We start from the raw sequence: 49,917 nt of genomic DNA on the forward strand, positions 1-49,917 counted from the left end.
TGTCCCCATCGTCTAGAGGCCTAGGACACTGCCCTTTCACGGCGGCAACAGGGGTTCGAATCCCCTTGGGGATGCCACTCTCTTGATACTATGATAGAGTAGTATGGAAGAGATAAGCGGGAATAGCTCAGTTGGTAGAGCACGACCTTGCCAAGGTCGGGGTCGCGAGTTCGAATCTCGTTTCCCGCTCCAGATTCTAAAAAGCCGATTCAGAAATGAGTCGGCTTTTTTATTGTATTTTTGCCAAAAAATCTGCGTTTTAGCGCCGCTCAAGTGCAGGTGTGATTGGCGCACTTGAGCTGTTGTATCCCGGCTTCCTTATTGTGCTTCATCCTGTTGCTGGAACTGGTCTATTTCTTCATCGGTTAGGTAGTGCAGGCAATCGCCACCGAAGATCCACAGCAGTTCTCGATCAATAACAGGGGCGAGTTGTGGAGTGTGCATCATCAGATTGTTGAGCCATTGACGGGTATCTTCATAAGCTGTTTCAGACTGTTGCGTCAGCTGATCAATTAAAGACTCAAGCTGGTGTATCATATCAGTACTGATGACTTCGCTTTCACTAGCCGCTGCCAAGCGGCTTTTTAGTGTTTGCAGCAAGCGGATGTGGTTCGGTTGTTCGCTCATGTATTTTCTCAAACAGGTTGATTTGTATGGTTCCGGCACTGAAAGTTCAGGGCTTATCCAAAGTGTATGACAATGGTTTCCAGGCGCTCAAAGGGATTGATTTGAGTGTGGAGCAGGGGGACTTTTTTGCCCTGCTGGGCCCGAATGGTGCGGGCAAGTCTACCACGTTAGGTATTTTATCGGGGTTGGTGCAAAAAACGGCTGGCTTGGCTGAAGTGATGGGCTTTGACGTCAATAAGCAGTCATTTGGAGCCCGTCTCAATTTGGGGGTTGTACCGCAAGAGTTTAATTTTAACCAGTTTGAAAAGGTTGAAGATGTTGTGGTCACGCAGGCCGGATATTTTGGACTGAGTCGGCGTGAAGCGCGAACAAGCGCTGAATATCTGCTGAAAGAGCTGGACCTGTGGGATAAGCGTGATGAGCCATCCAGGATGTTGTCTGGTGGGATGAAGCGGCGCTTGATGATTGCTCGTGCGTTGGTGCACAAACCCAAGGTGCTGATTCTGGATGAGCCAACCGCCGGGGTTGATATTGAACTGCGGCGTTCGATGTGGACCTTTATGAAGGCTCTGAATGAAGCGGGCACGACCATTATTCTGACTACGCATTACCTGGAAGAAGCGGAGCAACTGTGTCGCAATATTGCGATTATCAATCGCGGGGAGATCGTTCGCTGCACCAGTGTTCGTGCATTGTTGGCCAATATGAAGTCTGAGACCTTTGTGTTTGACCTGATGTCGCAAGCTCCTGCCGATTTGCAGCTGGCCGGATGGGTTGTCCGGGTTGTGGGGGAGGATACCATCGAGGTGGTTGTCAAGGAGGGTCAGAGTATCAATAGCGTGTTTGAGGCCTTGTCTGCCAAGGGGTGTCTGGTGCGTAGTATGCGGCCCAAATCCAATCGTCTGGAAGAGTTGTTTGTGGATCTGGTGCAAGGAGATAACCAATGAGTCATTTGACCGTGCAGTGGGTGGCATTAAAGACGATCGTGGTTAAAGAAGTTCGCCGTTTTACGCGGATCTGGCAGCAAACCCTGGTGCCGCCTGCAATTACGATGACCTTGTATTTTGTGATTTTTGGTAATCTGATCGGCTCCCGGATCGGCGAAATGGGTGGCGTGGACTATATGTCCTTTATCGTGCCAGGTCTGATTATGATGAGTGTGATTACCAATGCGTATGGCAATGTGGCCTCATCGTTTTTCAGTAATAAATTCCAGCAGAGTATCGAGGAATTGATGGTGGCTCCGGTTCATCCTGCCACCATTCTGCTGGGGTTTGTCTCGGGGGGAGTCGCCAGGGGAGTTATGGTGGGCGTCATTGTGACTCTGTTGTCGTTGTATTTTACCGATTTGACGATTCATCATATCGGCGTTGTGGTCGGCATTGTTTTGCTGTCGGCGGTGCTGTTTTCACTGGGTGGCTTTATTAATGGGGTGCATGCCCGTACTTTTGATGATATCGCGATTGTTCCCACTTTTGTGATTACACCGTTGACGTATCTGGGGGGTGTTTTTTACTCGATCAGTTTGCTGCCAGAGCATTGGCAGTGGGTATCTCAACTGAATCCGATTTTATATATGGTGAATACCTTTCGTTATGGCATTCTGGGTGTGTCGGATGTTGATGTAGTGTTTTCATTTTTAATGATGGGTGTGTTTATCGTAATTCTGAGCAGCTATAGTTTGTGGTTGCTCAAACGCGGCACTGGCATGAGGCAATAAAGGTTATGGCAACGATTGATTCTGAATTAAACCCGCTGGGAAAGTCGTCTGTTTACAAGGATGAATATGACGCCTCTTTATTGTTTGCTATTCCTCGGGCGGAAGGCCGCTCCCGTCTGGTCGGGGGGGATTTTGTGCCTGTGTATGGCGAAGATATCTGGAATGCGTATGAATTGTCATGGCTGAACGCAAAAGGTAAGCCTGTGGTGGCGATGGGGGAGTTTCGGATTCCGGCTACAGGTGCCAACCTGATTGAATCCAAGTCCTTCAAGTTATATCTGAATTCCTATAACCAGACTCGGTTTGACTCTCCTGCGGATGTCCAGGCCCGGATGGCGGCTGATTTATCGGCGGCCGCGGGATGTGCGGTCACGGTTGAATTAACGGCATTGCCGGATGTACTGGACTTTGGCACGGCACCGACAGCCCTGTGTGTTGATGATCTGGACGTGACTATTACAGCCTATCAGCCCGATGGTACGTTGTTGGCGACGGCAGATGGCGAATTTGATGGCTGGTTGTGCTCTCACTTGCTGAAGTCGAATTGTCCGGTGACGGGGCAGCCAGACTGGGGGAGCGTGTATGTATATTATCGCGGCCCTGTGATTGTACCTGAATCCTTTCTCGCTTATGTGGTGTCGATGAGGCAGCACCAGGGCTTTCATGAGCAATGTGTGGAGCAGATATTCCAGGATATCAACCGCTTCTGCCACCCTGAATCTTTGATCGTTTGTGCTCGTTATGTGCGCAGGGGAGGGTTGGATATCAACCCGGTACGCTCATCGCTTGAAGGTGTATCGCTGGAAAATTTCCGAACCGTTCGTCAGTAAGAGGTGCGCAGGTTGTCTGGGGGCTGTTGCTTATTTTGATGATTTCATCTGTGCGGCGACTTTGGCCGCACGCTGTTGGGCGGTCGGGGCTTGTCGTTCTGGGGCGCGGGTTTTGACCTGGTTTCTTAGTTTACTGGCTGCCTGTTCCAGTGCTTCAGCGACCTTGCTGCGCTCACTATCACGTACTTTCTCGGATTCCAGATACAGTGAAAAACCTTCGGTTTCATGATTCATAAAGCCGGAGTTGGCGCCGAGATCCCGGCGGTAATCGACTACCTGATAAAGCGGTACCGGATCGCGGAACCCTTTCACCATGGCAGTTCCTCGTTGTCGACAGATGATTTTGTCTTTAACCAATGAGAATGTATCGTGAGAGATAAGGATTTCTCCGGCATCAGCCGCACTTTCAAGTCGGCTGGCCAGGTTTACCTCTTTGCCAACGATGGTGTAATCCATGCGGCTTTCGGTGCCAAAGTTACCAACGGTGCAATAGCCGGTATTGATGCCCATGCGGATTTGTAATGGCGTCGTCATTCCTTGTTCGGTCCAGTGTTTTCTCAGCTTGAGCATATGGCGGCGCATTTCAATGGCCATGGCAACACATGCCAGGGCATCCCGTTTGACGCCTTTGGTGTTCGGGTCGCCAAAAAAAATCATAATGCCATCACCAATAAATTTGTCGATGGTGCCGCCATACTTCATGGCGATTTCGGACATATCGGTCAGGTAACCATTCAGTAGATCGGTGAGAGGCTCGGCTTCCATTTGTTCCGACAAGGAAGAAAAGCCAACGATATCAGAAAAGAAGATAACCAGCTTTTTGCGTTGCGTCTCAAGCTTGGCTTCGCGTTTACCATTAAAAATAGATTCTCTTACTTGCGGAGCGACGTATCGGGATACCTGGGTCGATAATTCCTGAAAGCGGTCTATCTGGCTTTTCAGGCGATACTGCATGGCGCCAATCTGGTTGCTCTGGCGTCTGGCGAACAGTGCCAGGGCAGCAAAAAAAATCGCGGTTGCTACACCACAAACAATAACCAGGGTATTAGGTATAAGATCGGCCTGCCATGAGCTGAGCCAGAGATAAGAAGCCATCATGCTGGTTGCAGAAATCAATACGCCAGACAGCCAGCTGGCCTTGCTGCCTGTCAGAATCAGACTGGTATTCAGCATTAGCAAGGCGGGGAGGGTCAGTTCAATGGGCGCGTGAATGAGTCCCAGTAATAGGCCGGTAATGGCGGCATCTATTTGTGTCCAGAAAGTGAGAGCTGTATCGCGATTCCAGGGAGTGCGACGCTCAATGACTTCGACCAGGTGTGGGTAGACCAGGCAGAATGCCAAGGCGGTCCAAAAATTTTCAGGCCAGTAGTGGATGAAAATACCGGCAGCAATCGTCACTGCGCCCGTCCCGTAGCCCAGTATGCGCGCAATGTAATCTGGGTAGGGGGTGGTTCGGGGGGCTGTATCAATGTTTTCGACTAAATCGCTCATAGTTCTGCCATGGGTACTTTCGGCTGCCGCCACCCTGAATCTGAATAAAATGAATTACTATCGCCTGTATAGCGGTAAATGTGAGCTGCATCAAGGAGAGTCCGTGATGAAAATGGTGCTGGTTGATATATGTCTTGAGGTTATGAAGAAAAGATGACAAAGCCAAGCAGAACTTGGTTGCATCAAATCTGGCCCATTTCGGGATTGCGAGATGGGGTGTTGCCGGCTTGGCCAAGGGGCTTGAGTGGAGGAGTGAGTGCTGGATATTGTGGGTGACTCAAGAGCGGCTGCCAATAAACAACAATTTTTGGTTGACGCGCTAGGTGTAGATCAGTATATTGCGCGGCCTCTGTTGGGGGTAAGTTCCTGACGTAAGGTGAGGTGTCCGAGTGGCTGAAGGAGCACGCCTGGAAAGTGTGTATACCGCAAGGTATCGAGGGTTCGAATCCCTCCCTCACCGCCATTATTCAATAAAGAGCCCTTAGCTTTTAATAGCTTGGGGCTTTTTTTGTTCGGCAAGTTACTCATCATCCTGTCATCCTGAATACGTTGTTTTTGTGTGCAGGTGGCGCCTTCTGGATTGGTGTCTCCGCGTTTGGTCAAAAGTTGTTTGCTGCACTGGATACTGATCAGGGACGTTACAAATATCCCGTTAATTCTGGAAAGGGCTTTCCAGGTTGGTGGAAGTATTCATCTTTTATCTTGTGGCAGTGACCTGGAAGTCGTTTAATAAGTGATCTGTTGTATTCCCTTCTTTTTTCTATTCTGAGCTGTATTCGTAACGCTCGAACAGGCATTTTGCTGGCTTGAGTTTCTATTGGATTAATCATCTGATTTTGTCCGCTTGCCGGGATTCATCTGGGCGCTGTGTTCTGGCTGGTTGACTGGATCATGGCCGTGATCAAGCTGGTCTGTTTGGGTGTCGCTTGGAGGTCTGGTTGTGAAATTCGGGGGTGACGGGGTATGTTGAGCGTGCGGAAGTATGTTGGGTGAAAAATTCGGATAGTAGTATTGGGGATAACAACTTGTTTGTGTGATTTTTGAACCTGGCACGCGGTACTGTGTTTCGAGATGCTGTATCATCAAATTCCAGTGAGATCAGTTCTGAAATCGGTTTGGTATTTTGTCGATCATTGTTGATGAGGTCCGGATTGTTGCATGATAATTGCTTGTCACTCTGACAACTAATACGGAATACGACAGGTAACGTGTTGATTTGGATGGCAAATGCTCTTTTTAATGTATGAACGACACCATTTGGGAGAAGCCGAAGCAGGCTGTCGCTCTACCTGGCAGGCTCTTGGTTTGGTTGATGACCTGGTTGGGTTGGTGCGTATTTTTGAATGTGCTGTTTGTGTTTGTGCCACGAATGGATACTTGAGCAATGAGATGGTTGGTATGGAGCCAGGTCAATGAAGGTTGTTACGGATGACGCATCACACTTGCATCAGGCATTGATGCAAGCTGAGTCATTATCCAAAAAAAGTCATCCGAGCAGTAAAGCGGCTTCCGATAACGGCAAGGTATTGCTACTGCAAGGGCCTGTTGGGCCATTTTTCAAGCGATTGCAGCGTTATTTGACGTCTGAAGGTATGGATGTCAACCGGATTTGTTTTAATCCGGCGGACTTGCTGTATTCCTGCCGTAAGAATCGCATTTATTTCAGTGGCGGGTTTATTGAATGGCGCCGTTGGTTAAGAAAATACCTTCACGTTTCTCGTCCTGATGTCATTATCTTGTTTGGGTCCGAGCGTCCGGCTCATCGTATTGCCCGGCAGTTGGCGGAGCGTTTGGGTATCCGGGTGTTGTCGCTTGAAGAGGGGTATATCCGACCTGGTTTTGTGACGATGGAAGAGGGTGGTAATAATGCCAGTTCGCCATTGGCTGGTGTGACGCCTGATGTGTTTTTTTCTCCGCAAGAAAGAACGACGGAAGTGGGAGTGCCATACAAAAGTTTCGGAAAAATGAGCCGTTATGGGGCGATGTATTATGGCATTCGCACTTTTTTGAGTATTGGTGCTCAAAAACAGCTCTTTCATCGCCGCTTTCACTGGTGGGAAGAGTGTTTTCGTTGGGGGCGGAATGCGTATCGGCGTTTGGCTGGCCAGGGAAATAATTTTGCCACGATCCAGCGATTACTTGAGCATTGGGACAAGCATTTTTTTCTGGTACCACTGCAAGTCTCTGCGGACTCTAATATGCAAGCAGCCGCGCTTGGCTGGAATTCAATGCGGTTGATCTCTTCCTCTATGAGGTCGTTCGCAGTCACCGCGCCTTTAAATACCCGCCTTGTCTTCAAAATACATCCTTTGGAGCGAGGCCACTGTGACTACTTGTCGTTTATCGCCGAGGAGGCGCAACGGCTGGGCGTTGGCGATCGGGTGGATATTATTGATACCGGGTCATTGGGGTTATTGGCTCGCCATGCGGCCGGTATGATTACGATTAATAGCACTTCTGGTTTGTCGGCCATTCACCACGGTATTCCCTTGCTGGTGATTGGCAAGGCTGTTTACGCCAATCCGGTGTTGGCGGTGTGTGCCAACGGGCAGCCGGATTTTGATCACTTCTGGACTTGCCATTATGTGGCAGAGCTGTCGATACGGCGTGGCTATCTCGAGTGGCTGAAGCAAGAAGCCTTGGTTGCCGGTGATTTTTATGTGGAAGATGGAATAACACAGGCATGTCACGGAATCGCGGAGAAGGTCACGTCGTATCTGCAGAGTGACTGTGTTGGTGAATGCTTGGCGTCTATCGATCCCGAACCTCGCCAGGTCTCTGTGGTTTAGTGGTTTGGCGTGGCTGAATTGATCGACAGTCCGTGCCAGTTGCTGTCTATTTCTCTATAATCCCGGGCTGAATTCATCTGGTTTTGAGAGACATCATGACAGTCCGCACCCGAGTTGCGCCTTCTCCAACTGGCGATCCGCACGTTGGCACCGCTTATATTGCACTCTTCAATCTTGCATTTGCCCGCCAGCATGGTGGTCAGTTTTTATTGCGTATTGAGGATACGGATCAGCAGCGCAGCTCGCCGGAGTCCGAACAGGCCATTCTCGACAGCCTGCGCTGGTTAGGGATGGAATGGGATGAAGGCCCGGATGTGGGTGGCCCTCATGGGCCATACCGCCAAAGTGAGCGTCGCGATATTTACCTCGATCATGTACAGCAGCTGCTGGATAAAGGCTGTGCATTCAAATGTTACCGCACGGCAGCAGAGTTGAATGACTTGCGCATTCAGCGTGAAGCCGAGGGTAAAAATACAGCATTAAAAGCCTCCGACCTGGAACTGCCTGCGGATGAAGTGGCGCGTCGTGAAGCAGACAATGCTCCTTTTGTTGTGCGTATGCGAGTACCGGAAGCCGGCATTTGTGTCGTCAATGACATGCTGCGTGGACCGATTGAACTCGACCTGGCACAGGTGGATGCGCAGATCTTGCTGAAATCCGATGGTATGCCTACGTATCATCTGGCGAACGTAGTCGATGACCATTTGATGGCCATTACCCATGTGATTCGGGGTGAAGAGTGGATCAGTTCTGCTCCCAAGCACAAGCTGCTGTATGAGTACTTTGGTTGGGAAATGCCGCAGCTGTGTCATATGCCGTTGTTGCGCAATCCGGATAAAACCAAGCTGAGCAAGCGTAAAAACCCAACCTCTATCATGTTTTATGAGCGCATGGGCTTTATGCCGGAAGCGCTGCTGAATTATCTGGGGCGTATGGGTTGGTCGATGCCGGATGAGCGTGAACAGTTCAGTCGTGATGAGATGTTTGCCAATTTTGATATCAAGCGTGTCTCTTTGGGTGGGCCGGTATTTGATGTCGATAAATTACGCTGGCTGAACAGTCTGTGGCTGCGTGGTTTGTCACCGGAGGCCTTTTGTGAGCAATTTGCCAATTGGGGCTTGCGTGCTGAAAACATGCTGCCGCTGGTGCCCCATGTTCAGCCTCGTGTTGACGTGTTCTCGGATGTTGTGCCGCTGGCAGGGCATTTTTTGTCTGGCTTGCCTGCGCTGACTGCTGAGCAGTTTGACCACAAGGCTTACGATGATGAAAAACGGTTGCAGACCCTGCAGTTTGGGTTGTGGCAGCTGGAAGCCATTCGTCATTGGGACAAGCCTGAAATTGAACAGCGCTTGTTTGCTCTGGCTGGGCAGCTGGATCTGAAAGTCCGTGATTTTCTGTTTCCGTTTTTTATTGCCATTGCGGGCACCTCCTCGACTATATCGGTACTGGATTCAATGACCTTGCTCGGGCCGGATATGAGTCGGGCGCGTTTGCGTGTGGCGATTGATGTGCTGGGTGGTGTGGGCAAGAAGCGGCTGAAGAAAATGGAAAAGGATTACTTCGGGATTGCGCGTGCGATTGATCAGGTTCTGCTTGAGCGTGCGGCTGCCGAATAAGCTGGTAACGGCCTGCGTATCAGGCCAAGTGGTTGTTTTTACATTTATTTTAAAAAAGTAGTTGACGGCCACAGGGTCTCTAAGTAAGATGCGCACACGTTTTGAGACGGGGCCTTAGCTCAGCTGGGAGAGCGCAACACTGGCAGTGTTGAGGTCAGCGGTTCGATCCCGCTAGGCTCCACCAAATCTCAAAAAATATGTCCCCATCGTCTAGAGGCCTAGGACACTGCCCTTTCACGGCGGCAACAGGGGTTCGAATCCCCTTGGGGATGCCAACTCTATTTGGCATCAGAAGAAAGCGGCAGATAGCCGCTTTTTTTGTGCCTGTCATTTTGCGAATATAATTTTACCCCCTTCGCACCTGCATCTGCCGACTGGGCCAAAAGCCAAATCAGGCGTGTTGGCGGTTGGTGTGTCTACCATCTGTTAGTGGTCGTGGCTGGCGCTGACCGGCTTATGTGCACTGACAATGACAGCAAGGTACAATGCCTACCAGTTCGCCGTTCTGGTACCTGATACTGTGTGATCAACCAGTGGGCGACAAGATACTTGCACAGAGGAATTTTCATGTCCTGGACCAATCCCTTGCCGGAAGCACTGCAGCAGCGAGCCGCCATGATCAAACTGGTGGTATTTGATGTTGACGGTGTGTTAACCAATGGCACGCTGACCTACAGTGGTGATGGTGAGCTGGTAAAGCACTTTAATGTCAAAGATGGTGTGGGCATCAAGCTGCTCGAGAAATTTGCAATTGCCACAGCGATCATTTCTGCCAAAAGCTCCGATGCCTTGGCGAGACGTGCCCGGGATCTGGGGATTCGGCATTTTTACCCTGGCAGCAAAGACAAATGGCCTTGCCTGGAAGAGGTTATGTCGCAGCTGGAGATTACTCCGGGTCAGGTCTGTTATGTCGGTGATGATGTGATCGATCTGAAAGTCATGACCCGGGTCGGCCTGCCAATGGCTCCGGCCGACGCGTTCTGGATGGTGCAGCAGCGTGCTGCACACGTCACACAGGCCGCTGGAGGCTGTGGTGTGGCGCGAGAAGTGGCTGATCTGATCCTTGGCAGTCAAATGCCACTGGAAGATGCCTATATCAAGGCGATGCTGCCTGAATTTGAGGAACAGAAAGGATGAAAGCTCTGGTAACCGGCGTTGCTGGTTTTATCGGGTCGTATGTGGCCAGGCGCCTGATGGCAAAAGGGTATGAGGTTGTCGGAATCGATAATCTCAATGATTATTACGATGTTGCTCTGAAACGTGCGCGCCTGGCGTGGGTCGGCGAACAAGATGGTTTTACCTTCGTCAAAATGGACCTGGCCGACAAGGCTGCCATGACCAACCTGTTTGACAGTCACCAGTTTGATCGGGTGGTGCATTTGGCGGCTCAGGCCGGGGTGCGTTATTCCATTGATCATCCTGATGTCTACGTTGCCAGCAACCTGGTGGGATTTGTCAATATACTGGAAGCCTGTCGGCATCAACAAACGCCGCATCTGGTGTTTGCGTCCTCAAGCTCGGTGTATGGTCTGAACAGCAAGCTGCCGTTTGCCACTTCGGACAGTGTTGATCATCCTGTCTCCTTGTATGCCGCCACCAAAAAATCCAACGAACTGATGGCGCATACCTACGCTCATTTATATGGCCTGCCGATTACCGGATTGCGCTTTTTTACTGTGTATGGCCCATGGGGACGACCGGATATGGCCGCCTGGGGCTTTACCAAAAACATTCTGGCGGGCAATCCCATCAATGTTTATAACTACGGCAAGATGCGGCGGGACTTCACCTATATCGATGATATCGTTGAAGGCGTGGTGCGAGTGACTGAGCGTATCCCCACAGGCGTTGACGGCTGGACGGTGGAAAGCGGCGATAAAAGCTGTAGCACGGCACCCTATAAAATTTATAACATCGGCAATCACAACAGCATCGAGCTGGGTGAATTTATCTCCACACTGGAAAATGCACTGGGCGTGAAGGCCAAGATCAACTATATGGACATGCAGCCTGGTGATGTTGTGGCCACCCATGCTGAGGTCGATGACTTGATTGCCGCCGTGGATTTTGCTCCGAATACGCGCCTGGTCGATGGCATGGAGCGGTTTGTGGGCTGGTATCGTCAGTATCACGGTTTGTGATGTGACAGCTGCCAGGGCAGGTCACACAGTGGATGCCCGTTTCAGGGTTAGTGCTTTTCGCGCCAGCAGACAATTGACGCACGTATTGGACACAGGTCTCTCGGATTGAGGTTATGAAAAACTACAAAATCGTTATTCCAGCACGCTACGCTTCCAGCCGCTTACCGGGTAAACCTCTGATTGAATTGGCCGGTAAACCCATGATCCAGCATGTGTATGAGCGCGCACTGGAAACCGGCATTAAGGACATCGTGGTCGCGACCGATGATGACCGTATCGCTGATGTAGCCCGTGGGTTTGGAGCCGATGTGGTCATGACCTCGGTGAATCACGAAAACGGCACTGAGCGCATTGCAGAAGTCGCCCGAGTGAGAGGCTGGGAAGACCAGGATGTGATTGTCAACCTGCAAGGGGATGAGCCGTTGATTCCCCAGCAGTTGATTGAAAAAACTGCGGCGAGCTTGCTGGATCGTCCGGAAGCGGGCATGAGCTCATTGTGCACGCCGATTCATGATGATGACGATGCATTTGATACCAACGTCGTCAAGGTCGTGCTGGATCGTGCCGGGTTTGCCATGTACTTCAGCCGCGCCAGTATTCCCTGGGACCGCGATGGCTACAAGGCCAATCCCGGAGTAATGACCACCAAGCTGCCTTTATATCGCCACTTGGGCATGTACGGCTATCGGGTTTCGTTCCTGAAGCAATACACCTCGATGGAACCTTGCGCGCTGGAAGGTGCTGAGTCACTGGAGCAACTCCGGGCGCTCTGGTATGGCGTCCGTATTCATCTGTCGGTGATTGATGAGCCACCGGGACATGGTATCGATACGCCAAGCGATGTTGCTCGGGTTGAGCAGTTGTTGGCAGCCATGGCTGCCGACTAACTCTCTTCAGGTTACCTGACGGGGTGGTGTCGCCGCCCCTGGCACCATTTGCCAATACCCGTGCGGCGAACAATCACCATTCGATTACAAGTGTCGTAGCGGTAACTCTTTGCTGGGGTTGCCGCTGTTGAAGCTGTTTGTCAAAGCCTGCTGGATCGTCCAGGTCGTTCTGGCATCGGCGGCATTCGCTTGCAGTTGCATAGGGCGCGCCCCTTGGCTCGCTTCCGACCCGGTTTGGGATTGATCTTCAGCAAACCAGCTTTCTCGCCCGAATACGCCTTGGGTCTGATCGACATCACTATTGACCATGACTTTAACCTTGCTGTCCACTCGGCGTGCCATGGTGAACAGTGGTAAGTCCGTAATGTGGTTGTCGTGCCGGATAACCAAATGGATGGCCCGGTGTTTTCCTTGGCGTAAATATTTGACCAATGCTGAAATCAGCAAGGGATGATGCCAGTAGGGATTTTCTGGATCAGACAAGGCCAGCATGACAGAAGTGGGTTGCTGGGACAGTTGGGTCAGTAAAAATCCCAAAACCTCGCAGGCACTGCTGAGTGTGTGCCGGTTGTTGTCCTGACCGATGCGGTAGGCGTATTGATAATCTTCCGGTGGGAGACTGGTGTTCAGAGGCAAGGCAATATCCAGATGAGGAATGCCTGCATCGAGGTAAAAGTGACCATCGTTATAGAAGCCGAGTTGCCAATAAAAGCTCATGGCGGTGCATTGTGCACTGGCCAGCAAGAGAGGCAGGGACATCGATTCTGCCAATGCCTTGACCTCTTCAACCAGCTGTTGGCCAATACCCGCTGAACGGTATTCCGGCAAGACAGCCAAGCGGCCAAAATGACCGTCATCGAACAGGCGAATGCAGCCGATAGTGCGATCACCATCCTGGGCGACCACATAATGAGCGACCTGGTCTGCGGCTTCATCCCATTCTTCCTCCTGTGGAATTTGTTGCTCCTGAATATAGACCCGGTCTCGGACATCCCGGATGCCCTGCTGGTGGTCAGCCCAGTTAGTACGCACCATACGAATGCTCATGGTTGTCTCCTTCTTATTAGTATCGGCATCATTCAACCTGATAAATCAGTTGTTGTAACCAGAGGTGGCGCAGTAGTTCATAGCCTTGTCTGGAGCAGGGGACATCGGCCATCTGCTCACGGGGATATTGGTTGCGGCTGCTGAGTAATTGCGCCAGTTCCAGGTCGTCGTTATCGAGTACTGATGTTTTCCCCTGGGCGTAAAATACCAGGCCGCTGGCAGTTTTCTGATAGGCAAAGCGAGCATGCTCACTTTTGCGTAAATCGGGTAGTTGCCGATGCTGGCTGCGCCATGCTTCCCAGTCGTCATCATTCAATCGTTCGGATTGATGCTCCGGATATTTGGGTTCTGTCATTAAAGTGCCAAGAATGTCTCCCAGATGATCCGGTTGCATCAGCATGTCTTGCAGGAGTTTGGCCAGACGCGTTTTGGCAGCGGCGGATATTTCGCCCGGATTGCCTTCCTGAGCAGTGTAATCGGCATCGGTGTAACGTTGATCTTCGCTGCTGTTGCTTAATACCTGATCCAGTGCAGACTGCGCCAGTTCGGCGACACTGGGGGCGCGGAAGCCGATCGAATAGGTTTGGCACTCGCCCCGGGCGATGCCGTAATGGGCCAGCTGTGGCGGCAGGTACAGCATATCGCCCGGATCCAGCACCCAGCGGTCGGTTTCTTCAAACCCGGCCAGAACCCGTATCATCGGTCCTTGTATAATCGGGGATTCATCGTTGCACATCTGGCCAATACGCCATTCTCGCTGACCTTCGGCCTGTAATAAAAAGACGTCGTACTGGTCGTAATGAGGGCCAACACTGCCGCCATCCACGGCGTAGCTGATCATCAGGTCGTCGACACGCCAGCCCGGCAGAAAGCGAAAATGCTCCAGCAAATCGGCCGCTTCCGGAATCCAGTGATCCACAGCCTGTACCAGTAACGTCCAGTGGCTGTCTGGCAGGTCTGCAAAGGCGGCTTCGTCGAACGGCCCTTTACGAATTTCCCAGGGGCCGGCAGGGCCATTTTCCATCACCAGTCGGGACTCGATTTCAGACTCCAGTGACAGGCCAGCCAGCTCATCGGCTGCCAGCAGAGGCTGGAATCCGGGCCAGGCCTGACGAATAACAACTGGTTTTTTTTGCCAGTAATCACGCAGGAATACTGCAACCGAAAGATCACCAAGGAGATGCATAAAAGAATGTTCCTGACCAGGGCGAACCTATGGCATTCACGGGTTCGCAAAATAATGAATGTCCAAGCCGCGTATTGTTTGAACTTTGTCAGCCAGATGCAAGGAGCCTGTTTTTTGACGGGCTTGCGCTCGAAGAACTGTGCTACCTCTTTGACCTTCCTCAAGTTCCGATTCATTAGCTGGTTGTCAATGAACCGGGCATTCATAACTATAACAGCAGTTACAACAAAGCCGGTTACGACATCAACGTGGTGACGCTCAGGGAGAGATACATAATGAAAAAATATCAGTTAGTGGTATCGCTGGTAATGCTTGGCTGTGTCGCTACAGCCCAGGCTGTAGGGCCAATACAGCCCTTGGAAGCTGTAAAAGACGTCAAGCAGGCGCAAGTGGAGTTGGGTAAAAAACTCTATTTTGATCCCCGGTTGTCAAAATCCGGGTTTATATCCTGTAACTCTTGCCACAACTTGAGCATGGGCGGCACGGATAACCTGAAAACCTCCATTGGCCACAACTGGCAGCAGGGTCCGATCAATTCACCTACGGTGCTTAACTCGGGGATGAATATTGCCCAATTCTGGGATGGCCGGGCGGCCGACCTGAAAGAGCAGGCCGGTGGGCCGATTGCCAATCCGGGAGAAATGGCATTTACCCATACACTGGCGGTGGATGTCTTGCAGTCCATTCCCCAGTACGTTGCAGAATTCAAGCAGGTATTCGGTACCAGTCAATTAACCATCGATCAGGTGACTACAGCGATTGCCGAATTTGAAAAAACGCTGGTAACGCCCAATTCCCGTTTTGACCAGTGGTTGCTGGGAGATAAAAATGCGCTGAGCAGTGATGAAAAAGCCGGTTACACCTTGTTCAAGGATTCTGGCTGTGTTGCTTGTCACAATGGCCCGGCGGTTGGAGGGAATTCGTTCCAGAAAATGGGGCTGATAGAGGCTTATCAAACCAATAACCCGGCCGAAGGCGTTGCGGCTGTGACGGGTAAGGATATTGATCGTTTCAAGTTCAAAGTGCCGACATTACGTAATGTCGAGCTGACCTATCCATACTTCCATGATGGTGAAGCGGCCACGCTGACAGAGGCAGTGGATATCATGGGGCGCTTGCAACTGGGGCGTCATTTCAGTGATACAGAAAATGCCCAGATAGTGGCTTTCCTGAAAACACTGACTGGCGAGCAACCATCCTTTATGTTGCCGATCTTGCCGCCATCCACCGACAGCACGCCACGTCCACAACCCTTTGATTAACGGCTGGCATTGGGTTTAAGACGGTGGGTTTTAGGCGATGTAGCGCAACGGCGAGTCATGAATCTGACTCGCCGTTGTCTTTCTGGCTGCCCGGGTTATCGGAGTAGCCCAGCGTTTATCAGACCGCCTTGGCTTGCGCCTCCGCGTTGCCGATATAACTGGCTGGCGTCATGGCATTCAGTTCTGCTTTCACCGCTGCTGGCAACTCAAGGCTGGCAATAAAGTCGCCCATGGCATCCTGGGTAATGGCTTTGCCGCGCGTGAAGGCTTTCAGTTTTTCGTATGGCTGTTCGATGCCATAACGACGCATCACTGTCTGGATTGGTTCTGCCAGAACTTCCCAGGCATTGTCGAGGTCAGCTGCGATACGTGGTGCATTCACTTCCAGCTTGCTGATGCCTTTCATACTGGCGGCGTAAGCAATCAGACTATAACCAGAACCTACCCCCATGTTGCGCAATACCGTGGAGTCGGTCAGGTCGCGCTGCCAGCGAGAGATCGGCAGTTTGGCGGCCAGATGACCAAAAATGGCGTTGGCGATACCCAGGTTGCCTTCGGAGTTTTCGAAGTCGATCGGGTTAACCTTGTGCGGCATGGTCGAGGAACCCACTTCACCCGCGATGGTGCGCTGCTTGAAGTAGCCCAATGAAATATAGCTCCAGATATCACGATCAAAATCAATCAGAATGGTGTTGAAGCGGGCGATGGTGTCGAACAGCTCGGCAATGTAGTCGTGGGGTTCAATCTGGGTGGTGTAAGGGTTGAACGTCAGCCCCAGAGACGTTACAAAAGCGTCAGCGTTGGCTTGCCAGTCTACATCCGGATAGGCGCTGAAGTGGGCATTGTAGTTACCCACCGCACCGTTGATTTTACCCAGCAGCGGTACCTGGTCCAGTTGGCTGATCTGACGTTCCATGCGGGCGACAACGTTGGCCATTTCCTTGCCCAGCGTCGTCGGCGAAGCGGTTTGTCCATGGGTACGAGACAGCATCGGCACGGCGGCATGCTCATGGGCCAAAGCGCGGATGGCGTTGGCAATTGCTTGCATTTCGGTACTGATCAAAGCGCGACCGGCTTTCAGCATCAGGGCATGAGACAGGTTGTTGATGTCTTCCGAGGTGCAGGCGAAGTGTACGAATTCGGTGACAGCATTCAGCTCGGCGTTGTCGGCGATCTGTTCCTTGAGGAAATATTCGACCGCTTTGACGTCGTGGTTGGTGGTGGCTTCGATGGCTTTGATACGCAGCGCATCGTCTTCACTGAAGTTCGCAACAATACCGTCAAGCAGGGCGTTGGCGCTGTCACTGAAAGCCGGTACTTCGGTAATGGCTTCGTGAGCTGCCAGACGTTGCAACCAGCGAATTTCCACCTCAACCCGCGCACGGATCAATCCAAATTCAGAGAATATCGGGCGCAGTGCCGACGTCTTGCTGCCGTAGCGGCCATCGATTGGTGAAATTGCTGTAAGTGCAGACAGTTCCATAGACATTTCTCGCTGGAGTTCAGATTGCTGAAGACAAGGGGGCGATGGCATCAAGCGCTGGCCAGCCGTTACCTTGTTGTTGAAAAAGGCGCGAAAGTCTACCGGAAAAACCGTTATTTCTCAGCTGTTGGCGGAAGTTTTTATACCGGAGCGGCAAATGGCCTGGTTCATGGTGATAGAATGCCGCCGTTCAAGGGCTGGCCTGGCGCCGGTTTTGTCTGTGTCTGTTTGAGGTGTGTCTGTTTTTATGCTCGATTCGATGCTGGCGGTATCGCACGATCCGTCCTGGTTGGTACTGATGGTGATTGTGTCGACTTTTATGCTGGAAGACCTCGCCATTATCGGAGCAGCGATGCTGGCAGCCAGTGGGCGGATGCAGCCGGAGGTTGCCTTTCTTGCCACCTGTGGTGGCATGTTTATCGGGGATTCAGCGCTGTACCTGATGGGCCGCGGGGCGCTGGTCTGGCCCTGGCTGGCGCAGAAATTCCAGCACGATATGATCCGCCGTCAGGTGACGCCGCTGCAGCAAGCGCCCTGGCATCAGTTGGTGCTGATTCGCTGTATGCCGGGGTTACGCACGTTTGGCTATATCGCCTGCGGTCTGGCACGGGTGCCCGGGCTTACCTTTACGGTGGCCAATGTGGTGTCGATTGTGGTGTGGGCGGCGGGATTGTTTGGTGTGGCGTACTGGCTGGGCAGTCAGTACGCTGAACAGATGCACGACTGGCTCTGGTGGTTACTGCCGGTGGCGCTGGCTGTCTTTGTGTTGGGTCAGCGCAAGATCCGGCAGAATATGGCGAACGGTGCCTGAACGCCCGAAGCGGTCGTTAGGGCTGTTATTGCGCCGCGATAACACTGAACTCAACCAGAATCTCTGCCCGTGCCAGACGGGCTTCAACGCAGGCGCGTGCGGGTTTTTCAACGGTTGCAATCCAGCCATCGTAGACGGAATTCATGGCGGCAAAGTCTTTCATGTCGCGGATGTAAATCGTCACGGACAGCAGTTTGTCGCGACCGCTGCCCGCTTCTTGCAGCAGGTTATCGATCTTGAGCAGGCAGCGACGGGTTTGTTCCTTGATATCCCAGTCAATGTCGCCTGCGGTTTGGCCACACAGATAAACCGTGTGGTTATGTTTGACGATGCGGCTCATGCGTTCCGTACTTTGGATGCGTTCAATCTCTGACATATTTATGGCTCCTGGATAGCGCCGATCAGTCTATCGGCGGTGAGGTATAAGCGATGGGCGGGTGGTTGGCCGGAGTGGCTGTCAGACCTGCGGACGTTGGGCGATCGCCCCCTTGTTGATGCCTTCGTAGGCGCGTACCAGAATGTGCTGGCCGGGCAAACCGGTGGCAATGGTGCTGGCAAGGTGCTCGGCAATCAGCTCAACGGTGGTATCTGTGTTTATCAGGTAACACTGTGACTGTGGCAAGGTCAGCTCAAAATGCCCTTGTGGGGCGTCGTAGGCAAAGTGATAACGGTCCTTGTGCTGCCCGGTACCTTCACCTTCTTCCTGGTTGGCGACAAGGTCGGCGCTGGTGCCGATGTAAATATCCCGCCAGCGCTGCGCCCATTGCTGTTCCAGTTCGTCCGAACGTTCACCATTACAGAAAATCTCGATCCGTGAGCGATGGCCGTGAGCGATACGCTGGCAGTTGCCGTTGTGCTTTTTAAGGCCGTGGCTGTAGTGGTAAAACGCCGAGTCGATACGCTCTGGTTCAAAGGTCAGTGTCAGTTGGTCGACGTTGACCGGGAAGCTGGCCTTGAGCTGTTCGCGACACCAGGCCGAAGTGCTGGTAGCGGTAATACAGTCTGTAGTGATCAGTGTGACGGCATCTGCCGGGCAGTCCAGTTCGATATCTCCCTGATCTGCGTGCCAGGTCAGGGTGATGCGGCCATCGTGGCAACGGTACTCGAGACGGTCAGAGTGTGCCGGTACCAGCAAGCGGTGATCCAGCTGTTCATCAAGCCAGTAACGCAGCGTCTGTTTGACGATGCCAAAGTCGCAGACCATGCCTTGCTCGTCCAGAATGCCGTCCAGTATGACAGAGGCAAGCCAGGTTTCTCCAACCAGGCCGCGCTGGGCGTCCAAGTAGCTGAAATCGACATTGGTAAGCTGGTTTACGAACAGTTGCATAGATGGCGTCACCTCAAATTGGCCGGGCATTTTAGCCGAGTGCAACGCGCTCTGCATCCTTCGCGGTACAGTCATTGCCAGCTCCTTGTTGTGGCTGCTGACAATTCACTGTCTGGAATCGATAAATACTGACAATTCTGGGTTAGGGCGGGTCTGTTGGAGTGGCCAAAGCCTGCTATGATGGCAGCCATTTTTCGGCTCGGGCGCTGGGATTGGCCGTGATGTCAGTTTCAACCATCGAGCCTGGTCAGACAAGTTAGGGTCAGATTACGTATGTACAAGCGTTATAGCGGGATGTTGGCGGGAGCTCTGCTGGCGGTAGCTGGTTTATCTGGATGTTCCGACAGCAGCAGCTCAAGTTCCACCGTGTCAGTCAAGGTCTGGGTCAACCAGGGCGATTTTGAGGATGCTTATATTTGGTCTACCTCAATCACCGAGGGCGGTCAGGTATCGGTCGATAGCGAAAGCCGCCTGAGCTATGCAGAATACGATCTGGAAGAAGACAGTGAAGTCACCATTACGATCTCAGCGGAAGAAGTCCAGCAATTCACTCTGATAGGCAAGGTTGAAGACACCGACTTTGATGTGACGGCAACCTCGCGCCTGTGCCAATGGATGGACGGCTGTGTTGACGGCGAGACCACCGTGGCCTTTGGTGAAAGCTACAGTGCGGTGGGTGAAATGTGGCGTACGGTGGCCTATGACCTGAACGAAGACGAACGGGTTCGCCTGACTCCCTTTACCGACCTGGCAGCAACACTGGCGTACGAACGTCAATACGTTGAGTCAACTGGTGAATGGGACGTAACGGGTTATTACTCCGCCTGGTCTGTGGTGCAATCGGTTTCCCAGTTGTCGCGCTTGATTGGAGTGGATGATATCCAGGTCACTCGCCCGGCAGACCTTACCCGGATAGATAACTGGAATGACAGTCAGGCCACCATGCTGGACCAGATTCGGTACGGCGCATTGGTTGCAGCCTGGAGTCATTTGGAAGAGAGCTATGACGGAGAAGACACGCTGGCAGCCGACGTAGGGGCCGACCTGGTCAGTAACGACGGCCAGTGGTTGCAGAGCGGCGACAGCCAGACCGTAAGTCTGGCAGAACTGCTGCAGTTGGCACGGGATAACCTGGATGCTCTGGAGGTTTCCGATACCACCGCAGCAACCTATGTTGCCACGGTTATCGCCACGCTGGATGCCGATATTGCCGAGCTGGAAGACGACGAGCTGACCGATATTATCCCCGAGACGATCGAAAACCTGGTTGGCTCCGATGATTACGAAGACTTTGAACTGGGCTTGCAGCGTACCAAGGCCTTTATCGAGACCCTGCGCACCTATGAAGACAGCTTCTTTGAAGACGGCTATCGGGAAGATGCCGATGCCTACGTGGATATGGTCAAGGCCATCGGCGAAGACAACGCTGATGAATTCCAGGCCTTGCTTGATGCCTATTTGGATACCTATGAACTTTACACCAGTTGTTACCTGAGCGCCGGTTGTCCATCGCAAGACAGCAGCATGACCTGGTTGACCAGTATCGACAGCTACGATGCATCTTCCGGCATACTCAAGCTTAACGATGGTGATATTACCGTCAGCCAGCGGGTCGCGGATGTAAACACCACCGACGACGATGACGAGCCAGACTCTTCCCATGCCATCGACGTACTGATTGTCGGAACCTATCAGCAAAATGATCTGATCTTCAACGTCGACCACTATTATGAAGACGACGACGATGATAATGACATCGAACGGCCGTCAGCGGTACGGGTGTATTTCACCGATGAAGTCTCAGAACTGGCCGATAGCAGCAGTAACGAGATCATTGGCTATGAATTGCGCTGGGGCGACTTCGAGTTTTATGACCAGACCACCGAAGGCACCGATGACGAACTGGAATTTGACGGTTATTTCCGCCTGTTCTATCGGGGCGTACGTGATCCGCAAGATGATTCCTCAGAACTGCGCTTCAATATCGATACCGTGGTGATGGACAGCCGGGTATCAGACGAAATCAGCGGGGATGACGACGACGATGACGAATACGCCGACCTGTATATTGGTGCTGCGGCTTCCAACGCCTCCGAATATTATCCGGACGAAGTGTTTGCTCCTTTTACTGGCTTCTTTACCCCGAACAGCGGCACAGACTTCACCAAAGGCTCTGTCTCCAGTGACCTGCTGAGCTATGCCACCGGTACTGAAACCATCAGTAGCGAAGAAGTGGAATACCTCGATATTTATATCCCGCTGGGAGAGTCAATACGTTATCGCCTGTATCCAACCGTCGAGCGTGAAGACGAATACGATGCCGATGATGACGACGATGAAGATGAGCTGATTTACACCTACGACACCGAAGAGTGTTACCTGGAGCAAAACGGCAGCAGTTGGGAAGTGGACACCTGTGAACCAACCAGCCGTTATTATGGCGAAGCTGATTTCACCGATTACGTCAACGACCTGTGGGCCAGCGGTGCGCTGTCGCGTATCTCCATTGATGGGCGGGGCACCTACTTTGTTGAGTGGGCTGCCAACAGCTCCGACAGCAACGGCTGCCTGGTACTGGACGACCTCACCACCAGTGGTGAATCAATGGATGGTACTCTCTATGACCCGATGGTTCTGGGGCTGAACACACTCCGCCTGCAAACCTCGCTGGAACTGGATGACCAGCCAGATACCTTGCTGGATATATACGTCAACGCCCCCACCAGCGATGACTACCACATCTCGGCAGCGCTGTCCCATGACTACAGCAGCACCTCAAGCAACGGTTATGTAACAATCGGCAGTGGTTCGGATCTTGATCGTATCGTCCTCAACTATCGCACCGACTATACCTTTGAGACCACCGGCAGCCTGTCGATTTACAAGGATGGCGTCTCGCTGTCGCTGGACGATGGCACCACTGACACGGTAGACAGCACCTTGACGGTCTATCTGAATGCCTCCAACGATGTGGACCCATTGCCGTACACCTACTTGGTGAACGACGAAGGCGACTACGAACTCTGCGTGATATCTAACGAAGCGGAGTGGGATGAAAGCTACAGTTTCGACGACTCAACTTTCTACCTGAACTACCGTGATGTGGTGTACGGACGTATTGTCAAAGAAAATGGCACCTGGATCGTTCGCTATATCGACGGCACCTTCGAGACCTTGCAATAACCTCTGGTCTTGAATCAGCTACCCACCTTCTGTGTGGGTAGCTGGCTATTCCGACTGACCATACCAGCAGCCAAACTGTTCCGGGTGACATTGGTATCAGTTTTCCCGATGCGGCCAAGCGTCTGGGAGGGCGTATGTGTTTATATGGGTTAAGCAGTACTGCGACGCCCCCTGGTTCTGGCTCTTTTTTGTACCTGCATTCCAAGTCTTTGATTTTAAAGGGTTTGGGATTCATCTGAAAAATAGAGTGAAAACAGATAAAAGCAAGGAGCACTTTAACAACAAAAAGATATTGTTATTCTGTTGCAGTTCACTGCCGTACAGGCAGCTCAGAAAAATGATATACAAGCCGATGTTGAATGGCTGACGTTCACTGCCGCACAGGCAGCTCAGAAAAATATCTTGAAACCTGCCCAGGCAACCCCTTGGTTCACTACCGCACAGGCCGCTCAGAAAATAGCGGCGGCCATGTCGCGGGCGTGAGTGTGGTGTTTCTGAGTGGTTTTGGGTTATTGGCGCTAACTACATATACACCACGGCATGGCATACAACCCGAAACGCAACGCCAATCAGGGCGCCATAAATTGCGGGTTTGGCGACGGCGGCGACGGGTTTGCCGGCGGATAGCAATATCGCAACGCCGGCAACATCGAGGGGGCAGAGCAGTAATCCAGCCAGCAGGTTGATTTGTTGTGGGCTGATAACGCCATTGGCGATCTGGTCCATGGCGATCCCCATCATGGCGGTGCCGCCAGCAATGTATTTGGTAATGGCCAGAACCAGGGTTTCGGGTGGGTAGCCAAGCATCAGGAAGAGCGGTGCCATGGCGGACTCCAGTAATTCGATGACACCGGTCAGTCGCACCAGGTTAACGGCGACCAGGGCGACGACGAGTAACGGCAAGGCACCAATGGCAATTTCCCAGGCGTCGCTGCCTGCGCGGCGTATCACGGCCATCATGCCGCGCGGGGGTTCGGTCTCGGGCATCAGGTCTTGTTCGTGGTTGAGTTCTTGCAGACTGAGGTGGCGACCAAAGAGGTAGTAGGTGGCTGCGGCGGCGACCAGTCCACCTCCCAGTGCAATAAGCAGTGTGACGGGGATATTCAATCCGGCAGCGGCCATCGGGAACACCACATTGGCCTGGGCCAGTGCCAGCACCATGGCGAGGGTGGCGGCGATATGGCGCGGTGCAGAGCCGGTGCGGGCCATTACGGCCAGTGTGGCCAGCGGAGCGGCGAAGCTCACCATCATGACCTGAATCAGGGCGAAGACGCCAAGGCCTGTCAGGCCGAACGGCTTGAGCAGGGGGGCGGTAATCGAGACGATCCGGTTAAGCCAGCCGGTGGCTTCCATCCAGCGCATCAGGCTGAGCATCACAATCATAATGGGCAGTAAGACGAATAACGCCAGTTCGACGGCGGATTTGCCAGAGCTGAGTATCGTGGTGGCGATCTGATCCATGGGCTGTTCCTGAATGGCGATTGACCGGTCGCAGTAATAAAAAGCAGGTAGCGCCTGCGACTGGCGGTTATATCAAAGCGACGGCAGGCTATCGTACCGAAAGCAGGTCGTCGATATGTAGTGGCTGATAGTAGGAGATTATTTTTATGGGCTGGGGCGGCTTGGCAGGTTGATCTGAGAGGTTGGTTCGCGTGGATGGCGTATCCGTGACGGCTTTGGCGGCGGTCACGGCTAATAGCGGAAAATATTCTCTCGGTGTCTGTTCAGTGACGGGTAATGTCGACGTTTACAACCAGGTGTCAATACAAGGCTCACGACAGGCGTCATTACAGGCAATTAATGCTCTGGCAAGTTGTGGAACAGGGTTTCCAGTAATTTGTTCAGGCGCTGGATCTGGGCTTCGCTCATGCCTTTGAAGCTTTCGCGGAACAGGTCGTGAGTGACCAGTTGGATATTTTCAATTGCCTGGCGACCTTCTTCGGTGATGGTCACTTCGGTGACTCGGCCATCGTCGCATTTTTGGCGGGTATCGACCAGGCCATCGTCTTTCATGCGGTAGACGGTTTTGGTGACGGTGGGCAATTTGGCAACGGCATGAATGGCGATTTCAGAAATGCTCGAGGTGCCTTCTTCCTTGAGGATAAAGAGGATACGCCAGCGTGGAATATCCAGTTTGATTTTTTTCAAGGCCTTTTCCATCGCCAGTACATAACGGCCATGAACCTGGGCGATCCAATAAAACGGGAAATCTTCTTTGTGGAAGTCTTCGCTGGCAGGATTGTAGCGCTGACTGCGGGGTGATCGGGTCGGTTTGGTCATTCTTGCTCTCGGGCAGAGGTTCGGGGGCATAAATTCGCCAGAAACTGTACAAAAGTTTTACATGAACAGTCAATGAATCTGGAAGCGAAACCCGACAGTCTCCGAGCATACTGTGCACGGTCATGACTTTGTCGGGTTGGCACCTGCTGCCATGATGGCTTCGGCAGGGCCAGACGTGTGGTAAAAAAAGAAAGCACCACCACCGATAAAGGAAGGAGGGAGGTAAACAGAGTGCTTCCTTTTTATCCGGCAGCTATTGGTTATGAGAAACCGGATAAAAAGAAGACGACTCTGTGGTGGTGCTTTCAAAACGGTGAGGCCCGGCTGGGGGTATTACCAGCTTGGGCCTTTTTCGGCTTCCATTTTACGAACCATGGCGTCGAAGAATTTTTTGGCAAAGCCACTGTCTTTGATCAGCATCTGGGTCAGGTCGGCACAGCGCTGACTGATGGACTCTTCCAGCAGATTGTCTTCACCTCCCAGTGCCCCGGCGGTGACTTGAATCTCGGCAGCGCGCTGGACAGTCCAAAGCAAGAACAGGGTGCGTTCAATATCCATTTCGCCTACGGCGATGCCATGGTTACGCAAGACCAGTATGTGTCTGTCACCAAGGCTGTCGAGCATGCGGCTACGCTCTTCCGGAAACAGGGTGATGCCTTCAAAGGCGTGGTAGCCAACGCGACCAAACAGCTGGGCACCGTAAAAATCGTTGTGGGTAAAGCCGATTTTTTTCTGGGCGATGGCAGACACTTCATTGGTGTGGGTATGAATCACGCAGTGGATGTCATCACGGGCGCCATGGATAGCGCCATGCAAGGCAAAACCTGCGGGGTTGGCGTCGTAAGGGGAATCATCCAGCTTGTTGCCGTCGACACCTACCTTGATCAGGTTGGCCGGGGTGATTTCGGTGTAGTTGAGGCCAAACGGGTTTACCAGGTAACAGTCATCCTGATCCATCAAGCGGGCTGAAATATGGTTAAAAATGGACTCAGTCCAGCCAAAAAAATCGATCAGATGGTAGCAGTGAGCCAGTTTGACACGCAGATCCCATTCGCTGTCGCTGATGTTGTCTGGGCGGATCATTTGCTGCTTCATAACATATTTCCTTCGTGATTCTACGGTCGTTAATATTCAGATAGTTGTTGATGGCTATCGGTGGATCAAGCGTTACGCTGCTGTTGGGACAAAAACTCGGCCAACGCCAATATATGGCGTGTGGTGGGCATATCGATGCCGGTTTTTTCGGCAACCTCTACGACTGCGTGGCCGATGGTGGCCAGCTCCAGCGGTGCTCCGGCTTCGAAGTCTTGCAGCATGGAGGTTTTGATGGCGCCCATGCCGGTGCCCATTTCCATAATGGATTGTGGGTCAAAACGAACCCGGGCACCGTGGGATGCGGCGGCAAGCAAGGTTTCGTCCAATACGCGTCGCACCAGTGGTTGCAGCTGCGGATCGGAGTAGAGTTGCTCCAGCGTGGCACCACTGATGACCGACAACGGGTTGGAGGTCAGGTTGGCGATGACCTTGGTCCATATCTGGTCGCGAATATTGTCTGTGCTGCGGGCTTCGATACCGGCGTGTTCGATCAGTTGCCGGATGCGTTCCAGGCGGTCGGTCAACTGATGGGTGATTTCTCCGATGATCATCAAGTGCGGGTTGGCCGCGTTGACGATGCCGGGGGCGGTACGGGTGGCGGTAATAAACACCACGCAGCCAATCAGGTGCTGTTGAGGCACCAACCGGTTCAGCTCGCCGTCGGGATCAATGGCCTTGATCGGGTCGTTGGCAAACCGGCTTTCGATGCCTCGGAAATACCACCAGGGCAAACCGTTCACCACAGGAATAACCACGGTGTCGGGGTGAAGCATCGGCTGTATTTGAGCGAACACAGCACCAAGAGCAGGGGCTTTGGTGCATACCAGGATCAGGTCTTGCGGCCCCAGGGCTTCGGCAGACTCGCTGGCGTGGACACTGACTGTGTGCTCGCCATCGAGATCGTTCAGCCGGATACCATGGTGTTGCAGCTGCTGCAGGGTTGCCCCACGAGCCAGAACATTCACTGGCTGCCCGGAAGCCGCGATACGAGCGGCGAGGGTGCAGCCGATCGCGCCGGCACCGGCAATACAGATGCGCATAACATACTTCCCGTTCAAAATGGATAGAGTGGCCCGCCTGCGCGGGCCTTGAGACTATCAGGTGTTAGCTGGAGAGCAATTCCTGATGCTTGCTGGCCAGACCCAAATAGGCATCGATCACGCGTGAGTCGTTGGCCAGTTCGGCGGCCGGGCCGTGCATGGCAACCTGACCTCCTTCCAGAACATAGGCGTAATCGGCGACTTTCAGCGCGGCGCGGGCGTTTTGTTCCACCAGCAGGATCGATACACCCTGACGCCGCAAGTCGGCAAAGATGCGGAAGATCTCTCGGGTGATCAGTGGTGCCAGACCAAGGCTGGGTTCGTCCAGCATCAGCAAGCGGGGTTTGGCCATCAAGGCGCGACCGATAGCCAGCATCTGCCGCTCACCTCCGGACAGCGTGGCTGCCAGTTGGTGACGACGCTCCCACAGGCGAGGGAAAAGGCTGTAAACCTCTGACTGGGTGGTTTCATAACCGGTATCGCCTCGGCGATAGCGTTGAAAGGCTCCCAGCAACAGGTTGTCGGCGACGGTCATGGTGCCAAACAGCTCGCGTTTCTCCGGCACCAGGCCGAGGCCTTTGCCGACCAGGGTCTCGACTTCTGGCACGGTGTACACCGTGCCATCAAAGTTCATGTTTCCCTTGGAGGGCAGGATGCCCATGATGGCTGATAGCAGCGTGGTTTTACCGGCACCGTTGGGGCCAATCACGGTAACAATCTGGCCTTCACTGACGGTAACATCGACGCCGGTGAGGGCTTCGACATTGCCGTAAGAAACGCGCAGCCCCTGAACATCCAGCACTTTGTTGACGACGTTGTTAGCAACCTTGTTGGTGACGTTATGCGATACAGGGTTAGACATCAGTCAGCTCCTCCCAGGTAGGCTTCCAGTACAGCAGGATTGGTCTGGATTTCTTCCGGCAGACCTTCGGCAATTTTCTGACCGAATTCCATGACCACAATGCGATCCACCAGACCCATAACGAAGTCCATATCGTGTTCGACCAGCAGGATAGCCATGCCTTCACCGCGCAGTCGGGTGAGCAGTTCCGCCAGTGCCTGTTTCTCCAGATAACGCAACCCGGCGGCGGGTTCGTCGAGCAGCAGCAGGCAAGGGTCGGCACACAGGGCACGGGCAATTTCGAGAATGCGCTGTTGTCCCAAGGCCAGGCTACCGGCTTCTTCATTCAGGTAGTCACCCAGACCCACCCGTTCCAGCTGGCGAGCGGCTTCTTTGAGCAAGCTGCCTTCTTGCAGGCGTTCCATATGCAGGGATGAGCGAACGACGCCGTTTTCACCACGCAAGTGGGCACCAATGGCAACGTTTTCCAATACCGTCATGGTGGGCAGCAATTTGACGTGCTGGAAGGTGCGGCTCATGCCCATTTTGGCCACTTCGCGGGAGTTGCTGCCGGACAGGCTTTTACCCTGGAACAGCACTTCCCCGGAGGTGGGCGTATCAACTGCCGACAACTGGTTGAACATGGTGCTTTTACCTGCGCCGTTGGGGCCGATCAGCGCCAGAATCTCACCGGCATGCACTTGCAGGCTCATTTCGTTATTGGCTACCAGGCCACCAAATTTACGGGTGACGTTGCGCGCTTCGAGAATCAGATCACCTGAGTTGGGCAGAGTACGGCGGGCCAGCTCTGGTGACGCGTCGGTACCGGCGAGCAGGTCACGCTTGGGTTTGAAAGCCACCGGTGCCCACTTCATCAGGATGGGCCACAGGCCACCCGGAGAGCGCTGCATCATAAAGACAATCAGCAAGCCAAATACAATGTGATCGTACTGGCCGTCGCTGCCGAACAGCACCGGCAGCCAGTCTTGCAGCCATTGTTTCATCATGGTCAGAACGCCAGCTCCCAGCAAGGCACCCCAAACCGAGGAGATACCACCGATCAGCGCCATAAACAGGTAGTCGATCCCCATGGTCAGGCCAAAAGGAGATGGGTTTACAAACCGTTGGTTGTGGGCGTAGAGCCAGCCCGAAATCGCGGCCAGCAAGGCAGAAATAACAAAGGCCACCAGTTTTGAGCGGAAGGTATTGACGCCCATGGACTCAGCCATCAGCTGACCTCCTTTCAAGGCACGAATGGCACGGCCTTCACGGGAGTTCAGCAGGTTCTGTACCAGCCAGATAGCGGCCAGCAGCACGACCCAGATCAGGTAGAAAATCTTTTCTCCCTTATCCAGCGTCAGGCCGAACAGTTCAATGGCAGGCAAACCACTGATACCGGAATGGCCTCCCAATGATGACAGCGTACCGAACAGGTAGTAGATAGAGATACCCCAGGCAATGGTGCCCAGTGGCAGGTAATGTCCGGACAACCGCAGGGTCATGGCACCCAGTAGCAAGGCTACCAGGCCGGTCAGTATCAGGCCTGCCAGCAAGGCCAGCCAGGGCGAACCGGATGCCCATTCAAGCCAGCTCGGTAACTGCTGGGTCGCGGTCAGATAAGCGCTGGTGTAAGAGCCGAGGCCAACAAATGCCGCCTGACCAAAACTGGTCATGCCACCGACACCCGTCAGTAAGACCAGACCTAACACCACCAATGCGTACAGACCGATGTAGTTCATCAGGGTGATTTGATACACCGGCATAATCATGGGAGCAAAGGCGACCAGCAGCAGGAAAACCACCAGAATGCTACGGGATTGGATATTGCTTAATTGGAAATTGAGGGATTTCATTCGTCGTCCTCCACATGATGACTGGTCAGAGAACGCCACAGCAAGAATGGGATAATCAGTGTGAAGACGATAATTTCTTTATAGGCGCTGGCCCAGAACATGGAAAAAGCTTCTACCATTCCGACCGCGACGGCACCAATGGCTGCTACCGGGTAACTCACCAGGCCACCAATAATGGCGCCGACAAAACCTTTCAGGCTGATGATAAAGCCGGAGTCAAAATACAGCGTGGTGATCGGGGCGATCAGAATACCCGATGACACACCAATAAAGGCGGCCAGGGCAAAGGTTGCCTTACCGGCGAAGTCCGGAGAGATACCCATCAGGCGGGCACCCATCCGATTGACTGCGGTGGCTCGTAAGGCCTTGCCATACAGCGTGCGTTCAAACGCAAGGAACAGGGATACGATCAGGATAATGGACACCAGGATTACCCACAGGGTCTGGCTTTTCAGCATCACCGGCCCCAGCGACAGAGCAGTATCTGTGAACGGCTGGGTGCGGGCACCTTCAGGGCCAAACAGCAACAAGCCAACACCCACCATGGCAACGTGTACCGCGATTGAAACAATCAATAACACCAGTGGTTGGGCAGAGGCGATCGGCTGGAAGAAAATCCGATACATTACCGGGCCGATAGGTACCAGCAGCAACATGGTCAGCAAAGCCTGGGCAAACATCGGGATTTGATCCAGTGTCAGGCTGTGCATCAGGATCACCAGGCCAGCGGCGTAACCCAGTTTCAGTCCAATAATTTGTAGTTTGCGTGTATCAAAACCGCGCTCACGCATTGCCCAGGCATCCAGGGCACTATCGAGCAGGGTCAGTCCCAGCAAGACCCACATCAATGCTGTCGGCTCACCGGCTTGAAAAGACGCCATCGTCAGGGCGCCGAACGTGACAAATTCGCCCAGCGGAATCAGCAAAATCCGCGTTACGGTAAATACTAAAATAATAGACAGAGCCAATAACGCATAGATGGCTCCATTGGTTACGCCGTCCTGGCCAAGCAGTACAGCAATTTGAAAATTCATTATTTCCAGTTCCTTAAAGGCAACGGCCCAACAGAAAAAATCACAGCGTTGCCGCAGCATGCTGTCACAGGATTCGGTCGTCGTCGGTACAAGGTTGGGGTCAAGCCACCCGGCAGCAGCTGCCGGGGTCTTCACGGTCAATAGAGAGTTATAGCAGTTTCCAGTCACCGTCCTTGACGGTAATCATCACGCGGCCGCGCTCGTCAAAGCCACTGTGATCTTCAGGCGTCATGTTGTAGACACCTTGAGTACCAGGCATTTCCTTGGTTTTTTCCAGCGCGTCACGCAATCCGGCACGGAATTCCGGAGTACCTGGCTTGCCTTTTTCCAGAGCGGCGGGAATGGCATTTTTCAACAACAGGCCAGCATCATAGACGTTGCCACCAAAGGTAGCAGGAGGGTTGCCATAAATACGGGTATAGGTGTCGACGTAGTGGGTCGCTGTCTCTTTTGCGGCACTGTCTGGCACTTCATCCAGTACCAGCATCATGCTGGCGGCCAGAATGGTTCCTTCCGTTGCCTTGCCGCCCAGGCGCAGGAATGGATCCAGTGCCGCACCGTGAGTCTGGTAGATCTGGCCTTTATAACCTTGATCTTTCAGTGTGGTTTGCGGCATCACAGAAGAGCTGCCAGGGGCGGCAATCAGTACGGCATCCGGGTTGGTCATCAAGACTTTCAGGCTTTGACCCGTCATGGACGTATCCTGGCGCTGGAAACTCTCGGTCGCAACAATCTTGATACCAGCCTTGGAGGCCAGGCCAGACATAACGTTTTCCCAGTTTTCACCGTAAGGATCGGCTGTACCGATCAGGCCAAGGGTTTTAACCCCTTCCTTTTGCATTTGCTCAATCAGAGCGGCGGCAATCAGATCATCATTCTGAGTGGTTTTGAAAACCCATTTTTTCTGTTCTGTCATCGGCAGTACTACTGCGGCAGTACCGACAGGAGCCAGCATTGGCGTGCCGGATTCGGCAGCAAACTGGATCACGCCCATGGCGGCGGCGGAACCACTTGGCCCAATGATGGCGTCCACTTTTTCTTCATCGATCAGCTTTTTGAAGGCTTTAACGGCTGCTGTTGGATCACTGCTGTCATCGAGAGAAATGTACCGGATTTTTTCACCGCCGGCGGAGTCTGGCAGCAATGCAACGGTGTTCTTTTGTGGAATACCCACCAGCGCGATCGGCCCGGTTGCCGATGTCACTACGCCAATCTTGATATCGGCTTGAGCCGCGTTAAACCCCAGTGTTGCGCCAACCAGCAGTACAGGAAGTAATTTCTTGGACAGCATGATGATCTCCGTTTAGGTGCAAGGCTGTTTTGAATGAGTGGTTACCGTGGTTAACAGAACCTTGTTGCCTTGCAGGCTGAGTAATGAATCGAACCCGTTGGGAACGACTGACTGGAGATAGCCTAGCAGTGACTGTGCCAATTTCGTATCGGCATCATGGCTGGACTGTACGATTGTTCGGTAAATCCAGCCCATTAAACATGGCTCAACGGTGTTGGTTTCGCATCCTTGAAACGCTCTGGATTCCCCGAAAACACTAGACTTTTCAAGTTTTTTTGGCGGTTTTGGCTTTGTCTTTTTGGATCACAAACAAATTAAAAAATAATCTAATAAATTCTTTTTTTGGCTGCTTTATTAATGGAAATGGAACGTTTGTCGGAAGCTCATTCGTGGGGCTTGAGTGGGAATAAACTACCCATTTATTTTGTAATTCCTTGTTGTTTTTATTAAAAAATACATATAAAACAATAACTTAATGATGTTTTCTTGATTAATTGGGTGTTTTTTGAGCAGTGTGAATTTTTGACCCAGATCAGTGCATTATTAAAAAACACGTCCATTTTTGTGCATTGAAATTTAATTGAAATTTCAATTGACAGTGTGTCTGTTTTTGGGCGATTTTAAAAAAACGCAACGGGGCACGAGTGTATCTCGGCCAATTTTTACGGATAAACAGTTACGCAGCATGAAGACTCCACCAGGTCTGTTTGCGGCTGTCGAGTCAGCAACTGGCTCAGTCCATTATTAACAGGAGACCAGAGAATCATGGCTGGATATCAGATCGACAAGTCCCTCTGGGGAGGGCCTGCATTCGATGAACTGCTGACCGACATACGCCAGCGCCGCCAGGAATTCGAAGACCAACAGTACGTTTCGCAAGACATTGTTGAGCGTTTTCGCAGTATTGGTGTTTACCGCGCCATGGTGCCGAAAGCCTTGGGTGGTGATGAGCGTAGCCCGACCGAGTTTTTGCAAATGGTTGAAGCCATTGCGGCCGCTGATGGTTCTGCCGGATGGGTGGCCAGCTTTGGTATGAACCCGGCCTACCTGGCGGCATTGCCGGTAGAAACGATCGACAAGGTGTGGGCAGAAGGCCCGGATGTGGTATTTGCAGGTGGTATTTTCCCGACGCAGCCGGCCCAAAAAGTAGAGGGTGGTTACCGGGTTTCTGGTCGCTGGAAGTTTGGCAGTGGCTCCATGGGGGCATCCTTGATCGGTGTTGGTATCCAGCCTGATGCCGGCGAACCGCTGCCACGCATGGCAGTAATGCCAGCCGACCAGGTGACGATTGAACCCAACTGGGATGTTATCGGCATGGTTGGCACCGGCTCCCACGACATGGTCGTCAATGATGTATTTATACCAGAAGAATGGACGTTCGTTCGTGGCGGCAAACCCAATATCGAATCCGATTTCTTTGCATATCCAAGCCTGTCATTTGCCGCCCAGGTTCTGTCTGTCACTACGGCTGGCCTGGCTCGGGAAGCACTTGACGTGGTTCAGGCCATGGCTGCCGGACGTAAATCGGTGACCGGTGCACCGAATCTGGGTGAGCGTGAATATGTCCAGATTGAAGTTGCCAAGGCCGAAGCCAAATTGCGCTCTTCACGAGCCTTTTTCTATGAAGTGACGGAAGACACCTGGGAGACCATCCAGCGGGGTGAAAAGCCGTCCCGTGAACAGGTCAGCCTGATCCGTCTGGCAACCAGTCACCTGACCCATGAATGTGCCGAGGCAGTTCGTATTGCCTATCAGGTGGCAGGCATGACCAGCACCTATACCGATCACCCGTTATCACGCATTTTGCGGGATTCGATGATGGCGACTCAACACGCCTTTATGGGCGCAATTACTTTCCGTAATGCCGGTGCCATTTTCTTCGGACACGACCCGTATCCGGGTTATTTGTAACACCTGTTAGAACATCGTAACCGACTGAATTAACCGCCAGGAGCTACACATTATGAGTGATAAAAAACCCCTCCGCGTACTGTTTTGCATGGGTATCAACCAGAATTTCATGGATGCCCCCAGAGAAGAGCAACTCGATGTTTGGGCTGCCTTTGGTGAAATGTGGAACGGCATTCATGACATGGATGGTGTGACCGTGATCGGCAACATGGACGACGACCAAAGCATGGTTGGCCCATCATCCGGCTACCCATGGACAACCTACCTGATGGCCGATGTGGCTGATTACGACACCGTCGTTGCCTGCTGCAACCTGTTCCGCAGCACCGCTGTTGGCGAGACGCCTTACAAACTGTGGCGTTACGCCAAAGTGGAAGCGCGTACCGGTCGTGAACTGATCGTACAACGCAGCTGAGGTCGCCGGAATGAATGAAATTGACGTGTTGAAAGAGCGTTTGCAGGCACTGGAAAGCGAGCGAGATATCCGGGCTTGCATCAACCGCTATATGGCGCTGTGTGATGAGTTGTCGTTGCAGACCCCGATGGATGAGCTGGGTGACCTGTTCACTGAGGACGCTGTTTGGGAAGGCAAAGGCAAGCGTTACGCCAATAGCTTTGGTGGTTTTCAGGGCCGTGATGCCATCGTAACCATGCTGGGAAGTTACGCTTCCGAGCCGCCGCATTTTGCTCTTAACGTTCATTTCCTGACTTCCGAGCTGATCGTGGTGGAGCGTGATCATGCGCATGCCAGCTGGAACATGCTGCAAACCTCCACTTTTGCCAGCGGCGCATCGCACCTTAACAGTGCCCGCCTGGATGTGCGCTTTAAACAGCAAGAAGGGCGTTGGCGCATCGCCCATTTCCAGACAGAGAATCTGTTCAGCCGACCGGTGGATCATTGGCAAAGCGACGAGCCGCTGCCAGTGCCGGAAAAATAACCCGGCCATGACCGCAGCTATAACGACCACGCAACCGGCAATAGAACCGTGCGCCACACCGGCCAACAACCAGAGATGACGACAATGAGTGAATTGATTGAACTACAAGATATCAGCCTGAAAGCGGCAGATATGGTCGAAGAAGGACGTGTCCACAAGTCACTGTACTCCGACCCGGAAATATTCGAAGAAGAGCTGGATAAAGTATTTAACAACACCTGGGTGTTTGTTGGCCACGAAAGTGAAGTGCCGGATTCGGGCAGCTTCAAAACCTCGTTTGTTGGTCGTCATCCAGTGATTCTGACCCGCGATCGCAAAGGCAATCTGCACGTGCTGCAAAACCGCTGTCGCCACCGCGGTGCCACTGTGTGTGAAGGCCGCAAAGGCAAAACCAAGGCGTTGACCTGTCCATATCATGGTTGGGGTTATGGCCTGGACGGTTCACTGCGGGCACTGCCAAAACCTGAAGAATACGACGGCGTTTTCGACAAAAAAGACATGTCGCTGGAAAGCCTGCGCTTTGAAACCTATCAGGGCATGGTGTTTGCCACCTTCAAGGACGACATTGAGCCGCTGGTGGATTTCCTTGGTGGCGCCAAAAAATGGATCGACCTGTTTGCCAAACAAGGCGGCGGTTATCCAATGAAAGTCCTGGGAGAACACCGTTTCAACTTCCCGGGTAACTGGAAAATCCAGCTCGAAAATACCACCGATGCGTACCACTTCCCGATTGTACACAAGTCTTTCGTCAGCTCTCTGGACGATGCAACAGCCGATATTTTCGACTTCCTGGATGGTGAGGGTTTTGTGGAAGACCTCGGCCATGGTCACAGCGTGATGGTGATGATCCCTGAACTGGTGGATCTTGAAGCCGACCTGGATCAGCCAATTCCTGCCCGTTTCGAAGCTCTGGCAGCGGAGCTGCGTGAAGAAGGCAAATCCGAAGATGAAGTGAAAAAACTGGTGCGTGCAGCACACGGTACCGGCTTCAACCTCAACCTGTTCCCGAATGTGTCGTGCTCCATGGCGTTTTTCCGCGTCCTGCGTCCTGTCAGTGTGGGCGAGACCGAAATCCAGCACGTTGCACTGGGCGGTGAGGGTGCGCCTCAGGCGTTTAACCGCAAACGCATGCGCTTGCACGAACACTTTCAAGGCCCGATGGGCTTTGGTACGCCAGATGATGGCGAAGCATGGGAGCGGGTACAGAAGGGCTCTCAGTCCGGTAAAGATGGCTGGATTCTGGTGAACCGGGGCATGACCAGGCTGCGGACTTCGGTTGATGGTAACCCACAAGGTGCCGTCTGCTCTGAAACCGGTATGCGTGGTGCGTATCAGCAATACAAGAAAATGATGGCTGCTGGCAGCACAACCAACACTGCGCCGGCAGAGGAGAAGTAAGCGATGAAATCCAATACCGAATTACTCGCCAAAGTCACCGAGTTTATTGGCTACGAAGCCGACCTGCTGGATCACAAAGGCTATCAGGAGTGGTTGTCGCTGTGGACGGACAGCGGTCTGTATATCGTTCCGACCGATCTGAATGAAACCGACTACCTCAACACCCTGAACCTGGCGCTGGACGATGCGGACATGCGCCGTATGCGAGTCGCACGCCTGATTAATGGTGAATCGGTTTCTGCTGATTCCGTGGGTTACACCGTTCGTATGATGTCCCGTATTCGTGTACTGGAAGCCAGCGATGACGTTGTGGTTGCCCGTTGTGCCATGACGCTGAACGAGCTGCGCCACGGCAAGTTGGTGACTTATCCCGCCAATATTGAATACCGCCTGGTTCCGACGGATGAAGGCTTTCTGGTTGATCGGAAAGTGGTGAAATTGCTGCATGCCGACGGCTTCTTGCGCACGGTCAGCTTTATTTTCTAACGGCTGTCAGGGCGGCGTGCCGCCCTGATTGCGTTTGATGCTGTTAAAGCCGTTAAAAGCCATTTGAAAACCGTGTGACAGTCGCTTGTAAACAAGCAACCAACCGACAGTAACAAGCAGTACCGAGGAGAAATTCATGACCGTATCAACACAGGTAGCACTGGTCACTGGCGCCGCGCAGGGGCTGGGCAACCACATCGCCAGGCGTCTGCATGGCGCGGGTTACAACGTCGTTTTGAGTGATATCAACCTGGATGCCGCTCAAGCCGCCGCCCGCGAACTGGATGCCAGTGGCGATACCGCCATGGCGGTTGTTCTCAATGTGGCCAACAAAGGCGACTTCGAGAGTGCCCTGGCTGCCGTACTGGAGCAGTGGGGTGCCTTGCACGTGCTGGTAAACAATGCCGCCGTGACCCGGGCGACGCCGGTGATGGATATCTCTCTCGAAGAATTTAATGAAGTCGTCAATATCAACCTCGGCGGCACCTTTGCCGGTTGTCAGGTGATTGGCGGTTATATGGCCAGCCAGGGTTATGGGCGCGTGATCAATATGTCGTCGCTGGCCGGGCAAAACGGCGGCACCTCAACCGGCGCCCATTATGCCGCGTCCAAGGGCGGCATCCTGACCCTGACCAAGGTGTTTGCCAAAGAGCTTGCTGCTGGCGGCGTCACCGTTAATGCCATTGCGCCAGGGCCGATCGATTCACCCATGGTGAAGGCGCTGGTGCCTGCTGAGCGCTTGCCTGGCCTGCTGGCCAATATTCCGGCGGGCAAGCTTGGTGATGCTGACTTTATTGGTGACATGGTCGTGCAGCTGGCACGCCCCGAAGCCTATTTCACCACGGGAACGACCTGGGATGTGAACGGTGGCCTGTTTATGAGGTAGTCGCCAGGCGCTGATTCCGGTCAGCGCCACGGCGCCGCATAAACCCGCACGATCACCCGATTCAGCCCGCCACTTTGTGGCTGCACAGTAGAAGAAACGCCGGTATTGACCGGATGGAGATAGCGTATGACAGACGAACTCTTGACCGTCGTGGTTCGCAAGCGCGAACAACACGCAGCAGGCGTAGTTGCCCTGGAGCTGGTCGACCCGCAAGGCCAGCCATTACCGGCGTTTGAAGCCGGTGCCCATATTGACCTGCACCTGGGTGATAACCTGATTCGTCAGTATTCCCTGTGTAATGACCCGGCCGACAACAGTGCGTATCGCGTTGGTGTCTTGAAAGACCCGAATTCCCGCGGTGGTTCGATCGCCGTTCACGAACGGTTGCTGGAAGGCGCCGAGCTGCAAATCAGCGCGCCTCGCAACCTGTTCCCGTTGGCGGCTACCGACGGTCGTTCGATTCTTGTTGGTGGTGGTATCGGTGTGACGCCGATGATCGCCATGGCGTATGCCCTGCACGCCGCAGGCAAGCCGTTTGATTTGTGGTATTGCGGTCGCTCACGCAGTAGTTGTGCCTTTGTTGATGATCTGCTGAATAGCGTTTTTGCCGATCGGGTGCACCTGCATTTTGACGATGAACACGACGGTGCCGGTGTCGATCTGGATCGGGTGTTTGATGGTGCCGATGACAGTAGCCATATGTACACCTGTGGCCCTGCCGGGTTTATGGAATGGGTGATGGCCAGTGCCGCCAGCAAAGGCTTTGCCGACGAACGCATTCACAAGGAATTTTTCCAGGTCGAGGTTGAAACCGGTGGCAGCAGCTTTGAAGTGTATGCCGAAGCCAGTGACATCACCGTAACTGTTGGCGAAAACCAGAGCATTGCCCAGGCACTGACCGAAGCCGGTCTGAAGGTCAGGGTATCGTGTGAGCAGGGTACCTGTGGCACCTGTTTGTGCGATGTCATCGAAGGCATTCCGGATCATCGCGATGTGTTCCTGACCGACGAAGAAAAAGAGGATAACGACCAGATGCTGCTGTGTTGTTCGCGCGCCAAATCCCCACGTCTAGTACTCGACATCTAACTACCATTAGAGGAGCCATACCATGGTCGATATTCAATTATTCCGCAATGGCATGTCGTTGCTGGGTGGAGCTGTCACCGTCATCACTACCGATGGTGACGCCGGGCGTTTCGGCTTTACCGCCACCGCCGTCAGCAGTGTCACCGATGAGCCACCGACCTTGCTGGTTTGCATGAACCGCAATTCCTACGCTCATGAACATTTCAAAACCAATAAGACGTTGTGCGTCAACGTGCTGACCGGCGAGCACCAGGGGGTTTCTTGGGATTTTGCCAACCGCGAACTGACCAGCGAAGAGCGTTTTGCCAAGCACCGCTGGAGCTGTCTGAAAACCGGTGCTCCGGCACTGGATGAAGCGCTGGTGAACTTCGATTGCGTGATCCATGAGAGCCATGAAATGGGCTCCCACACCGTATTTTATTGCCGCATTGCTGATGTACGCATCGGTAATGCAGATGACGGTCTGGTGTATTTCAACCGGGCTTACCATTGCCTGAATGACAAATCGGTTGCGTCTTGAGTGTACGTGACCTTGCGATTTTTTGTGCAGTAATCGAGTAACCCATAACAAGAACGCGGCAGGGATTTGACCGCGTCGGCAACAGGGGGGCGACAGAGCGCAAGACGTTCTGTTACCAGGCGAGTAAGGCCGGTTTCTTCACCGCAAGGGAAGGAGTGGCCGGTACAACCACACGCCAGCAGTCACTGGTACTCAATGAAAAGCAGAAGGGAACATATAATGAAACAAAGCAATCTGTGTAAAGCCGGAATCGTACTGTCAGCCGTGACGGGATTGGCTCTGCCAACCACCGCTCTGGCGGATTTTGTTGCGGACAGCACCGTTAAACTGGACCTGAAAAACTTTTATCTGACTCGTAGCTACGATACTGACGCTGACGACGTGGGTAGCTGGTCTCAAAGTGGCGACCTGCAGTTCACTTCCGGTTATACCGACACGACCATTCAGGTGGGTCTGGATGCGTCTTCCCAGTTGGCCTATATCATGAGTGCCGATGGTGACGATGGTTCTGTGCCTATCCACGCTGACGGTGAAGCGCCAGACACTTATGGCCGTACCGGTGCCACGTTCAAGGCCAAATACTCCAAAAGCGAACTGACCATTGGTGATCATCGTCCGCATCTGCCGATCGCCTGGGATGACACCAGCCGTCAGCTGGATACCATCTATGAAGGTGCGATGCTGCAGTCCAGGGAGATTGACGGACTGACGTTGACCGCTGGTCGTTACTGGTCTGTGGTAACCCGTGAATCGTCCGACAAGGAAGGCATGTCCATTTTCTTTGGTAACGATGAAGAACGTTCCGATGGCCTGGACTTTTTTGGTGCCAGCTATGACGTTAACAAAGCGTTGAACGTGACCTACTTCCTGGGGACGTTGAACGACTACTACAAGCAACAGTACGCTGGCCTGACCTACAAAACCCGCTTTGGCGATGTGGGTTCGCGCACCGACGTGCGTTTGTTCCGCGTCAGCGATGACGGTGAAGCCCGCAATGGCGAATACGATACCCAGGCATTTGGTGTACGTGAGTCGTTGAGCATGGGTAATCACGCGGTGATGATTAACTATCAGAAGATGAACAACGACAAGTTCTTCCCAACCCTGAATGGTTATATCCCGCAGCCTTATCTGGTGCAGTGGTCAAACCTGGCGTTTGTTCGTCCAGACGAAAAATCCCTTGGTTTGGTGTACATGTATAACGCCAAAGACACCTTGCCAGGCCTGAAAGTGTTCGCCCGTATGATCAAGGGTACGGACATTGATGTGGGCGATTTGACGGATGAAAATGAAACCGAGAAAAACCTGTACGTGACCTACAGCCTGCAGGAAGGTGCATTCAAAGGACTGACGTTTGATGTACGCGGTATCTTTATCGATCGCAGCTTTGCCGCTGGATACGATGAGTATCGGGTAACCACTACCTATACTGTTAACTTCTGAGCCTTGATGCCGGGCTGGCTGTGATTGCCACAGACAGTCCGGCAGTGGCGAACCACTATGGCTATATCAATAACAAGGCGACTGAGCCTGGCTATCACGCTGCTGGGATGTTTGGTGTTGTATGCGACCAGCGTCCGGGCGGCAGTTTCTTCTCATGTCATAACGTTTACGACCGTGACCATGTCCGACCAGCAATTGTTGCGGGGCAAGGGCGGCGAGCAGGCCGGTATCGTCGGTGCTTTAAGACTGCCACCAGGTGACAACAATCCGGTGGTGATCCTGCTGTACGGTGCCAGTGGCTATACCTACGAACTGCAAGACTGGGTTGAGTTACTGAATCAACGGGGTATCGGCACCTTTATGGTCGACAGTACCAACGGCCGGATTGAATCCACCAGCAGTCTGCGGCGGATGGCACTGATTCGGGATGCCTACGCGGCGCTGGCACAGCTGGCAAAATATCCGGGTATTGACCCCAAACGTATCGGACTGATTGGCTTTACGCAGTCCGGGCAGGCGACCCTGTACGCAGGCATGGAACGGATGCAATCCTTGTACGGACAGGCGGGCTTGTCGTTTGCTGCCATTGCGGCGTTTTATCCTGATTGCAGTTTTCAATATCGTGAAGATGACAAGCTGATACAGGCACCAATCCGGATTTACCACGGTGCCAATGATCAGGTGAATGCGGTCGACCAGTGCCGTGATTACGTCAGTCGCAGCGCCAGTACCGGAGCCAATATCCAGATTACCAGCTATCCGGATGCCGGACATGCGTTCGACCTGGTCCACTCGGAAAAGGTTCGTAGTGGCCTGGAACGCTCATTACGGGATTGCACGATTCGGGAGGGCATCAAGGGCATCTTGCTGAATCAGGCAACGGGCCGGATGTTCCGCATGGGCGATGAGTGTGTCCAGCCATCGGGGCCGTGGGTTTATAACCCTGCTGCTGCCAGCGATGTACGGCTGAAGCTTCCGCAATTTTTCACGCAGGTCTTCGATCTTGAAGAGCCGGTGCCTGCAGCACGGGTGGCGACTCACTAGTCGCCTTGGCCAGACCAGACAGGAAGCCGACCATGCGACGGTATTACCGCGGTTATGATCCGCAACGTATTCTCAGTGTGGCCGAAATGGCCTATGTAGCCCGCCATCGGCTGCCTGGTTTTGCCTGGGAATATCTGCAAGGTGGCGCGGAAGACGAAAGCACTTTGCAATGTAACCAGAGTGCTTTTCAGCAGTACCGTTTGCACAGCAAAACATTGGTTCCGAATGACCCGCCCATATTGGCTGGCTCACTGGTTGGCTCGGCCAGCCAGCTGCCGCTGGCCATTGGCCCCAGTGGTTTTAACGGCATGTTGTGGCCCAATGCGGATGTCGAACTGGCGCGTGCAGCCACTGCGCATGGCGTGCCCTTTACGCTCAGTACGGTTGCCAACGCCTCCCTGGAGCAGGTTCGCCAGCAGGTCCCGGATGCCGATCTCTGGTTTCAACTCTATGCCTTGAAAGACCCGTCGCTGGAGCAGGATTTGCTCCAGCGGGCCTTAAAAGCCGGATGCTCAACGCTGGTGGTAACCAGTGATGCCCTGGTGGTTGGTAATCGTGAGTGGGACCGGCGCAATTTTGCTTCGCCACGCCAGCTGACCCTGGCCAACAAGCTGAATGTCTTGACCCGTCCTGGCTGGTTGTGGCGGGTGATGGTGCCCGCAGGCCTGCCGACCATGGGTAATCTGAATGCCTATTTGCCTGATGGTGAGCGCACGGCATTGGGTGCCATGCAGTTTATCGCCGAGCAACTGGATACCCGACTGGACTGGCAGCGGTTGGCGGCGATTCGTGCCAACTGGCCCGGCAAGATAATTCTGAAAGGCGTGCTGCATCCAGACGATGCGCGGATGGCAATCAGCCTCGGTCTGGATGGGGTGGTCGTCAGCAATCATGGTGGCCGCCAGCTTGATGGGGCAAGCAGCAGTCTGGACGCTCTGGCGCGTATTGCACCGGTTGTTGATGGTCGTATCAGTCTGTTGCTGGACGGTGGGGTACGGCGTGGCACCGATATTATCAAAGCGCTGGCGTTAGGGGCTGAAGGCGTTTTGCTGGCTCGTACCACCTTGTATGGCGTGGCAGCTTATGGGGGTGCCGGGGTGGATCGGGTCTTGACGATTGTTCAGGAAGAACTCGGGCGATCGCTGAACCTGATGGGATGCCGGGGCATTACGTCTCTGGATCGTCGCTGGTTACTGGCACAAGGTGATTCGCAGTAAAGGACAATCTGAGCCATCCGACCCTTGCCGGGCGTAAACATGGCGTCTTGCCATACCGGTAGGGAACGTCTGTGCCAGACTGGAGCCATAATAAAAAAACAGAGAAGCATAGGTTATGACTGCAACAGCAATACTGCTTATTGGTGCCATTTGGTTGGTTTTTTTTATTGGTTTTACCGGCTTTTTCCGGCTGCCTTGTTATCAGGAAGCATCGCGGGATACCCCTGCGTTAATACGCAAGCATTCCCGCTAAAAAAACTCGGGCGCATGGCTGCTGGTGTCCTGAGCGATATTGGCGGCTTGCAGTGACAGTTGCCGATATTCCCGTGGCGAGATGCCGCGTTCCCGCTTGAAAGCACGTGAAAACTGCGACACATCTGAAAACCCCCATTTGAAGGCAATATCCGTGATCGACAGGGCATCGTTGCCAGGCCATTCCAGTTCGGCGCTGCAGCGGTCGAGTCGCAAGGTCAGGATGCGGTGGGCAATACTTTGACCCTCGGACTCAAACAGCCGGTAGAGAGTGCGGCGGGAAATATGCATTTCATCGGCCAGCCGTTCCGGTGACAAACGATGATCTTGCAGGAGTCGTACAATATGCTGTTCCGCCAGTGCCCGCAAAGATGAAGGGGCTTGTTCGTGCAGGTTTAGTGCTGGTTGCAGCAAGGAGGCCAGCGCCTGTTGTAACGCCATACCTTCGCTGTCTGCTGCACCAAAATGAGTATTTGAGTAACGTAATTGCTGCATCATATTGCGTAACATTTGTGTGCTGATGCCGTTGGAGGACAGCTTGTGAAAGGGCTGTTTGCCCGGTAAAAGGTTCTGCACCAGTGTGCGTGGCAAGTGCACCGACGTTTGCTGGATCAGCCCTTGTGGCAGCATGTTGAAGCGCCAGGAAGAGTCAATCAGAACGATTTCTCCGGGCTTCAGGGCCAGCTCTTCACCGTTGCAGGCGCTGAACCCCATGACGCCCCCGGTCTGCAGGATCAAAAAGCAGTAGCGATCGTCCTGGGTGGCTTTATAGCCGCGTTCAACGCGATGGGCGTTGGTTTCTATATGAGCGACTTCAAGTCCGCCGAGATTGCTTAGTTGGATGCTGCCCAAAAAAGGAATATGGCGCTGGGGGTGGGTCGAAAAATTGCCGCAAATTGCGTGTACAGAAGATTCCCAATGCGCGAGGTCAGACTGTGGATGCATGCAAAATCTCACTTTTTAAAACTTGAATATTCAATTAAAAAGCAAGAATTGAACCAGTCTGCTCAAAACCCGAGACAGTGGCTACAGGAAATGAAAACAGCGACTTCTGCAGGCAGCTGTCTGGCAAGCCGGGAGGCTGGATCAGGGGGCAGATATGGCGCGGAAGGTATAAGCATGGACGGTATGAGCATGGACGGTATGGGCGCGCAGGCCGGTGTTGGTCTCATCTGCGCCTGACAGGGAATCATGGGAGAGACCAGCACCGGGATCAGAACTTAATACGCCATAATGACCGATTTGGTTTCTGTGTACTCATCGATAAACGCACTGCCAAATTCACGGCCAATACCGGAGTGTTTGACGCCACCAAAAGGCACCGCAGGGTCCACCATGGTATGCAGATTGACCCAGACAGTGCCGGACTCAATTTGTGGAATCATACGCATGGTGGCCGACAGATTGTTGGTCCACAGGCTGGTGCCGAGGCCGTAAGGGGTGTTGTTGATCAGACTGATCAGTTCATCTTCTTCTTCATACGCCATAAAGCTGAGGATAGGCCCGAAGGTTTCTTCCTGCATCAGGGTGTCGTTGGCGCTATTGACTTGCACGATGGTGGGCTGAACAAAATACCCCTTGCCATTGACCGGCCCTGGTACCGCCTTGCCACCGGTCAGAATGCGGCTTTCCTGGTTGGCGATGTCGAGGTAATGACACACTTTTTCGTATTGTGGCTTGTTGGAAATCGGGCCAAAAACCACTTGTTCATCCAGGGGTGATCCCATCGGTGCCGCACTGAGTGCGCCACCGAGTTTGGCGGTCAGTTCATCCAGTCGCGAGGCGTGGACGTACACACGTTCTGGCGCAGCACAAACCTGGCCCTGGTGAATGTAGCCGGTTTGCAGCAAACCACCGACTGCACGGTCGATATCCGCATCTTTTAATAGCGCGGCGGTGTTTTTGCCCCCCAGTTCCAGGGTGCAACGGGTCAGGTCGGCTGCTGCTGTCAGATTCACTTTTTTGCCCGTTGGTACCGAACCGGTAAAGGACACCTTGGCGATATCCGGGTGTTGGATCAGCTGCGCACCAACATCCCCTTTGCCATTAATCACGTTCAGCGTGCCATCCGGCAAACCCGCTTCTTTGGCCAGTTCGGCCAGACGCAGACAGGTGAGTGGCGTAAATTCACTGGGTTTCAACACCACGGTGCAACCACAGGCCAGCGCCGCGCCGAGTTTCCAGACGGCAATCATCAGCGGGAAGTTCCACGGCACAATGGCGGCTACCACTCCGATGGGTTCGCGTCGGGTAAAGGCGCTGTACTGCTCTCCGGCCATGGACGGGAACGAAGGTTGTAGCGTGTCGCCAGTGATTTTGGTGGTCCAGCCAGCGTAATAACGCAGGAAAATGGCGCTTTGCTGGGCTTCAAACATCCGTGACAGATTGATTGATTTACCACTGGACAAGGTTTCCAGCTGCGCAATCTGTTCGGCATTGGCTTCGATCAGATCAGCCAGCTTGTTCAATAGCTGGCCGCGAGCGTAGGGATTGAAGTTGGCCCAGGTGCTTTTGAAACAGGCCTTGGCATTGTCAACCGCCTGGTTCAGCTGGTCGGTCGAGGCGCTGGTGACCTGGCCAATAACCTGCTCGGTTGCCGGGTTGGTAATATCAATGACTTCTGTACCGGCGGCAGGCGCCACGGCGCTACCATCGATGAACTGTCCGTGTTGACGTTCCAGAAAGGCGAGGGTTTCTGGCAGCAGTTGAATATCAGACATGGGCGGGTTCCTTTTTTGTACTTGGAGTAGTGAGCTGGCTGGTGGTCGTGGCAAGGATCTGGCCGGGGTTCAGAATCAGATCGGCACCACGTTCACCGATCATCATGGCAACGGCGTTGGTGTTGCCGCTGGGCACTTGCGGGCAAATCGACATATCGATCACACGTAAGTTGGGAACGCCGTGAACACGCAGTTCCAGATCGACAACGGCGTCTTGCGGGTTGGTGCCCAGCTTGCAGGTACCCCCTGGGTGATAGACCGTCTTGATGTTTTTGCGGACAAAGTTTTCAAGCCCCTTGTCGTCGTCAAGGGCAATGTTGTCGGGTTCGATCACGCGTTTGATCAGGCGCTTGAGTGCCGGTTGTTCCATGGCTTTTAGTGCGACCTTGACGGCGCGAACCTGATTTTTCAGATCGTCCGGGTGCGATAACACCTGGGCGTCAATCTCGACCAGGTCGCTGGGGTTACTGCTGGCAAGGCGTACTTCGCCCCGGGATTTGGAGCGCAGATGACCCACCTTGATAGAGACACCATGGGCTTCGGCTTCTGGTTTTTCTCCGGGTGTGTTATCGAAGTTGTCGAGCAGTGGCAAAAAGTGGAATTGCACATCCGGGCGACCTACGCCTTCGGAGTCGATAAACGCGCCACCTTCCAGAATGTTGGACGTCATCAAGCCAGAGCGGGTCCAGAGCCACTGCAGCATGTGCTTGATGGCAGAAGGCCCCTTGTCTTCTTCATAGATAGAAATTGGATCTTTGGTGGTGGCATTGATCGACATGTGCTGGTGGTCGTGGAAGTTCTTGCCAACCGGCAATTCCACCTCGGTTTTGATACCGACCTTGCTGAGGTTTTCGTTGGGGCCAATGCCAGAGAGCATCAGGATTTTAGGGCTGCCAAACGCACCGGCGCTGATAATCACTTCTTTTTTGGCATTTGCTGTTTGTGCCGCGCCACCCTTGATTGAGTAGGTCACACCGCTGGCGCGGTTGCCAATCACGCTGTTGGTCAGGTTAACCTTGTGGACCAGCGCGTGGGTTTCGACCTTGAGCCGCGGGTTGTCCTTGACGCTTTTCAGGTAGGTTTGTGAGGTGCTTTGGCGCTCGCCATTCTTGATGTTGGTCTGGTAAAAACCGGTGCCTTCCTGGGATGCGCCGTTAAAATCGTTGGTATACGGCAGGCCCATTTGTTCGCAAGCACGGATACAGGCCTGGGTCAGCGGATGACGGTAGCGGTTTTCGCCAATATGCACCGGGCCGGTTTCGCCATGATACCGGTCACCCAGACTTTCGTTGGCTTCGCCTTTGCGGAAGTAGGGCAGTACATCGGTGTAGCCCCAGCCGGTGCAACCCCACTGGGTTGCCCAGTCATCGTAGTCCTGATGCTGGCCGCGAATGTAGATCATGCCATTCACCGAGCTGCCTCCACCCAGTACTTTACCCTGGGCGATTAACATTTGCCGATTGTCGCAATGCTCTTGCGGCAAGGTCATGTAAGGCCATGATTTTTGCTGGAAAACTTTCACCACAGTGGCTGGAATTTTATGAAACATGCTGTCGTCTTTTTCACCGGCTTCCAGCAGCAGTACGCTTTGGCCAGCTTCAATCAGTCGGGTGGCCAGTATGCAACCGGCCGATCCGGCTCCGGCGATGATGTAGTCGTATTCAGTAGCAGACATGAGTCCCTCGATCATTTGCTGATGATTCTTATGAAGAGACCGGGTGGTTTCTTCATGGCTGCATTGATTAAACGCTGTTGGGCTGTTGCGGTTCTTGGCACCCAGTGCCGTGTATGCGCTGGTTTGTGTCATGGCGACGGCATTAACCGGCATTGGCTGAGATTGGCGGGAATCGATGTCGCAGGTATTGGGCGTGAGTGGTGTGAGTGGTGTGAGTGGTGTGAGTGGTGTATCAGGCATTTGACGTACCTGGTTTGAACGTCGTTATTGTGGAAGGCGCTATGACCAGGGTCGGGACGTGTTCGGCCTGCTGTTCCGGCGCTCTGAAATTCCACGCCACCGTGTATGATGGCGGGCAATGCGATATATCAGTTCTGGAGTAAGACAATGGACGCAAGTTTCTGGCATGCAAAATGGGAGCGCGGCGAAATTGGTTTCCACCAAAATGAGACCAATCCGGTGCTGGTCAAATACTACGAGCGGTTGGCACTAAAGGAAGGGCAGCGGGTATTTCTGCCTTTGTGTGGCAAAACACTGGATATTGGCTGGCTGCTGGGGCAGGGCGTGCAGGTTGCCGGTGCCGAGTTAAACGAAAGCGCGATTCAGGCCTTGTTTGCAGAGCTGGGAGTGACGCCAGAGATTCGTCAGGTCGGGCCTTTGTTACAGTATCAGGCCGATGGCCTGGATATTTTTGTGGGGGATATCTTTGACCTCAGTGCCGACGTACTGGGTGAGGTGGATGCCATCTATGACCGCGCAGCACTGGTGGCGTTACCGCCGGCGTTGCGCCAGCGTTACAGTGAGCACCTGCGTCAGTTGACGGATACGGCCAGGCAGTTACTGGTGAGCTACGAATACGATCAGGAAAAAAGAAAAGGCCCGCCATTCTCTGTGCCTCGTGCAGAACTGCATCAGCATTACGACCAGGATTATCGACTGCTGTTGCTGGAAACCGAAGAGATTGACGGCGTTATGAAAAACCGGCTGAGTGCAACAGAGTCTGTGTGGATATTACAGCCCCTGTCTTGATCCGCGGTGTTCTGACCACTGGCTATAACTGGCTCTGGCTACATTACATGGAGAGTGCAGGTGGGCTAGGCTCAGGCAGGAGAGTCGGATAACAGGTCATAGACAACCCCAAAATCCGGCAAGTTTTCCAGCTTGAGCGGGCGTATTGCGCCCATCCAGATAGCCCTGTCCCGGTGATCGATCAGGTCTTGTCCGGTAATCGGGTGAATAAACACCGTCAGGCCCTGGTGATTCAGGCTCAAAAAGCCAAGGACATCGGCAATCAGATCATGGCCAAAAGCCAGCTGGCAGCTCCAGTCCGGGTGTGGGCCAACGGCTTTTTCATGCATGCGACCCTGCTGGATACCCGGCAATGCTTCCGTCAGAGCCTGGCACAGCTCGCGGGCTTGCCCTTGGGTTGCGGCATCAAAATAGACATGGGCATGCCAGCCCTTGATATGGCGAGTATCGATCCAGTGAGTCACGTCGAATTCCTGTTGTACAGCCCGGACAACGGGCATTAAGAAAAGACACCTTGGGCAAGTGCAGCCGGGTGCCGTGTTGGTTTATGGCGGTAAAGGTTGATATTGTAGCGCTTTTTGGTCGGGTCAAACGATGGTCAGTCTTGGCTGGTCTCGTGAGCGGAGTAGCCTGAAACCTTACCGCACCGGCTTTGCCACCGATTATCTGACACAGGGCGCCATCGCGTTTATGAAAACCCAATTACGAAAACTGTTTGCCCCGCTTCTGAATCTGTTTGAAAAAGGAACCGGTGAATACGCCTATAAACCTTCCTTTCGTAAAATTCTGCTGGCTGTTGGCTGCCTGTTTCTGGTGATTTCCAGCGGTTCGTTATACGTTGCCATCAGGGCGGCAATCTGGGGTGGCTTGTTGCCAGGAATCGTTTTTTTCACCGTTAGCATTGTGTGCCTGATTGTCGGCTTTTTGGGCAGTGACCGGGCAGTGGCGCAGATCTGGAAGAGTAAATAAGGCGGCTTGGGTAAATGTAAATTGCCCTGAAACATCGATTGTGCACAGGGCTGTTTAGGCTATAAATGTAGTGGTTCAATGATTCCGGACACCAACGTAGGTGGTAATATCGCCACCATAAACGAGGTGTCTGATGACCAGCAAGCGACGTTCTTTTTCTCCTGAGTTCAAACAGGAAGCAGCCAGCCTGGTGCTGGATCAAGGTTACACGATTCCCCAGGCGAGCGTGTCCTTGGGAATTGGTGAAAGCGCTATCCGGCGCTGGGTTAACCAACTAACCGAGGAGCGTGACGGTATCACCCCGAAGGGCAAGGCCTTAACCCCGGAGCAGCGTCGTATTCAGGAGCTGCAAGCGCCTTGAACAGGAAAAAGACATACTAAAAATCTTGATGTCGGACGAGATGAATCGTACGCGCTGATAGACCAGTTGAATGAGCGAATGTCTGTTGAAATGGTCTGCAATGCGTTTGATATCAGCCGTTCCAGCTATTACGAGTACCGCCATCGGC

44 protein-coding genes, 5 tRNA genes and 1 pseudogene are annotated in these 49,917 nt (G+C 53.4%); 31 read left to right on the forward strand and 19 right to left on the reverse strand.

From position 1 onward, the window contains the following. The first annotated feature begins 1 nt into the window (after position 1). A tRNA-Glu gene (locus tag Q8W22_RS14290) sits at positions 2 to 77 on the forward strand. A gap of 39 nt (positions 78 to 116) precedes the next feature. After that, positions 117 to 192 (forward strand) — tRNA-Gly (locus Q8W22_RS14295). Positions 193 to 318: 126 nt separating this feature from the next. On the opposite strand, the gene Q8W22_RS14300 is transcribed toward Q8W22_RS14295, so the two are convergent. Next, positions 319 to 627, reverse strand: coding sequence for a PA2817 family protein (locus tag Q8W22_RS14300; protein WP_303434908.1), 309 nt, complete (start codon positions 625 to 627; stop codon positions 319 to 321). A 26-nt stretch (positions 628 to 653) separates the two neighbouring features. On the opposite strand from Q8W22_RS14300, the gene Q8W22_RS14305 reads away from it, so the two are divergent. The 3 genes from Q8W22_RS14305 to queF are packed head-to-tail and all read left to right on the forward strand — an operon-like array spanning position 654 to position 3,177. Further along, entirely contained in the window at positions 654 to 1,574 is a 921-nt protein-coding gene (locus Q8W22_RS14305) for an ABC transporter ATP-binding protein (RefSeq protein ID WP_303434909.1), read from the forward strand. Continuing rightward, complete coding sequence (locus Q8W22_RS14310) at positions 1,571 to 2,347, forward strand: ABC transporter permease (RefSeq protein ID WP_303434911.1); 777 nt, start codon at positions 1,571 to 1,573, stop codon at positions 2,345 to 2,347. The genes Q8W22_RS14305 and Q8W22_RS14310 overlap by 4 nt, the downstream gene beginning before the upstream one ends. A gap of 5 nt (positions 2,348 to 2,352) precedes the next feature. Beyond that, positions 2,353 to 3,177: an NADPH-dependent 7-cyano-7-deazaguanine reductase QueF gene (gene queF / locus Q8W22_RS14315; RefSeq protein WP_305452789.1), complete on the forward strand. Its 825-nt coding sequence runs from the start codon at positions 2,353 to 2,355 to the stop codon at positions 3,175 to 3,177. A 30-nt stretch (positions 3,178 to 3,207) separates the two neighbouring features. On the opposite strand, the gene Q8W22_RS14320 is transcribed toward queF, so the two are convergent. Then, positions 3,208 to 4,668, reverse strand: a complete 1,461-nt coding sequence (locus tag Q8W22_RS14320; protein ID WP_303434913.1) for an adenylate/guanylate cyclase domain-containing protein — start codon at positions 4,666 to 4,668, stop codon at positions 3,208 to 3,210. Positions 4,669 to 5,043: 375 nt separating this feature from the next. Here Q8W22_RS14320 and Q8W22_RS14325 point away from each other — a divergent pair. From Q8W22_RS14325 to kdsB, 8 genes are all read left to right on the forward strand, one after another. After that, a tRNA-Ser gene (locus tag Q8W22_RS14325) sits at positions 5,044 to 5,131 on the forward strand. Between the two features lie 949 nt (positions 5,132 to 6,080). Next, on the forward strand, positions 6,081 to 7,457 hold the full coding sequence (locus tag Q8W22_RS14330) for a hypothetical protein (RefSeq protein ID WP_305452790.1): 1,377 nt from the start codon (positions 6,081 to 6,083) through the stop codon (positions 7,455 to 7,457). Positions 7,458 to 7,552: 95 nt separating this feature from the next. After that, a complete protein-coding gene (gene gltX, locus Q8W22_RS14335; protein ID WP_303434368.1) occupies positions 7,553 to 9,073 on the forward strand; it encodes a glutamate--tRNA ligase in 1,521 nt (506 codons plus the stop codon). Between the two features lie 108 nt (positions 9,074 to 9,181). After that, positions 9,182 to 9,257 (forward strand) — tRNA-Ala (locus Q8W22_RS14340). Positions 9,258 to 9,272: 15 nt separating this feature from the next. Beyond that, a tRNA-Glu gene (locus Q8W22_RS14345) sits at positions 9,273 to 9,348 on the forward strand. A 292-nt stretch (positions 9,349 to 9,640) separates the two neighbouring features. Next, on the forward strand, positions 9,641 to 10,210 hold the full coding sequence (locus tag Q8W22_RS14350; protein WP_303434367.1) for an HAD family hydrolase: 570 nt from the start codon (positions 9,641 to 9,643) through the stop codon (positions 10,208 to 10,210). Further along, the gene (locus tag Q8W22_RS14355) at positions 10,207 to 11,214 is read left to right on the forward strand and encodes an NAD-dependent epimerase (protein WP_303434365.1); all 1,008 of its coding nucleotides are present in this window, start codon (positions 10,207 to 10,209) and stop codon (positions 11,212 to 11,214) included. Before Q8W22_RS14350 ends, Q8W22_RS14355 begins: the two co-directional genes overlap by 4 nt. Positions 11,215 to 11,327: 113 nt before the next feature. Continuing rightward, complete coding sequence (kdsB, locus tag Q8W22_RS14360; protein WP_305452791.1) at positions 11,328 to 12,101, forward strand: 3-deoxy-manno-octulosonate cytidylyltransferase; 774 nt, start codon at positions 11,328 to 11,330, stop codon at positions 12,099 to 12,101. 84 nt (positions 12,102 to 12,185) lie between these two features. Here kdsB and Q8W22_RS14365 read toward each other — a convergent pair whose 3' ends face one another. Both Q8W22_RS14365 and Q8W22_RS14370 read right to left on the reverse strand, forming a co-directional pair. Continuing rightward, positions 12,186 to 13,148, reverse strand: coding sequence for a GNAT family N-acetyltransferase (locus Q8W22_RS14365; RefSeq protein WP_305452792.1), 963 nt, complete (start codon positions 13,146 to 13,148; stop codon positions 12,186 to 12,188). Positions 13,149 to 13,176: 28 nt separating this feature from the next. Beyond that, on the reverse strand, positions 13,177 to 14,334 hold the full coding sequence (locus Q8W22_RS14370; RefSeq protein ID WP_305452794.1) for a cupin domain-containing protein: 1,158 nt from the start codon (positions 14,332 to 14,334) through the stop codon (positions 13,177 to 13,179). A 275-nt stretch (positions 14,335 to 14,609) separates the two neighbouring features. On the opposite strand from Q8W22_RS14370, the gene Q8W22_RS14375 reads away from it, so the two are divergent. Next, positions 14,610 to 15,596, forward strand: coding sequence for a cytochrome-c peroxidase (locus Q8W22_RS14375; RefSeq protein WP_305452795.1), 987 nt, complete (start codon positions 14,610 to 14,612; stop codon positions 15,594 to 15,596). Positions 15,597 to 15,714: 118 nt separating this feature from the next. On the opposite strand, the gene purB is transcribed toward Q8W22_RS14375, so the two are convergent. Beyond that, positions 15,715 to 17,079: an adenylosuccinate lyase gene (purB, locus tag Q8W22_RS14380; RefSeq protein ID WP_305413175.1), complete on the reverse strand. Its 1,365-nt coding sequence runs from the start codon at positions 17,077 to 17,079 to the stop codon at positions 15,715 to 15,717. A gap of 247 nt (positions 17,080 to 17,326) precedes the next feature. Here purB and Q8W22_RS14385 point away from each other — a divergent pair, with 247 nt between their 5' ends. After that, positions 17,327 to 17,890: a DedA family protein gene (locus Q8W22_RS14385; RefSeq protein WP_305413176.1), complete on the forward strand. Its 564-nt coding sequence runs from the start codon at positions 17,327 to 17,329 to the stop codon at positions 17,888 to 17,890. Between the two features lie 25 nt (positions 17,891 to 17,915). Here Q8W22_RS14385 and Q8W22_RS14390 read toward each other — a convergent pair whose 3' ends face one another. Next, positions 17,916 to 18,266: a RidA family protein gene (locus tag Q8W22_RS14390; RefSeq protein WP_303434358.1), complete on the reverse strand. Its 351-nt coding sequence runs from the start codon at positions 18,264 to 18,266 to the stop codon at positions 17,916 to 17,918. Positions 18,267 to 18,347: 81 nt separating this feature from the next. Next, on the reverse strand, positions 18,348 to 19,217 hold the full coding sequence (locus tag Q8W22_RS14395) for a 6-carboxytetrahydropterin synthase (RefSeq protein ID WP_305452797.1): 870 nt from the start codon (positions 19,215 to 19,217) through the stop codon (positions 18,348 to 18,350). A gap of 273 nt (positions 19,218 to 19,490) precedes the next feature. Between Q8W22_RS14395 and Q8W22_RS14400 the strand changes: the two genes are divergently transcribed. Beyond that, entirely contained in the window at positions 19,491 to 22,400 is a 2,910-nt protein-coding gene (locus tag Q8W22_RS14400; protein WP_305452799.1) for a hypothetical protein, read from the forward strand. Positions 22,401 to 22,922: 522 nt separating this feature from the next. On the opposite strand, the gene Q8W22_RS14405 is transcribed toward Q8W22_RS14400, so the two are convergent. The 8 genes from Q8W22_RS14405 to Q8W22_RS14440 all read right to left on the reverse strand — a co-directional run bounded on the left by Q8W22_RS14405 (position 22,923) and on the right by Q8W22_RS14440 (position 31,834). Beyond that, a complete protein-coding gene (locus tag Q8W22_RS14405; RefSeq protein ID WP_303434355.1) occupies positions 22,923 to 23,861 on the reverse strand; it encodes a nucleoside recognition domain-containing protein in 939 nt (312 codons plus the stop codon). A 336-nt stretch (positions 23,862 to 24,197) separates the two neighbouring features. Beyond that, a complete protein-coding gene (locus tag Q8W22_RS14410; RefSeq protein ID WP_305452802.1) occupies positions 24,198 to 24,680 on the reverse strand; it encodes a MarR family winged helix-turn-helix transcriptional regulator in 483 nt (160 codons plus the stop codon). Between the two features lie 333 nt (positions 24,681 to 25,013). Further along, positions 25,014 to 25,775 carry a class II aldolase/adducin family protein gene (locus Q8W22_RS14415; protein WP_305413182.1) on the reverse strand — a complete coding sequence of 254 codons (762 nt, stop codon included), beginning with the start codon at positions 25,773 to 25,775 and terminating at the stop codon, positions 25,014 to 25,016. A 65-nt stretch (positions 25,776 to 25,840) separates the two neighbouring features. After that, on the reverse strand, positions 25,841 to 26,815 hold the full coding sequence (locus Q8W22_RS14420; protein WP_303434351.1) for a ketopantoate reductase family protein: 975 nt from the start codon (positions 26,813 to 26,815) through the stop codon (positions 25,841 to 25,843). Between the two features lie 64 nt (positions 26,816 to 26,879). Further along, positions 26,880 to 27,677, reverse strand: a complete 798-nt coding sequence (locus Q8W22_RS14425) for an ABC transporter ATP-binding protein (RefSeq protein ID WP_305452804.1) — start codon at positions 27,675 to 27,677, stop codon at positions 26,880 to 26,882. Continuing rightward, the gene (locus tag Q8W22_RS14430) at positions 27,677 to 29,509 is read right to left on the reverse strand and encodes a branched-chain amino acid ABC transporter ATP-binding protein/permease (RefSeq protein ID WP_303434348.1); all 1,833 of its coding nucleotides are present in this window, start codon (positions 29,507 to 29,509) and stop codon (positions 27,677 to 27,679) included. Before Q8W22_RS14430 ends, Q8W22_RS14425 begins: the two co-directional genes overlap by 1 nt. Continuing rightward, complete coding sequence (locus Q8W22_RS14435) at positions 29,506 to 30,543, reverse strand: branched-chain amino acid ABC transporter permease (RefSeq protein WP_303434347.1); 1,038 nt, start codon at positions 30,541 to 30,543, stop codon at positions 29,506 to 29,508. Before Q8W22_RS14435 ends, Q8W22_RS14430 begins: the two co-directional genes overlap by 4 nt. 148 nt (positions 30,544 to 30,691) lie before the next feature. Beyond that, positions 30,692 to 31,834: an ABC transporter substrate-binding protein gene (locus Q8W22_RS14440; RefSeq protein WP_303434345.1), complete on the reverse strand. Its 1,143-nt coding sequence runs from the start codon at positions 31,832 to 31,834 to the stop codon at positions 30,692 to 30,694. A 765-nt stretch (positions 31,835 to 32,599) separates the two neighbouring features. On the opposite strand from Q8W22_RS14440, the gene Q8W22_RS14445 reads away from it, so the two are divergent. The 11 genes from Q8W22_RS14445 to Q8W22_RS14495 all read left to right on the forward strand — a co-directional run bounded on the left by Q8W22_RS14445 (position 32,600) and on the right by Q8W22_RS14495 (position 42,763). Beyond that, a complete protein-coding gene (locus tag Q8W22_RS14445) occupies positions 32,600 to 33,745 on the forward strand; it encodes an acyl-CoA dehydrogenase family protein (RefSeq protein ID WP_303434344.1) in 1,146 nt (381 codons plus the stop codon). A gap of 52 nt (positions 33,746 to 33,797) precedes the next feature. Further along, positions 33,798 to 34,160 carry an IacB protein gene (locus Q8W22_RS14450; RefSeq protein WP_303434342.1) on the forward strand — a complete coding sequence of 121 codons (363 nt, stop codon included), beginning with the start codon at positions 33,798 to 33,800 and terminating at the stop codon, positions 34,158 to 34,160. Between the two features lie 10 nt (positions 34,161 to 34,170). Continuing rightward, on the forward strand, positions 34,171 to 34,683 hold the full coding sequence (locus Q8W22_RS14455; protein ID WP_303434340.1) for a nuclear transport factor 2 family protein: 513 nt from the start codon (positions 34,171 to 34,173) through the stop codon (positions 34,681 to 34,683). Positions 34,684 to 34,767: 84 nt separating this feature from the next. Further along, positions 34,768 to 36,081 (forward strand): aromatic ring-hydroxylating dioxygenase subunit alpha, encoded by a 1,314-nt coding sequence (locus Q8W22_RS14460; protein WP_303434338.1) that lies wholly within the window; start codon positions 34,768 to 34,770, stop codon positions 36,079 to 36,081. A 3-nt stretch (positions 36,082 to 36,084) separates the two neighbouring features. Then, a complete protein-coding gene (locus tag Q8W22_RS14465) occupies positions 36,085 to 36,567 on the forward strand; it encodes an aromatic-ring-hydroxylating dioxygenase subunit beta (RefSeq protein ID WP_303434336.1) in 483 nt (160 codons plus the stop codon). Positions 36,568 to 36,703: 136 nt separating this feature from the next. Continuing rightward, positions 36,704 to 37,453, forward strand: a complete 750-nt coding sequence (locus Q8W22_RS14470) for an SDR family NAD(P)-dependent oxidoreductase (RefSeq protein ID WP_305413190.1) — start codon at positions 36,704 to 36,706, stop codon at positions 37,451 to 37,453. Positions 37,454 to 37,579: 126 nt separating this feature from the next. Then, positions 37,580 to 38,539, forward strand: a complete 960-nt coding sequence (locus tag Q8W22_RS14475; RefSeq protein ID WP_305452810.1) for a PDR/VanB family oxidoreductase — start codon at positions 37,580 to 37,582, stop codon at positions 38,537 to 38,539. 22 nt (positions 38,540 to 38,561) lie between these two features. After that, on the forward strand, positions 38,562 to 39,059 hold the full coding sequence (locus Q8W22_RS14480; protein ID WP_305452812.1) for a flavin reductase: 498 nt from the start codon (positions 38,562 to 38,564) through the stop codon (positions 39,057 to 39,059). 219 nt (positions 39,060 to 39,278) lie between these two features. Next, positions 39,279 to 40,502, forward strand: coding sequence for an OprD family outer membrane porin (locus tag Q8W22_RS14485; protein WP_305452814.1), 1,224 nt, complete (start codon positions 39,279 to 39,281; stop codon positions 40,500 to 40,502). A 57-nt stretch (positions 40,503 to 40,559) separates the two neighbouring features. Then, complete coding sequence (locus Q8W22_RS14490; protein WP_305413194.1) at positions 40,560 to 41,546, forward strand: dienelactone hydrolase family protein; 987 nt, start codon at positions 40,560 to 40,562, stop codon at positions 41,544 to 41,546. 32 nt (positions 41,547 to 41,578) lie between these two features. Further along, complete coding sequence (locus Q8W22_RS14495; RefSeq protein ID WP_305452816.1) at positions 41,579 to 42,763, forward strand: alpha-hydroxy acid oxidase; 1,185 nt, start codon at positions 41,579 to 41,581, stop codon at positions 42,761 to 42,763. 249 nt (positions 42,764 to 43,012) lie between these two features. Here Q8W22_RS14495 and feaR read toward each other — a convergent pair whose 3' ends face one another. Further along, positions 43,013 to 43,960, reverse strand: coding sequence for a transcriptional regulator FeaR (feaR, locus tag Q8W22_RS14500; protein ID WP_305413197.1), 948 nt, complete (start codon positions 43,958 to 43,960; stop codon positions 43,013 to 43,015). Here feaR and Q8W22_RS14505 point away from each other — a divergent pair. Beyond that, positions 43,955 to 44,197 (forward strand): hypothetical protein, encoded by a 243-nt coding sequence (locus Q8W22_RS14505; protein WP_305452817.1) that lies wholly within the window; start codon positions 43,955 to 43,957, stop codon positions 44,195 to 44,197. The genes feaR and Q8W22_RS14505 overlap by 6 nt on opposite strands. A 38-nt stretch (positions 44,198 to 44,235) precedes the next feature. Here the strand turns inward: Q8W22_RS14505 and Q8W22_RS14510 are convergent, their stop codons facing one another. Both Q8W22_RS14510 and Q8W22_RS14515 read right to left on the reverse strand, forming a co-directional pair. After that, positions 44,236 to 45,735, reverse strand: a complete 1,500-nt coding sequence (locus Q8W22_RS14510; protein ID WP_303434326.1) for an aldehyde dehydrogenase family protein — start codon at positions 45,733 to 45,735, stop codon at positions 44,236 to 44,238. Further along, entirely contained in the window at positions 45,728 to 47,650 is a 1,923-nt protein-coding gene (locus Q8W22_RS14515) for a GMC family oxidoreductase (RefSeq protein ID WP_305452818.1), read from the reverse strand. The genes Q8W22_RS14510 and Q8W22_RS14515 overlap by 8 nt, the downstream gene beginning before the upstream one ends. Before the next feature lie 147 nt (positions 47,651 to 47,797). On the opposite strand from Q8W22_RS14515, the gene tmpT reads away from it, so the two are divergent. Beyond that, positions 47,798 to 48,439: a thiopurine S-methyltransferase gene (gene tmpT / locus Q8W22_RS14520; protein WP_305452819.1), complete on the forward strand. Its 642-nt coding sequence runs from the start codon at positions 47,798 to 47,800 to the stop codon at positions 48,437 to 48,439. 71 nt (positions 48,440 to 48,510) lie between these two features. Here the strand turns inward: tmpT and Q8W22_RS14525 are convergent, their stop codons facing one another. Further along, entirely contained in the window at positions 48,511 to 48,903 is a 393-nt protein-coding gene (locus tag Q8W22_RS14525) for a DOPA 4,5-dioxygenase family protein (protein WP_305452821.1), read from the reverse strand. Positions 48,904 to 49,033: 130 nt separating this feature from the next. On the opposite strand from Q8W22_RS14525, the gene Q8W22_RS14530 reads away from it, so the two are divergent. Together Q8W22_RS14530 and Q8W22_RS14535 are read left to right on the forward strand one after the other, a co-directional pair. After that, entirely contained in the window at positions 49,034 to 49,408 is a 375-nt protein-coding gene (locus Q8W22_RS14530; RefSeq protein WP_303434322.1) for a hypothetical protein, read from the forward strand. 133 nt (positions 49,409 to 49,541) lie between these two features. After that, positions 49,542 to 49,917, forward strand: a pseudogene (locus Q8W22_RS14535) (transposase); the annotation flags it as partial.

The sequence above is a fragment of the Oceanobacter sp. 1_MG-2023 genome, from assembly GCF_030689025.1.
GTDB lineage: Bacteria > Pseudomonadota > Gammaproteobacteria > Pseudomonadales > Oceanobacteraceae > Oceanobacter.

Bases quoted from the DNA above. Each gene is read 5' to 3' on its own strand.
- Q8W22_RS14395 (WP_305452797.1), bottom strand. From the start codon at position 19,217: ATGCAACTGTTCGTAAACCAGCTTACCAATGTCGATTTCAGCTACTTG.
- Q8W22_RS14355 (WP_303434365.1), top strand. From the start codon at position 10,207: ATGAAAGCTCTGGTAACCGGCGTTGCTGGTTTTATCGGGTCGTATGTG.
- Q8W22_RS14470 (WP_305413190.1), top strand. From the start codon at position 36,704: ATGACCGTATCAACACAGGTAGCACTGGTCACTGGCGCCGCGCAGGGG.
- Q8W22_RS14475 (WP_305452810.1), top strand. From the start codon at position 37,580: ATGACAGACGAACTCTTGACCGTCGTGGTTCGCAAGCGCGAACAACAC.
- Q8W22_RS14465 (WP_303434336.1), top strand. From the start codon at position 36,085: ATGAAATCCAATACCGAATTACTCGCCAAAGTCACCGAGTTTATTGGC.
- Q8W22_RS14530 (WP_303434322.1), top strand. From the start codon at position 49,034: ATGGTCAGTCTTGGCTGGTCTCGTGAGCGGAGTAGCCTGAAACCTTAC.
- Q8W22_RS14430 (WP_303434348.1), bottom strand. From the start codon at position 29,509: ATGAAATCCCTCAATTTCCAATTAAGCAATATCCAATCCCGTAGCATT.
- Q8W22_RS14450 (WP_303434342.1), top strand. From the start codon at position 33,798: ATGAGTGATAAAAAACCCCTCCGCGTACTGTTTTGCATGGGTATCAAC.
- Q8W22_RS14310 (WP_303434911.1), top strand. From the start codon at position 1,571: ATGAGTCATTTGACCGTGCAGTGGGTGGCATTAAAGACGATCGTGGTT.
- Q8W22_RS14370 (WP_305452794.1), bottom strand. From the start codon at position 14,334: ATGCATCTCCTTGGTGATCTTTCGGTTGCAGTATTCCTGCGTGATTAC.
- Q8W22_RS14375 (WP_305452795.1), top strand. From the start codon at position 14,610: ATGAAAAAATATCAGTTAGTGGTATCGCTGGTAATGCTTGGCTGTGTC.
- Q8W22_RS14515 (WP_305452818.1), bottom strand. From the start codon at position 47,650: ATGCCTGATACACCACTCACACCACTCACACCACTCACACCACTCACG.
- Q8W22_RS14390 (WP_303434358.1), bottom strand. From the start codon at position 18,266: ATGTCAGAGATTGAACGCATCCAAAGTACGGAACGCATGAGCCGCATC.
- Q8W22_RS14405 (WP_303434355.1), bottom strand. From the start codon at position 23,861: ATGGATCAGATCGCCACCACGATACTCAGCTCTGGCAAATCCGCCGTC.
- Q8W22_RS14410 (WP_305452802.1), bottom strand. From the start codon at position 24,680: ATGACCAAACCGACCCGATCACCCCGCAGTCAGCGCTACAATCCTGCC.
- Q8W22_RS14330 (WP_305452790.1), top strand. From the start codon at position 6,081: ATGAAGGTTGTTACGGATGACGCATCACACTTGCATCAGGCATTGATG.
- purB (WP_305413175.1), bottom strand. From the start codon at position 17,079: ATGGAACTGTCTGCACTTACAGCAATTTCACCAATCGATGGCCGCTAC.
- Q8W22_RS14480 (WP_305452812.1), top strand. From the start codon at position 38,562: ATGGTCGATATTCAATTATTCCGCAATGGCATGTCGTTGCTGGGTGGA.
- Q8W22_RS14320 (WP_303434913.1), bottom strand. From the start codon at position 4,668: ATGAGCGATTTAGTCGAAAACATTGATACAGCCCCCCGAACCACCCCC.
- Q8W22_RS14385 (WP_305413176.1), top strand. From the start codon at position 17,327: ATGCTCGATTCGATGCTGGCGGTATCGCACGATCCGTCCTGGTTGGTA.
- Q8W22_RS14400 (WP_305452799.1), top strand. From the start codon at position 19,491: ATGTACAAGCGTTATAGCGGGATGTTGGCGGGAGCTCTGCTGGCGGTA.
- Q8W22_RS14485 (WP_305452814.1), top strand. From the start codon at position 39,279: ATGAAACAAAGCAATCTGTGTAAAGCCGGAATCGTACTGTCAGCCGTG.
- Q8W22_RS14495 (WP_305452816.1), top strand. From the start codon at position 41,579: ATGCGACGGTATTACCGCGGTTATGATCCGCAACGTATTCTCAGTGTG.
- feaR (WP_305413197.1), bottom strand. From the start codon at position 43,960: ATGCATCCACAGTCTGACCTCGCGCATTGGGAATCTTCTGTACACGCA.
- Q8W22_RS14365 (WP_305452792.1), bottom strand. From the start codon at position 13,148: ATGAGCATTCGTATGGTGCGTACTAACTGGGCTGACCACCAGCAGGGC.
- Q8W22_RS14420 (WP_303434351.1), bottom strand. From the start codon at position 26,815: ATGCGCATCTGTATTGCCGGTGCCGGCGCGATCGGCTGCACCCTCGCC.
- Q8W22_RS14455 (WP_303434340.1), top strand. From the start codon at position 34,171: ATGAATGAAATTGACGTGTTGAAAGAGCGTTTGCAGGCACTGGAAAGC.
- Q8W22_RS14460 (WP_303434338.1), top strand. From the start codon at position 34,768: ATGAGTGAATTGATTGAACTACAAGATATCAGCCTGAAAGCGGCAGAT.
- Q8W22_RS14300 (WP_303434908.1), bottom strand. From the start codon at position 627: ATGAGCGAACAACCGAACCACATCCGCTTGCTGCAAACACTAAAAAGC.
- queF (WP_305452789.1), top strand. From the start codon at position 2,353: ATGGCAACGATTGATTCTGAATTAAACCCGCTGGGAAAGTCGTCTGTT.
- Q8W22_RS14440 (WP_303434345.1), bottom strand. From the start codon at position 31,834: ATGCTGTCCAAGAAATTACTTCCTGTACTGCTGGTTGGCGCAACACTG.
- Q8W22_RS14435 (WP_303434347.1), bottom strand. From the start codon at position 30,543: ATGAATTTTCAAATTGCTGTACTGCTTGGCCAGGACGGCGTAACCAAT.
- Q8W22_RS14505 (WP_305452817.1), top strand. From the start codon at position 43,955: ATGCATGCAAAATCTCACTTTTTAAAACTTGAATATTCAATTAAAAAG.
- kdsB (WP_305452791.1), top strand. From the start codon at position 11,328: ATGAAAAACTACAAAATCGTTATTCCAGCACGCTACGCTTCCAGCCGC.
- gltX (WP_303434368.1), top strand. From the start codon at position 7,553: ATGACAGTCCGCACCCGAGTTGCGCCTTCTCCAACTGGCGATCCGCAC.
- Q8W22_RS14415 (WP_305413182.1), bottom strand. From the start codon at position 25,775: ATGAAGCAGCAAATGATCCGCCCAGACAACATCAGCGACAGCGAATGG.
- Q8W22_RS14445 (WP_303434344.1), top strand. From the start codon at position 32,600: ATGGCTGGATATCAGATCGACAAGTCCCTCTGGGGAGGGCCTGCATTC.
- Q8W22_RS14490 (WP_305413194.1), top strand. From the start codon at position 40,560: ATGGCTATATCAATAACAAGGCGACTGAGCCTGGCTATCACGCTGCTG.
- Q8W22_RS14305 (WP_303434909.1), top strand. From the start codon at position 654: ATGGTTCCGGCACTGAAAGTTCAGGGCTTATCCAAAGTGTATGACAAT.
- tmpT (WP_305452819.1), top strand. From the start codon at position 47,798: ATGGACGCAAGTTTCTGGCATGCAAAATGGGAGCGCGGCGAAATTGGT.
- Q8W22_RS14425 (WP_305452804.1), bottom strand. From the start codon at position 27,677: ATGTCTAACCCTGTATCGCATAACGTCACCAACAAGGTTGCTAACAAC.
- Q8W22_RS14510 (WP_303434326.1), bottom strand. From the start codon at position 45,735: ATGTCTGATATTCAACTGCTGCCAGAAACCCTCGCCTTTCTGGAACGT.
- Q8W22_RS14350 (WP_303434367.1), top strand. From the start codon at position 9,641: ATGTCCTGGACCAATCCCTTGCCGGAAGCACTGCAGCAGCGAGCCGCC.